We start from the raw sequence: 41,020 nt of genomic DNA, 5'->3' as shown, positions 1-41,020 counted from the left end.
GCGATCGCGGGATGATCGAGCATCTGGCTGCCGAGATCGCGCGCCGGCCCGGCCCCGGTGATCAGGAAATCGGGGCGGTGCGCGACGAACTGCTCGAGCGGCAGATTGGCGAGCGGCGGCAGGCCGAGCCGGGTGGCGAGGTTCACCAGCCCGACGCGTTGCATCATGTCGTCCATCAACGTGCCCGCGCCCGACAAATAGCCGCGTCTTTGATAGTCGGCGGCGACGCGGCCCCGGCCCGTTTTCGGAATCGATGCGAGCGTGGCATCCATGTCGCGGATCAACGCCTCCCCGCGTTCCTTATGGCCGACCGCATCCGCGACGAGACGGATCTGCGCGACGATATCGGCATAGCTATTGGCGGGCGGGACCGTGACGATCCGCGTCTTGAGGCCGGCGCGAACCGCGGCGTCCGCCTGACCCGGCCAGCCGGTGAGAAGCAGATCGGGTTGGGCGACGAGCAAGGCTTCGGCCGACGAACCGATGGTCGGAAAGCGCGCCGCTTGCGATGCGATCGGCGACATGTTGGCCATGTGCGACAGCCGCGTCAGGCCGGCGATCTGGCCGGGATCGGCGAGCGCGACGAGGAACTGGTCGGCGCACAGGTTGAGCGAGGCGACGTGGCGTGGGGGCGCGGCGGGGGCGGGCGCGGCCAAGGTCAGGCCAAGGAGCAGGAAGCGCAGCATCGCAGGCTTCCTAGCGTGCCTCGGCGCCTGTAGGAACGCGGCCGTGACGAAATCCTCGCTGCGCATCGACCTTGCTTTGGCGCTGATCGCCTTGCTGTGCGCGGGACTGTCGCTCGGTATCGGGCCGGCGCAGCTCGGCTGGGGCCGCGCCTTCGCGGCCCTGACCGGCCATGGCGATCCGATCGCGACCGCGATCGTCTGGCAATTGCGCCTGCCGCGCGCCTTGCTGGCGTTGCTGATCGGCGGGATGCTGGGCGGGGCGGGTGCGGCGCTGCAAGGCTATCTGCGCAATCCGCTCGCCGATCCGGGCGTGCTCGGCACGTCGAGCACCGCCGCTTTGGGCGCGGTGCTGGCGCTCTATTACGGTTTCGCCGCGATCAGCCCGCTGACCTTGCCCCTGTTCGCGATCCTCGGCGCGATCGCCGGGCTGGTCCCGCTGCTGCTGCTCGCCGCGCGCAGCGAAGGGCCGCTTGCCTTGATCCTCGCCGGGGTCGCCATCGCCACCGCCGCCGGCGCGGGGATCAGCCTCGCGCTCAATTTCGCGCCCAATCCGTTCGCGGCGGTCGAGATCATGACCTGGCTGATGGGCAGCCTGGCCGATCGCTCGTTCCTCCATGTCTGGCTGGCCTTGCCCTGCATTGCCGTCGGCCTCGGCCTGATCCTGCTCCAGGCGCGCGCGCTCGACGCGCTGACGTTGGGCGAGGAAGGCGCGACCGCGCTCGGCGTGAACCTGCGGCGCACGCGCACATTGCTGCTGCTCGCAACCGCGATCGGGGTTGGCGGTGCGGTCGCCGTGTCGGGTGCGATCGGTTTCGTCGGGCTGGTGGTGCCGCATCTGGTGCGGCGCTTCACCGACCGGCGGCCTTCGTCCTTGCTGGTGCCGTCCATCCTGGGCGGCGCAGCTTTGCTCGCGGCGGCCGATGCGCTGGTGCGGATCGTGCCGACGCTGGAGGAGCCGCGTCTGGGCGTCGTCACCGCTTTGATCGGCGTGCCGATCTTCCTCCACCAACTTGTGCGGGCGCGGCGGCAATGGTGAGGCTGGACCGGGTTTCGGTGTCGCTCGGCGGCCGCCATGTGGTCGAGGACGTGTCGGCCGACCTCAGCGGCGGCGTGATCGGGCTGATCGGCCCCAACGGCGCGGGCAAATCCACGCTCGTGCGCGCGGTCGCCGGATTGATCCCGAGCGACGGCGCGATCCTAATCGAGGGCACGCCGGTGGCGGCGCTGCCGCCACGCGAGCGCGCCCGGCGCATCGCCTATCTGCCGCAAGGCCAGTCGGTGCATTGGCCGCTCACCGTCGAGCGGCTGGTCGCGCTCGGGCGGTTGCCGCACCTCGCCCCGTTCGCGCGGCCTGGTGCCGGCGATGCGGCGGCGATCGAACGGGCGCTGACGCGAACCGAATTGCTCGATCTGCGCGACCGGCCGATCGACGAGCTTTCGGGCGGCGAACGGGCGCGGGCATTGCTGGCGCGCGCGCTGGCGGTTGAAGCGCCGCTGCTGCTCGCCGACGAGCCGCTCGCGGCGCTCGACCCGGCGCATCAGATCGAGGTGATGGCTTTGCTCCGCGCCGAGGCGGCACGCGGTGCGACCGTGATCGCGGTGCTGCACGATCTGACCATCGCCGCGCGCTGGTGCGACCGGCTGCTGCTGATCGACCAGGGCAGGCTCGTCGCCGACGGTGCCCCGCGCGTTGTGCTGACCGCCGACAGGATTGGATCGGTCTACGGCGTATCCGCCTTTGTCGGCGAGGCCGAAGGTCAGCCTTTGATCGTTCCGCTCGCGCATCATTGACCGCAGCGCAGCAATTGCCCTAACCGGGCGCCGCGACAGGTTCTCCCTCGGGAGATGAAAAGGGAAGCGAGTGAAATGCTCGCGCTGCCCCTGCAACTGTAAGCGGCGAGCGCTCAAGCCAACATGCCATTGGGGACACCCGAGAAGGCGGCCTGAGCGCGCTGACCCGTGAGCCAGGAGACCTGCCCGTCGCGGCTGTCCACCGTTCGGCCAGGGTGCGCCGCGCGGTCGAGGATTTTCCTCGTGAGACGGCAATTGTCGTCTTCGCGAAGGAAATTCGAATGCCCAATTTCAAGCTTCTCCTGCTGGCGAGCGCGCTGGCCACACCCGCGTTTGCCGCGCCAACGCCCACGTCGGACTCGTTCGCGCAACAGGCGTCCGATCCCGATACGATCATCGTCACCGCGTTGCGCACGCCGACCCCGCTGACCCAGGTGGCGAGCGCGATCACCGTGCTCGACAAGGCGGCGATCGACGCCTCCCAGCAATTCACGGTGTCCGACCTGATTGTTCGCACGCCTGGCGTGACCGGGTCGCGCACCGGCGGCTTCGGCACCACCACCGGCATCCGCATCCGCGGCGCGGAGAGCGACCAGACCGTGGTCGTGATCGACGGGGTGAAGCTCAACGATCCGTCCGCACCCGGCGGCGGCTATGATTTCGGCGATCTGTTCGTCGGCGACGCCGCCCAGATCGAAGTGCTGCGTGGCCCGCAATCGACGCTCTGGGGCAGCCAGGCGATCGGCGGCGTGGTCAATATCGTCACCGCGCTCCCGACGGCGGGTTTGCAGGGTTCGGCCGAGGCCGAAGGCGGATCGCGCGGCACGGCCAGCGGCAAGGCCGCGATCGGCGGCGCGAGCAACGGCATACGCTGGCAGCTTGCCGGCAATGCGTTCCGCACCGACGGCATCTCCGCGATCGCGCCCGAATTCGGCGGCCATGAGCATGACGGTTATCGCCATATCGGCACCAGCGGCCGCGTGCTCGCCGACATCGCGCCGGACATCAGCCTCGACGTTCGCGGCTATTGGAGCCACGGCAAGGTCGATCTCGATTCCAGCTTTGGCCCGCCCGACACGCCCGAATATCAGAAGTCGACCAACTGGATCGGCTATGCCGGCCTCAACGTGGCCTTGTTCGACGGACGGCTGAAGAACCGCATCGCGGTCACCCGCGACCATATCGATCGCGACAATTACGATCCGAGCGCGGGCGCGCCCGACAAGACGTTCGCCTCCACCGGCAACAACGACCATATCGAATATCAGGGCAGCCTCGCGATCGTGAAGGGCTGGGACGCGACCTTCGGCGCCGAGCACGAGCATTCGCGCTTCACGGCAATCTCGCCGCAATTCCAGACCGATCCCGATCGCGGCAACGTCTCGATCGACAGCGTCTACGGCCAGCTCAACGGGACAATTGTCGATCATCTGACGCTGACCGGGGGCGTCCGTTACGATCACCACCAGACCTATGGCGGCCATGCTTTGGTCTCGGGCGGCGCGGTCTGGTCGTCGGGCGGCACGACCGTTCGCGCAAGCTATGGCGAGGGCTTCAAGGCGCCGACACTTTATCAGCTCTACAGCGCCTACGGGAATCTCAACCTCAACCCCGAGCGCGCGCATGGCTGGGATGCCGGGATCGAGCAGAAACTGGGCGGCCATTTCACCGCCTCGCTCACCTGGTTCGATCGCGACACGCACAATCTGATCGAATTCGCCGGCTTCCCGCCGCGCGCCGACCGGCCGTTCGGTTATTATCAGAATGTCGACAAGACGAACGCGCACGGCATCGAGGCCGCCGCCGCCGCCCGGTTCGGCGGGCTCACGCTCGACGCGAATTATACGTGGACCGACGCCGAGGATCGCTCGCCCGGCGCCACGCACGGCAACGATCTGATTCGCCGGCCGCGCGGCACCGCCAATGCCGACGCGACCTATGCCTGGGCGTTCGGGCTCACCACCATCGTGGCGGTGACCCATGCGAGCCATTCATTCGAGGATAGCGGCAATACGATCCGCCTCGACGGCTACACGCTCGTCGATTTCCGCGCGGAACAGCCGATCGGTCACGGCCTCAGCCTGTTCGGCCGGGTCGAGAATATCGGCAACACGCATTACGAGACGGCGTATGAGTTCGGTTCGCTCGGCCGCAGCTTTTACGGCGGCGTAAGGGCGAAGTTCTAACACGCAAACGTCATTGCGAGCGTAGCGAAGCAATCCAGTCCGCCGTCGGGACTGGATTGCTTCGTCGCTGCGCTCCTCGCAATGACGGGCTAGTCGCGTGGACCCCGGAACAAGTCCGTGTGATCGCTCTTTCCTCGGGCGGCACGCTGGTTCAGGCTGCCGTCCTTGTCTTTGGAAAAGCGCGCCGATGCCCACGATCCTGCTGCTCACCCTCTCCAACCTGTTCATGACGACCGCCTGGTACTGGCATCTGAAAGGCGGGATGCACAAACAGCTGTGGCTGGTGATCCTGATCAGCTGGGCGATCGCCTTCTTCGAATATTGCCTGGCGGTGCCCGCGAACCGGTTCGGCTATGCCAGCGGCTGGAGCGCGGGCCAGCTCAAGATCGCGCAGGAGGCGATCGCCTTGATCATCTTCGGCGGCTTCATGGTGTTCGTGCTGGGCGAGCCTTTGCACTGGCGCCACGCGGCTGCCTTCCTCTGCATCATGGCGGCGGTTGGCTTCCTGTTTGTGGGAAAAGCTTAGTTTGAGAAATCGCGGGGGAGCGGGCCGGAACCGGCTTTCAGAGAACCTCCCGGCCTTGAAAGCATCGCGCATGGCGCGCAGATGGGCGCGATGGCGCTGATCCTCGGCCTTGAATCCTCCTGCGACGAAACCGCGGCTGCTCTGGTCACATCCGACCGGCGTATCCTTGCGCACAAGCTCGCGGGGCAGGAAGCCGCGCATCGCCCCTATGGCGGGGTGGTGCCGGAGATCGCCGCGCGCGCGCATGTCGAGGCGCTGATTCCGTTGACCGAAGCCGCTCTCGCCGAAGCAGGGGTTACGCTCGACCAGATCGACGCCGTCGCGGCGACTGCCGGGCCGGGGCTGATCGGCGGGGTGATGGTCGGGCTGGTGACGGGCAAGGCGCTCGCGCTGGCGACTGGCAAGCCGTTGATCGCGGTCAACCATCTCGAAGGTCATGCCTTGTCGCCGCGGCTGGCCGATCCGGATCTCGATTTCCCTTATCTGCTGCTGCTCGTTTCGGGCGGCCATTGCCAATTGCTCGAAGTGCGCGGGCCGGGCGACTATCGCCGGCTGGCCACCACGATCGACGATGCGGCGGGCGAGGCGTTCGACAAGAGCGCGAAACTGCTCGGCCTGGGCTTTCCCGGCGGCCCGGCGGTGGAAGCCGCCGCGCTCCGGGGCGATCCCACAAAGGTGCCGTTGCCGCGCCCGCTGCTCGGATCGCCCGAACCGCATTTCTCCTTCGCGGGCCTCAAGAGCGCGGTGCTGCGCGCGCGCGACGCCGGCACCTGGTCGGCGGAGGATATCGCCGCGTCCTTCCAGCAGGCGGTGATCGACTGCCTGATCGACCGTACCAAGCGCGCGATCGGCAGCGCCCGCGGCGTCAACGCTTTGGTCGTGGCGGGCGGGGTCGCCGCCAACACCGCGATCCGCACCGCGCTGCAGGCGCTCGCCGCCCAGCATGATCTGCGCTTCGTCGCGCCGCCCTTGTGGTTGTGCACCGACAATGCGGCGATGATCGCCTGGGCAGGCGCGGAACGGCTCGCGGCAGGGATGACCGATCCGCTCGACGTACCGGCGCATGCGCGCTGGCCGCTCGATCCGTCGGCGGAAAAAGCGCGCGGCGCGGGGGTGAAGGCATGAGGATCGGGGTTATCGGCGGCGGCGCGTGGGGCACCGCGCTCGCGCAAGTCGCGTCGGCGGGCGGCGAGGTTCTGCTGTGGGCGTTCGAGCCCGATGTGGTCGAGGCGATCAATGCCGATCATGTGAACCCGATCTTCCTGGCGGGTGTGCCCTTGTCGCCCGCCATCCGCGCGACCAACGATCTGGCCGATCTCGCGTCGTGCGAGGCATTGCTGGTTGTGACGCCGGCCCAGCATATGCGCCGCATCCTCGGCGCGGCGCCGGTGGGCAACCGCCCGCTGATCCTCTGCTCTAAGGGGATCGAGGCGGATACGATGGCTTTGATGTCCGAAGCGGCGGCGGACACCTGCCCCGACGCGCCGATCGCGGTCCTGTCCGGCCCGACCTTCGCGAGCGAGGTGGCCAAGGGCCTGCCGACCGCGGTGACATTGGCCTGCGCCGACGATGCGGTCGCGGCCCGGCTGGCGCCGCGCATCGCCCGGCCGGGGTTCCGCCCCTATCGCTCGACCGACGTGGTCGGCGCGGAGATTGGCGGCGCGGTCAAGAATGTGCTCGCGATCGCGTGCGGCGTGGTCGAGGGCGCGGGGCTCGGCAAGAATGCGCGCGCGGCCCTGATCGCGCGCGGTTTCGCCGAAATGACGCGGTTCGGGCTGGCACGCGGCGCGCGGCCGGAGACATTGGCGGGCATGTCAGGTCTGGGCGATCTGGTGCTGACCTGCTCGTCCGAACAGTCGCGCAATTTTTCGCTCGGCCTCGGCCTCGGCCAAGGCAAGAGCGCCGCCAGCCTGATGGCGGATCGCCGCACGGTGGCGGAAGGCGCCTTTACCGCGCCGGTGCTGGTCGAGGCGGCGCGCGCGGTGGGGGTCGAGATGCCGATCTCGGAAGCGGTTGCCGCCCTGCTCGATGGCAAGGTCGACGTGCAGGCGGCGGTCGAGGCGTTGCTGGCGCGCCCGCTCAAGGACGAGGCGGTTTAGCGCAACGCCTGCGCCGCCAGTCCCGCACAATCCGCATCGGGCGCGGGATCGGCATGATTACCCGCGATCGCATTGCCGATCAGCTTGAAGATGGTGCCAACGGTCCTGGGCACGCTCTGCGGCTCGACCCGCGGCTCGGACAAAGTCCCGACCAGATGGACCGGCACGTCCAGTTTGACCGCATGATCGAGCTTGGGGCGGCCCGGCAGGGTGAGCGCCAACTGCTCGTTGCCGAGGTCGATCGTGCCCGATCCGTCGCTGCGGGACACTTCTGTATCCAGCACCAAAGTGTCGGCGGTGGCGGCGCCGCCCTTCACCGCGAAATGCCCGATCATGCAGCGGAGCATCGTCGTCTCGCTTTTATTCTCGAACAAGGCCCGGCCGGCATCCGATCCCAGGAACAAGGCCGCGCGCCGGTTGATCGCGCCGGTGCCGCCTACGACGCCGATCGTGCCGTTCGCATGCGCCAGTGCTTCGCGGATCGTGCGGCCCGATCCTTCCAGCCGCAGACGCCCTGCGAGCGGGCCGGAGGCGGCATCGCCCATCGGCTCCTCGATGCGGGCTTCACGCAATTTGAGGTCGAGCGTGAGCAAGGGCGTGCCCGTTTGGTGCTTCACGCGCACGAAGCCGGCGATATTGCCGGTCGTCATTCGCACGAAGAAAGGATCGGCGGTCAGCACGCCATGATCGAGCGTGACCTTGGTCAATATCCCCTGGAAGACCGAAGGCTGTTTGAACAAAAGCCGCTGGATATCGAACCGGATCGACCCGTCGGTCCGCTGCATATGTTCGAGATGGATCTCCGTGTCGGGAATGGCGCGCGGGCCAAGCGCGGCGCGTTTGGCCGCCGCCTCGGCGAGGCCCTCGTTCGAGGCGAGATCGTTGAAATCGAGCGCGGTTGAGGTCAGCGAACCGTCGACCTTGCTGCGGCCGTCCTGCCGGCGGATCGTGACATTGCCCGCGAAGTGCGACCGGCCGATGGTCAGGCGCAGATCGCGCACCGTCCAGGTCGGCCGATCGCGGCGAACGTCCGCGGTGAGGCGGGCGGGCTGGGTTCCGGGCATCCCGGCCTCGACCAGCAGATCGAGATGCTTGAGATCGTCGCCCCAGGCGGTGGCGTGGGCATCGAAATGGCCGAGGTCGAGCGGATGGTCGGCGCGGCCGATCAGGGTGCCGTTGGCGATCTCCGACCGGTAGTCGAGCCGGAACGGCCACGACCCTTTGCCGATAAGCGCGGGTCCGGCCAGCGCGATCGTCGAGGGATGGCCCGCGAGCGCGCCGCCCCCAATCATCCGAAAGCCCCTGTCGTCGGCGGCGATGGCAGCGGTGAGTTGGTGAGCGCGCTTGCGGTCGTCGAGCGTGAGCACGCCGTGGCGGATCACGAAATGCGCGATCGAGCCCATCCCGCTGCCGCGCGGCAGGCCCTTCCAATTGGCATGCGTCGCGTCGCGGCGGACGAGCGCGACGGTGAGACCGTCAATCTCGATCGACTGCGGTTCGGCCTTGCCGAACAGGAGGGGCAGCAAGGGCAAGCGGATGGTGGCGTGGCGCACCACAATCATGTCGCCGCCGCCGACCCACATCGGCTGCGCGACATGCATGTTGCCGATCTGGAGGACGGGGTGGAGCAGGCTGTGGTCGATCCGCCGGATCGCACCGATCGTCACGGGGCGGCCGAGCGAACGCGACAGATGGCGTTCGAGCGGGCCGCGCAGATCCGACCAGGCGAAGGTCAGGATCAGGATCGCGGCGACCAGGAGCAGGCCAAAGGCGATCAGCACCGCGATGAAGGCGCGGCGGTGCCGGTGGAACAAGGCTGCCGCATCCATGCCTATGAGACGCGCGGGCCATGGCCGCGTTCCGTGGGATCAGAAATCGACGGCGATGCCGTTCTTCTCCCAATCGCCGTAGCGAACCGGCGATAAGGGCTCGCGCTCACTCTCCGGCACGGGCGCCTTCGGCTCGGGCACTGGCGGGCTCGGCGGCAGGTCCGCGGGCGGCTTGAGATGCGCTGGGCGCCTGGAAGGTTCGGTCATGATCGTTGCGGCTTGCCTGGTTCGGTTCCATGTGGGCCGCAATGACCGATCAGACAAGACGCGAGCCTCAGGCCGCCCCCCAAGCCGCCGGCGTCGCGGCACGTGCTGCCGCGTTGCGCCTGCTCGATGCGGTGCTGCGCAAGGGGCTGCCGCTCGAAAGCGCGCTGGACAATGCCGCGCGTGGCCTGGAGCGGGCCGACGATCGCGCGCTGGCGCATGCGCTCGCCGCCGAGGTGCTGCGCCGGCTGACCGATCTCGACGCGTTGATCGACAGCGCGACCGCCAAGCCGCTGCCGCCCGATGCGAAGGCGCGGTTCGCGCTGCGCATCGCGCTGGTGCAGGCGCTGCAATTGGGCACGCCGGCGCATGCCGCGATCTCGACCGTGCTGCCCTTGGTCGACGGAGGGCCGCGCAAATTGGTCCATGGCGTGTTCGGCACGCTCAACCGCAACGGCGCGCGGCTGCCGGAACTGCCGTCGCTGCCCGAGGGCGTCGCGCAGCGCTGGGAGGCCGCCTGGGGCGAAAAGGTGGTCGAGGCGGCGCAACATGCGATCGCGGTGCCGCCGCCCCTCGATCTGACGCTGCGCGACCCGCAGGCGGACGGCGCGGAGCAGTTCAACGGCATCAGCCTCGCGCCCGGCCATGTGCGACTGCCGGCGGGCGGGCATGTCCCCGAACTGCCCGGCTTTGCCGATGGCGATTGGTGGGTACAGGATATCTCCGCTTCGCTGCCGGCACGGCTGATCGGGCCGGGGCCCGGCCGCGCGCTCGATCTGTGCGCCGCGCCCGGCGGCAAGACGATGCAACTCGCCGCCGCCGGCTGGGACGTGACCGCGGTCGACAATGCGGACCAACGCCTGAAGCGCGTGCGCGAGAATCTGACACGGACCAGGCTCAAGGCGAAACTGGTCAACGGCGATGCGCTGACCTTCAGCGACGATCCCTATGATGCGGTACTGCTGGATGCGCCCTGTTCGGCAACGGGCATCTTCCGCCGCCATCCCGACGTGCTGCATCGTGTCCGCCCGCGCGCCATCGCTTCGATGGCGGAGCGCCAGCAGGCGATGCTGGCGCGTGCGGCGGGACTGGTGAAACCGGGCGGCGTGTTGGTCTATTCGGTCTGCTCGCTTGAGCCCGAAGAAGGCGAGCGCGTCGCCGACGCCTTCCTCGCCAGCCATGCGGGCTTCACCGCCGATCCGGTCTCGGCGGCGGAACTGCCCGCCGGCCTATTGCCCGACAAGGATGGCCGGGTGCGCGTGCTGCCGGGCGCGTTGGCGGAGCAGGGCGGTGCCGACGGCTTCTTCGTGGCGCGCTTCCGGCGGGGCTGATTGGAGAGCGCCTGGCTAAAGGCATGGCGCGCGCGGGGGGCTTGCGCGCGCCATGCCTTCCCGCCTCAACGCGAGGCGAGTTGCTTTTCGCCGGCCCGCCTCTGCGCGATCTCGATCGCACCCAGCATCTTCGGCAAAGCGGCGTCCGCCGCTTCCTTCCGGCAATCCTGATCTTCGCCCTTGATCAGGTTGTCGCCGACGCGTGGAACGCGGCAGACAAGATTGACCGCGCGCGCCAGGCGATGACGGAACGTCCGGACGCCGGTCGCACTGGTCAGATCCAGGTCGCGATAGCTGACGACGCGGCTGATCTGCTGGGCGGTTGCCGGGCAACCGGTGACCAAAGTCAGCAGCGTGGTGAAGGCGATGACGGTAGCTCTACGATACATGGTATTTCCTCCATTCGATGGGGGGTGCGAGTTTCGCGGGATGAATGAGGGCGTGGGGCCAGGGACGCCCCACGCCCTCGCGCCTCAACGGGAGGCGAACTCGGTTGCGGCGGCGCGTTTCTGGGCAAGCGCGATCGCACCCAACAGCTTCGGATGGGTCTCGCGCATGACCTGCTCGCGGCAGTCCTGATTTTCGCTCTTGAGCAAATCATCGCCTGCGCTTGCGAAGCGGCAGACGTAGTTGGCCGCGCGCGTCAGCCGGTGGCGGAAGGTCCTGACCCCTTCGGGCTTGGTCAGATCGAGATCGTGATAGCTGACGACGCGGGTCAGCTGTTGCGCGGTGGCCGGGCCGCCGATCGCAACGGTCAGCAGCAAGGTCGCGGCGGTGGCAAAGGCCTTACGGTACATGGATAGTCTCCTCGGATGATGGGCGCACGCCGCCGATCGGCCGGATCGACCGGCCGGCGGGCATGCCGGGTTTTTGGGACGTGGGTGGTTAGCGGGCGTCAGGCGTCGCGCGTGCGGGCGCGATCGTCAGAGGGCGCACGACGCCATTGCGAAGAATCGCATGTCGTTTCTCCTTTGATGGTCGGCGAGGTTAGTTGGCGAGCGCGCCGAGCGAGATCGTATGGAACTCGGGCGGTGTGTGACCCCGCACGCTGATCGGCGCGAACGAGGCGCGATATTGCTGCGGCGTCATTCCCGTCGCCCGCTTGAACAGGCACCGGAAGAAAGCGACGTCGTTATAGCCGATCGACGCCGCGATCGTCTGCACCGAACGGCCTTCATGCTCCAGCATAACCTTCGACGCCTCGATCCGCAGCGCCTGGATGTAGGCGGCGGGAAGGCGGCCGGTCGCGGCCTTGAAATGGCGCACGAAGGTCCGCTCGCTCATGCAGGCACGGTCGGCCAGCGACTGGATCGAGATGTCCTCGTTGAAATGCTTCTGCAGCCACGCCTCGATCGCACGGATCCGTTCATTGTCGTGCGCCTGCGACACCGGCAGCACGGCATAACCGGACTGATGCTGGTGCAGCCGCGGCATCGGCAGCAGCAACGCCTTGGCGGTGTGCAGCGCGACTTCGTGCCCGCAGAATTTCTCGACCAGATAGAGGCTGATGTCGATCGCGCTGCCGACGCCGCCGCTGCACAGGATGCGTTGATCCTCGGTCACGAACAATTCGGGGTGCCAGCGCACATTGGGGTAGCGCCGCACCATATCGTCGGCGACCGCCCAATGGGTCGTCGCCATCCGTCCGTCGAGCAGACCCGCCGCGGCGAGATAGGTCGAACCCATGCACACGCCGACGATATAGGCGCCCTGCTCGTGGTGGCGCCGCAGCCAGGGCAGCAACGCGCTGTTCTCGACCAGCTTGAGATCGACGTCGAGGCCCGAGGTCGGCACGATGATGATGTCGGCGCGATCGACCGTGTCGATCGACGCACCGGGCGTGATTTCGAAGCCGTAGGGGCTGTGGACCGGCTTGCCGTCGACCGACACGGTGCGCACCCGGAAGCCGGGATGCGTGGGCTCGTCATGGAGCGTGTTCCACAGGCTGCCGGCGGAATGCAGGATTTCGGTCGGCATGACCGCGGTCGACGACAGGCCGTCGTCGAACATCACGATCGCGACGTCCATGGCGGGACGGCGGGCGGGTTTGGCGATGGGCGACATGATCATCAACAACTTCCCGTTTTTGGACTGAGGCCACCGGCAATCTCGGTGATCTTGTTGGCAGGAAAACCACTGATCCGCGCATGTTCGCGGATGATGTCCTCATTCTCCGCCTGATAATGACAGAAGGTCCCATCCTTGACGACCATGGAATCGACCCACTTGATCCCCGATCCCAACTCGGCCAGCACCGCGTTGGACTTGGCGGCAGCTTGCGCAAGCTGTTCGGGAGTAAGCATTTCCGCGCCAGGAATGTGCCGTTCGATCAGATAGTCCTTCATGTCGTGATCCCTTGTTCAAAGCTGGAACCGTAATGAAGCCAAGCCGGTCCGGGCGAAAGACGGCGATCAGGACAAAGAGGGGTGGCGAATGCGTCCGCGCCGGTCCTTTGCGAAAGCGGATTCCCCCGGCCCCAAAGCTGGACTAGAACCAGCCCCATGGTGCGCCCGATACTGATCTCCGCCTCGATCCTCTCGGCCGATTTTGCGAAGTTGGGGGATGAGGTGCGCGCGGTCGACGCGGCGGGCGTCGACTGGATCCATATCGACGTGATGGATGGGCATTTCGTGCCCAACATCACGCTGGGGCCGCAGGTGGTGAAGGCGATCCGTCCGCACACCGCCAAGATGCTCGACGTCCACCTGATGATTTCACCGGTCGACCTTTATCTCGAGGCTTTCGCCGAGGCGGGCGCCGATCTGATCACCGTCCATGCCGAAGCCGGGCCGCATCTGCACCGCACGATCCAGGCGGTGAAGGGGCTGGGCAAGAAAGCGGGCGTTGCGCTTAACCCGGCGACGCCGGTCGAGGCGGTCGATTATATCCTGGGCGACGTCGACGTGATCATGGTGATGAGCGTCAACCCGGGTTTCGGCGGACAGAGCTTCATCGACAGCCAACTGCGCAAGATCGCGGCGCTGCGCGCGCGGATCGACGCGTCGGGACGCGATATCGCGCTGGAAGTGGACGGCGGAATCGGCCCGCAGAATATCGCGAAGGCGATCGCGGCCGGCGCGAACGTGCTGGTCGCCGGCACGTCGACCTTCAAGGGCGGCCCCGATCATTATGCCGCAAACGTGGCCGCGCTGCGCGAGGCGCGCTGATGGCGGACGAGCCCGAGGAGGGCGCGGGCGAAGAGAAAAGCAATCGCCGCCATCGCGCCGGGCGCCGGGCGGGTATTTCGCTGACCGAGACGCTCGGACGAGGCCTCAAGCGGCTGTCCTTCCGCACCCCGGTCCATAGCCTGCGCCTGCGCGGGCGTTACCCGCTGCAATTGCTCGATGTGCCGGCCGATCCGATCCCCGGCAGCGTGCGCGCGGGCCGCGCCCTGCTCGACGGCAAGATGCATGCGGCGGGGGAGACCATCCCGTTCGAAGCGCTCGATCGCGGCGGCTTCTCGCCCGCCTTCTCGGATTATTGGCAGAGCTTCGCCTGGCTGCGCGATCTGGCGGCGTCGGTCGAGCGGCGCGGCGCGGCGCCGGTCGCGGAGCAATTGATGCGGCAGTGGCTCGCCGCCCACGCGCGCAGCGTGAGCGAGCCCGCCTGGCGGCCCGATCTGTGGGGGCGGCGCATCTTGTTCTGGACGGCCTATGCGCCGTTCCTGCTCGACACGCGCGACGCCGAGTATCGCAAGGAAGCATTGAACGCGCTCGCACGCGGTGCGCGCCATCTCGACACCGCGGCCGACACCGCGCCCCAAGGCCTGCCGCGCGTCACCGCCTGGGCGGGTGTGATTACGGCGGGTCTGCTGTTTCCGGGCGGCGATCTGCGCGCGGCGCATGGCGAGGCCGGCATGACGCGCGCGCTGGCGTTGGCGGTGCACGGCGACGGTGGGTTGATCTCGCGCTCGCCGACCGAACAGCTCGCTCTGGTTGAGCTGCTCGCGCAGCTGCGCGGTGTTTATGAAGTGCGCGCGCGGCCGCCGGCGGGCGCGATCGCGCTGGCGCTCAACCAGGCCGCGCCGGTGCTGGCGAGCGCGACGCTCGGCGACGGTGCGCTATCGAGCTGGCAGGGCGGCGGGCCGGCAAGCGCGGCACGGGTCGCGGCGGCTTTGGCGGCGATCAACGTGCGCGGCGGATCGCGCGACGATGCGCGCGACTGGGGCTATCAAAGACTGGTGTGCGGCGACACGCGCCTGATCGTCGATGCCGCGCCGCCGCCGGCAGCGGCGCTGTCGCGCGGGGCCTGCGCCTCGACCCTCGCGTTCGAACTGGCGGACGGGCCGCATCGGCTGGTGGTCAATTGCGGCGGCAGCGCGGGATTGCCCGCAGAGCTGGTGCGCGGGCTGCGCACGACGGCGGCGCATTCGACCCTGGTGCTGGCCGAAACCAATTCGACCGCGCTCCATCAGGACGGAACGATGGGTCGCGGCGTGACCGAGGTCGAGCTGGTCCGGGTCGAGACGCCCGAAGCGCGCAGGATCGAGGCGACGCATGACGGCTATGTGAAGCGCTTCGGTTTCAGCCATCGCCGCCGGTTGAGCCTCGCCGCCGACGGCCGTTCGCTCGAAGGCGAGGATCGCGTCGCCCCGGTCGGGCGCAAGAAGGCGGTGACGACGCCGCTCGCCATCTGGTTCCACCTCGCGCCCGATATCGAGGCGGTGCCGACCACCGACGGGCAGGGCGCGCTGCTGCGGCCGGCCGAAGGCACGGGCTGGCAATTCCGGACGCGCGTCGGCGTGCTGACGGTCGAGGACAGCCTGTGGGTCGACGGCGCGGGCCGCCCGCGCGCGTCCAAGGCGCTGGTCGTCGCGCTCGAAGCGCCCGAGGTGGGCGTGACGATCCCCTGGTCGTTCCGCCGGGTGCGTTAGATTTGAATAGAGCCTGATTCACGCCATCAGCGGAAGCGCACGGCGCTTCCACCGATAACGATCAGGCTCTAGCGGGCTAACAAACCCCGCGCCTGCGCCGCCACCTGCGCCAGCATCGCCGCGCTGGGCGTGGGCGAGAGACGGGCGCGGTCCACCAGGGTCCGGAACTGCTCGACGCGCGCCGCCTGCGCCTTGAGCCAGGCATCGACCGCCTTCTGCGGATCGGCGCCATTGACGCGGGCGAGGAATTCGAGCCGCAATTGCTCGAAATCGCGCGCGAGCCCGGCGGCGAGCAGACGCTCCCATGGGTCGGACGAGACGAAGCGCGACGCCGCCGCCTTGGCCCAGTCGAGCCCGAGCGCCTCGCCCAGGCGGACATAGGCCTGCGTCACCGCCAGTTCGTCGGCGGAGATGCGTGCGGCGAGGCTGGCCGTGCCGATCGCACCGTCCAGTTCGTAGAGGCGGACGATGCGCGCGACGATATCGTCGGTCGCGCCGTCCGCACCGAGGCGGGCGCGCAATGCGGCGGCACCGGCGCGGGCTTCCTGCTTGAGCAGGCTGTCGAGCCGCGATTCCAGTCGCTTCACACCCGGCGCGAGCTTTTCGGCGAGCGCACCCGGCATGATCTCACCGCCCGATGCGCGCATTACGTCGGCGACGTGGAGCCGCGCCGCTGAACCCGCCGCCGCCAGCAAGGCGAGGCGGCCGATTTCGGGCATCGCCGCCTGCTCGATCGCTTCGAACAGGCTTTCGAACCCAAAGATCGCGTCGACCGCGAAATAGGCCGCGGCGACCTGCGCCATCGCGGCGCCTTCCTCTTCGGCCAGCTCGAACGGCGTTACCAGGCCAAGCCGGTTGACGACGCGGTTGGCCATCTTGGTCGCGATGATCTCGGGCCGCAGCCGGTGATCGTCGATCGCCTGGCCGAAGCGCGCCTGCATCGCCGGCGGGAAAGCCGCGTGCAGGATCGGGCGCAGCAGGGGGTCGGACGCGACGTCCGATGCCTCGATCGCGGCCTGGAGGGCGAGCTTGCCATGGCTCAGGATCACCGCGAGTTCGGGCCGGGTCAGGCCGTGGCCCTCCTGCGCGCGGCGCAGCAAAGCGGCGTTGCTCTCGATCCCGTCGACGCTGCGGTCGATCCGGCCGCCGGTTTCGAGGATTTCGACCACGCGCAACTGCGCGGGCAGGGCCGCCGCGCCGCCATGTTCGGCCAGTGACAAGCCGAGCGTCTGAAGGCGGTTATCCTCCAGCACGATATGGGCGACGTCGTCGGTCATCTCGGCGAGGAAGACGTTGCGATCGTCGAAGCTCAGCCGGCCTTCGGTCATCTCGCGATTGAGCGCGATCTTGATGTTGACCTCGTTATCCGAGCAATCGACGCCGGCACTATTGTCGATGAAGTCGGTGTTTATGCGCCCGCCGCCCTCCGCGAACTCGATCCGGCCCGCTTGCGTAACGCCCAGATTGGCGCCTTCGCCGATCACCTTGGCGCGAATATCTGAGCCGTTGACGCGCTGCGCGTCGTTGGCAGGGTCTCCGACATCGGCATTCGACTGGAACGCGGCCTTCACATAGGTACCGATTCCGCCGAACCAGAGCAGGTCCGCAGGGGCTTTCAGGATAGCGGTAATGAGCCCGGAAGGGTCGATTTCGTCGACCTCAAGGCCCAGAACCGCTTTGATTTCGGGCGAAAGCGGGATCGATTTCTGCGTGCGGGGGAAGATTCCGCCGCCTTTCGAGATCAATTCGGGGTTGTAATCGGCCCAGGAAGAGCGCGGCAGCGCGAACATGCGGGCGCGTTCGTCCCAGCTTTTCGCCGGATCCGGGGTCGGATCGAGGAAAATGTGGCGGTGATCGAATACCGCAACCAGCTTGAGCGCTTTCGACAGCAGCATGCCGTTGCCGAACACGTCGCCCGACATGTCGCCGCAGCCGACGACGATCGTCGGATCGGTCTGCACGTCGACGCCCTGTTCGAGGAAATGGCGCTGGACCGAGACCCACGCGCCGCGCGCGGTGATCGCCATCGCCTTGTGGTCGTAGCCGTTGCTGCCGCCCGAGGCGAAGGCGTCGCCCAACCAGAAGCCGTGCTCGACCGCGATCGCGTTGGCGATGTCGGAGAAGGTGGCGGTGCCCTTGTCGGCGGCGACGACGAAATAGGGGTCGTTGCCGTCGTGGATGCGGACCCGGGTGGGATGGACCACCGCGCCCTCGACGAAATTGTCGGTCACCGACAGCAAGGAGCGGATGAAGATGCGGTAGCTCTCCGTGCCCTCGGCCAGCCACGCGTCGCGTTGCGCGATCGGCGGCAATTGCTTGGGATAGAAACCGCCCTTGGCGCCGGTCGGCACGATGACCGCATTCTTGACCACCTGCGCCTTCATCAGGCCGAGGATCTCGGTGCGGAAATCGTCGCGACGGTCGGACCAGCGCAGCCCCCCGCGCGCGATCGGGCCGCCGCGCAGATGGATACCTTCGACGCGCGGCGAATAGACCCAGATCTCACGCCACGGCAGCGGCTTGGGCAGGTTTGGTACGAGCGCCGAATCCATCTTGAAGGCCAAGGCCTCCTGCGCGGCGGGCGCGAACGCGTTGGTGCGCAGGATCGCGCGGACGACGCCGGTCATGCGGCGCAGGATGCGGTCGTCCTCGATCGAGGCGACCTGCGCGAGCGCGGCGTCGAGCTTCTCAAGCGCGGCCGTGTCGTCGCCATTGCCGTCGGGATCGTGGCGCATGTCGAACGCCGCGATCAAAGCGCGTGCGACATCGGGCGAGCGGTGGAGCGCGTCGGCGACCGTCTGCAATCCGTAGGGCAGGCCGGTCTGGCGCAGATAGCGGAACCAGGCGCGGACCAGCACCACCTCGCGCGGGTCGAGGCCGACGCCGGCGATCAGCGCGTTGAACGCGTCATTTTCGGCATGGCTCGCGAGCACGGCGGCGATCGCGGTTTCGGCGACATCGGCACGCGCGAGCAGGGCCTCTGCCGCCTCGGCGCTGTCGGCTTCGAGCAGGAATTCGTGAATGTATCCCGCCGTGCCCCGGTCGAGTGGGGTCGGGATTTCCTCGAGCACGCGGAAGCCGAAATTCTCGAACACCGGCACCGCTTCGGAGAGCGGGATCAATTCGCCCAGCCGATAGGTCTTGAGACGCAGGCGCACGCCTTCGTCCCCGGCGTTGCGGCTCAGGCGCACCGCACGGCTGTCCGTATCTTCCAGGCCGGCGAGGCGCAGCACATCGGCGGCCGCTTCGTCGGGGGTAGTACGGGTGCGGTAATCGGCCGGGAATTTCTCGGCCCAATCGAGCGCGAGGCGGGCGGCGCGGGTCGGCGCGACGCTCTCGTTCAATTTCATCTCGATCGCGGGCGACCAGCCGCGCAGCATCGTCTCGATCTGCCGATCGAGCGCCGCCGCGTCGGGCAGCACCGCGCCATAGGGCAGATCGAGCATGTAGCGGATCAAGGCGATATCGCCTTCGCCCAGATCGAGCGCCCAGTTGGTCACCGGCGCATGCGCGGCCTGTTCCAGCATCGCCCGGATCGCCTCGCGCTGGCGCGTGGTGAGCGCGTCGCGCGGCAGCCACACGAACGCGAAGAGCTGGCGCATGAGCGGCGCGGGCGCGAGCGCGAGCTTGGGGCGCGGCCGATCGGCGAGGCTCATCGCGGTCAGCGCGATCTCCTCCAGCACCGACGGCGCGAAGGTGATCAGCAGATCGTGCGGCAGATCGGACAAAGCGTGATGCAGCGCCTTGCCCGCGTGCGACGAGGGGTCGAAGCCATATTTGCCCTCGATCTGGGCGAGGCGCGTGCGCAGCACGGGCACCTTGTCCGACGAGGCGCGCAAGGCGGCGCTGGTCCACAGGCCGGCGGTGATCGACAGCCCAGTCAGTGCGCCGTTGGCGCGGACCGGTACGATCAGCAGGTCGAGCGGGGCGCGGCGATGGACCGTGGCGAGCCGATCGGCCTTGACCACCAGAGGCGCTTCGCCGCCCTGTTCGAACCAGGCGAAGGCGGCATCGCGCGCGCCCTGCGACCAGAGCTGATCGCCGCCCGCGCGCAAGATGCCGAGCCCGCCTTCGGCCGAGCCGTCCTTATGCTCGACATGATGGCCGAGCAAAGTGAAATGCTTTTCGAGGAACCAGCGCAGCAGGGCCGCGCCCTCGCCGTCGGGCAGGCTCTGCGCCGCGTCGCGCAAGGCGAGCTGCAGGCGTGGCCAATCCTCGACCGCCGCGCGCACGTCGGCCAGCATCTGGGCGAGATCGCTTTCGAGGCTGCGGCGCAGTTTCGCGTCGACCCGATCGACCTCCATATAGATCATCGATTCGCGCCGTTCGCCGCTCGTCCCGCCGGGCAGGACCGCGCTCAGCGCGCCATTGGCGTCGCGGCGGACGGGCAAAACCGGGTGGAGCAGGCGGTGGACGTCGATCCCGCGCGCGGCGAGCGCGGCGCCGACCGAATCCACCAGGAAGGGCATGTCGTCATTGACGATGCCGAGCCGCATGCGCCGATGAACGCTGTCGCCGCCGGTCGATTCGAGCGCGATCGCGGGTTGTCCGGGGGTGCGGCTGGCGGCCAGTTGCGCCATGAAGGCGGCGGCTTCGGCCTGGTCGGCGGTGCTGAAATTATCGGTCTCGCCGGGCAGTGCCCCTTCGACCAAAGCCGCGCCAATAGCGGCCGCGGCCTCCTCCCCAAGGGTGGGAGTGGCCAGATCGGTGTTCGTCATCCTGCTCTCCGGCACGATTAGCGATACGCCCTCGTGCGCTATGATGGTTAATGGCTGGCCTATGCGCTTGTGTGACAGTCGGGACAACCCGCTGCGGGTTTCGCTGTAAGCCGCTCAGCCTGCGCGGCGCGCACGGGCGAGCGCGGCGCCGGTGAAGAGATCGTCGGCGGGTACCGAGGCGATCACGTCGACGCCCTGCGGCGCGCGGCGGCCGATCAGCAGCATCAGATCGTCGTCGATCGAAAGGTGGATATGGCCGATCGGATCCTGCGCGTCGGCCCAGACCTGGCTGGCTTCAGTCTCGCCCGCATGGCGTTCGGCGCGGCGTGCCCTGCGTTCGGCGATCGCGACCGCGACGTGGCCGCCGCCATGATTGTCGAGCCAGGCCGCGACCCGGCCCGGCCCGAGGCCGAGGCGGTTGGCATGATCCAGCGTGGCGGCATAACGGATGCGTTCGATCCGGCGCAGATCGGTGCCGAACACCATCCGCACGATCTTGCGGGCTGTCAGCGCCGTGTCGCGCGCGGCGAGCAGATAATCATAGGCCGCGCCCAAAGCGGCATGGAGGCTGGCGTCGCTGCGCGTGCGATCGGTCGCGGCCAAGGCGGCCCAGGTGCGCGCGGCGGCGAGACGCTGATCGAGCGGCTGCGGTGCGACCGTCTCGCTCGCGATCTGCGCGGCGCCGGGGCCGTCGCCCCATGCGCACACAACCGGCGCACTGGCGCGCGACGCCATCACGCTGTCGATCGCGGCGGCGATATCGGGTGCGGCCTCGACCGCGGCGACCTGTCTCCAGCTCATCACGCCATAGACGGAGGCGAGATCGCCATCTTCATTGGAGAAGGGCAGGAGGATGCCGCGATGGAGCAGGCGCGTATCAGCGCGGCCGGCGCATTCGGCCTCGAACCCGACCGGTGCCTGATAGGCGACGATATCGGAGAAGCGGCGCAGCAGCTCACCCAGCAAGGAACCTTGCGGCACATCGGCCAGCGTGGGGCGGATGGCGTTGACGTCGCCTTCGTCGCGCAATTCGCGGCCGAGATAGGCGATCACCGGGGTACCGCCTTCCGCCTGGAGATCGACCAGCACGCTGCGATGCGCGAAGGCGGCCATATAATCGGGATCGAGATCGGCGATGCAGGGCATGCGGCGGCCGTGGAGCAGCGACACCCAATAATCGTAGGCGCGCGCATGCATGCGCCGTTCGCGCCCGAAGACGAAGACGGGCTCGTCGCCCATCCCTGAATGCGTTGGCGTTGCGATCGCGGTTGCGCCGGTCATGGAACCCACCCTGTTGTATTCCACCAACGGCAATGCGCCCGGGAAGTTTAAGAAGGGGTGAAGGCGGGAAGGGGTGTTGTCAGGCGGCGGAAGCGCTGGTAACGGCCCGCTTCCGGCGCGCCGCCTTAGCTCAGCTGGTAGAGCATCGCATTCGTAATGCGGGGGTCACAGGTTCGAGTCCTGTAGGCGGCACCACATCTTCCCAAAAAAATATACGAGAGTCCGGCCGTTCCGCTGGTGCAAAAATCGCTGCGTGTTTCCGTGGATTCGTCGCGCTTTATATAAATCTCTAGCTAAAAACTGCGACCGACGAACCAGTAGGTGCCGATCGCGACAAGACCCGCCGCGCAAACATCGACCACCATGGGTCGCGGCAGTGTCAGTTTCATCCGGCGCAGCAGCACGACCGAGCCGCTGAGCACGCTCACCACCGTTAGCTGGCCGATTTCGACGCCGAGGTTGAAGCCGACCAGCAGTTCCGCCAGCTGTGCCCGCGGGATCGCCTCGTTGAGCAGGTCGGCGGCGAAGCCGAAGCCATGGATCAGACCGAAAATCAAAGTCACCACCAGCCGAAGCCGGCCGGCATCGCGCACATGGCCAGAGACCATCAGGTAATTCGCGGAAAACAACCCCGCGCCGATCAGCAAAAGCGGTGGAAGCAGCCCGATACCGCCAAGCCGGAGCGCTGCCATCGCGACCAGCACGCCACCCGTCCACAAGGCCAGCAGGCCGGGCCGTCGTGCCTGGACTGCGATATTCTCCACCCCGATCAGCGCGATCGTCAGCGCCACCAGCGCGTCGATAAATTCGGCGTGCGGACGGATGACGCCAGTGACGGCGAGCGCCAGGGTCAGGCTATGACCGAGCGTGAAGCCGGTGATGACGAAGGCGAGATCGCGGAAGCGGCGCGAGATCAGCACCAATCCGAGCAGGAATGACATGTGGTCGACGCCTGTGAAGATATGCATCACGCCCATCTTCACGAAGGTCAGAAAACCTGCGCTTTCCAAGCCAGAACCGTTCGCACCGTCCATCTCGATCGTCTGCTGATCGGAGGTGAGGACCTGCTCAACGAAGTCGCCCGATGGCGTTTGGATCTGGGCCAGATCGACGTGCGTCGGCACCAGCTCGAAAAAGGCCGCAAAGCGCAACACGAGCGCTTTGGCCGAGGGGCAGGCGAACAAAAATTCGACACGACGATAGCCCGATGCCGCCGCGACGGCGCGCGGCTTGATCGCGGAGGTGCAGGGCGCGTCGCCGCTCGCGACGCCGACTTTGGGTGCCAGATAGCTGATCAGCTGCGGATCGTTGGGCGGGCGTCCGTCGTGCGTGATCCGTCGCGCCTCGGCGTCGGGCAGCGATACGGTGAGATGAACGGAACTGCCGTCGACCAGCCAGCTCGTATGCGACTCGCTGCGCGTATGCGCGCCGGCCGGGGCGAGCGCGAGCAACGCCACCAATAGAGCAAGGAACCGTATCACAGCAGCGCCGCTGCGATCTTCACGTCGGCGCGCTTGCGAAGGAAGCGCTCGTTGCCCGCCTGAAGACGGGCAACCTTGGCGAGGAGGAAGTCGCGCAAGACGCGATCCCGTACCTGGTCATAGCCCATCGCCCGCGGGCGATTGTTGGCTACCATCTGCAGGATGTGGAAGCCGTCGGGCTGCTCGATCGGATCGGATATCTCTCCGTCCTTCAGCCCGCGCGCTGCGGCGAACAGGTGGTCGCCAAGGTGGATGCGGGCAGCGAAATAAAATTCTTCGCCGTCATCGACCCGGCCGGCGGTTTTCAGCCCGAGTGCGGTTGCGGCGGTTCTGGCGCGCAGTGCGGCAACCGTGCGGGCCGCGGTCGCGATATCCCCCCGAAGCAGATATTCGTGCAGGATCATCGTCCCTTCGCTCGCATAGCGATCGGGGTTCGCGGCGTAGAAGGTGCGCAATTCCTCTTCGGCGGGCCTGGCGGTCATGGCATCCTGCGCCACCTGCGCCTCCGTAGCGTTGATCAGGGCCTGGCGAACGTCGATGTCGTCGTTGGGCAGCCCCATCTCGATGCCACGCTGCACGAACAACTCCTCGCGGATCATGTCGTCGAGCACCTTGCGCTTCTGCTCGGGCGTCGCCTGGGTGAGGCCGACATCGTAAAGCGCGCGAAGCTGACCGATCATATCGGCCATGAGGATGGGCACGTTGTTGACGATCGCGGCATCCTCGGCGGGAACGGTGGCGGTCCGTGTCCCCTGCGCGGTGAAGAGTCCGACCCCGGCGATAACGAGACCCAGGATCGCACCCGCACCGCACAACCAGAGCGAACGCCGGGCATTCGGTTGCGCCCAGTCCCAGCGATCATTTGCGGTCGGGTGCGTATCGGTCATCGGCGGCTGGCCTTCGTCGGAGCGAGCGATGCGACGTAGACGGCTACATCGCGAAGTTGCGCGGCGGTGAGAATCCGATCGAAGGCGGGGCTCATGCCCGCACGCCCATAAGCGATCGATTGATAGATCGCGTCGTGCCCGCCATCGCCGTAGAGCCAGACAGAGTCCGAAAGCGCAGGCGCGCCAATCGCGGGGTCCCCTCCCGCATCGCCGGCGTGGCAATCCCAGCAGCCCGCCGCACCCTTGAACAGCTTCTGGCCCCGCCGAGCGGCGGCGATGTCGGTAGCGTGGTCCGTGAACCAGAGCAGCCCTTGGGTAACATCCTCGATCTGCGCAGGCGTCAGCGATGGCGTAGACGATTGCGGCGGCGGGGATTTGCCCTTGGGGGGAAGCACGGTGCCAATATGCGCCGGCATCGAGGCAAGGTTTGCGCCGCGGCTGTCGTGCGCGCGGATGCCGTAGCGCGCGATATCCTCGATTTCAGAGACGAGCCCGCTGCCGAAGAGATGATCGTCGTCGGTCAGGTCCGGAACGCCAACCTGACGATCGCCCTTTCCGTCCTGTCCGTGACACGAAGCGCAATGCGCAGCAAATACTGTCCTGCCCTCGCGCAGGGTAGTCTCGCGCATCACAGGGTCAGGAAGAATTGCCTCGGGATCGGCCCGCAGGACCGTGTTCTGCGCGTGATCGGCATGTGCCCGGATGCCCAAAGCGGTCACGAGCGCGAGCAGGAGCGCCGCAACGGCGATGCGACGGCGCTTGATCGAACCGGCTTTTGATGGGTGCAACGGATTGGACATTCGAGGGCAATGTCTTTGTCCGCATCGGCCATGTCCAGCACGCTACCGTAAAGCTCCACGTTACTCGGCCACGGCTCTGGATCCGCGGGCATTCCTTCATGCGTTCCAGCACTTCGCCCCAACGTTACTTCATGTTACAGCGCCGAAATGCTTGCTGGGGACCCTCCAAGAATGCTTGCCGACGACCCCTATCGCCTGAATCTTGCTTCGGAGGCGGGGCGTGTGCGTGAGGCAGGCGCTCTCGGTCGCTCGGACGTGCTGGTGCGATTGTTCGACTTTCTGCTTCAGTGCTCGCTCGAATCCCGCGCGCCGAAAGAAATCGAAATCGCCCAGGAGGTGTTCGGCAAAGGCGGCGGAGTGGATTTGTTCGAGGATGCCTCGGTTCGCGTCTACATTCACCGGCTGCGGCGCAAGCTCCAGGAATTCTACAGTGCAAATCCAGCCGCCCAGCGGCTCGCCATACCCTTGGGCGAATATCGCTTAATACTCACCGACAGTGCCAAGCCGTCACCGGGCGAAGCCGGAGCCGAGGCGGCGGATGCAGAAGCCAGTCCGCCATCCGCGCGTATGCGCTGGTGGAAAACGAGACGCAGTTGGGTCGCGCTCGGACTGTTCGCCGTCGTGATGAACATCGTTGCCTGGTATGTCGTCGCGAACCGCCAGCCTGCGAGCGTGTTCGCCGCGGCCGAGCGGACTGCCTTTTGGCAACCGCTCGTCACGAGCGACCATCCCACCTTCATCGTCATCGGCGATTATTTCATCTTTGGCGAGGCGACCAACACGAAAGTCGAGCGGCTCGTCCGCGACTTCGGAATCAACTCGCGCGAGGACCTCGATCGCTATCTGATGGACAATCCAAAGGATGCGGGCCGCTACGTTGATTTGAACCTGCATTACCTGCCCGTAAGCACAGCCTATGCGCTGCGCGAACTGGTGCCGCTGGCCGTCGACGTATCGGCCCACGGTGCGAGCTCTCTACGTCTGCTGACGATGTCGCGGATCACGGCTGAAAGACTGAAGAGCCGAAACATCATCTATGTCGGGTACTTCAGCGGGCTGGGCTGGCTGCGCGATCCGCTGTTCGCCGTATCGGGCTTTTCGGTCGGCTCCAGCTATGACGAGCTGATCGATCGCGCCACCGGGCACCATTTTCTGTCGGATGCGCTCGAGAGCAACGAAGGCGGCACGCCGCGGCGGGATTATGGTTACCTGGCGAGCATGCCCGGGCCGGCCGGCAACCGTATTCTCATCGTCGCCGGCACCCGGGATGCGGGCGTGATGCAGGCGGCGGAAGTTGCCGCGGATCCAAGTCAGCTTGCGAAGATTGCGGCGCAGACGGGCGGGGCCGATGCATTTGAGGCGCTGTTCGAGGTGCGCACGATCGGAAATCTCAATATCGACAGCACGTTGGTAATCGCCCGCCCGCTTCGTGCCGGCGGGCCCTGGCGCTCCGATACGTCGATCCACCAACGCTTCCCCGATCAATCGAAGGAGGAGCGTGCGCCCACGCCCTGACTATCCTATTTCAATTTGGACCGGCCCCATGGGCCGGGACGCTGACGCCGACCCAGAATGTCGAGGACAAACCCTGCGCCTCAGCGCAAGGTCTCGGAGATCGCCGCAAGGCCGGCGCGCGCGCAGTCCTCGTCCTGAGCGCCCTGCGCCGCGCCGCTCACCCCGATAGCGCCCAGGAATTCGCCGCGGGCGCTGATCGGCAACGCGCCCGTGCCGCCCGAAAGCCGCGGATCGACAGATTGCATCGACGCCGCGAATACCGGATTGGCGTGCACGCGTGCGCCGAACTCGGCCGAACTTGTTTGAAACATAACGCTGGCGCGCGCCTTGCGCTGGGCGATCTCGACGGAGATCGGTATCACCGCCGGACTTGCGGCGAGTAAACGCATGGTCCCGTCGCGATCGAGTATCGCCACTGCGACCTCAAATCCGCCAGCCTTGCATTGCGCGATCGCCGCACTTGCCGCCTTCATCGCGGCCTCGACGGGCAGCAGGTGGCGGACGAGTAATGGGGACGCGCCCTGGGCGTTTGCGGAGGACCATGACGATAGCAGCACGGCGCTCACCAGCGCTCGACTAAACAAGGGCCTAAGCATGAGATTTCTCGCATAATTGGAGCAGGGTCTTCGCTCGCGGCGGCCGTTCAGGCTGATGCTAAAGAATGACGCCCGTCGACTGCGCATCAAATTGTGAACCCAACCCATCGCGCGAAGAAGACGACGCCTATCCAGAGGGCAAGCGACGAGAAGCCAGCTACCTTGGCCGCCGTCGGCGTCTCGGAGAGTTCGTCCCACAAATGCATGTTGCGCTGGGTAACGAGGTGAAAGGCGGCCATGTTGAGACCGGCGAGCAGCATCAGCGCCATCTTGCACTGAAACTGCGTGTTGTAGGCGTAGGTGGTCGCGTTCGAGAGGAACAACAGCGATCCGAACACAACCGCGAGCACGAAAGCGACCCAGGTGAACGGCAGGAGTTCGAGGGTCAGTTGGCGTACGCTGCGCTTATGCGCGGGTAAGCCCAACAGCCGCAGGTCGATGATCGCGATGGTTCCTACCACGGTGACGATGCAGAGCACGTGGAGCGATTCAAGCCAGGGAAAATAGGATTCCCCCTCTCGGATCGCGACGGATATTGGCAGGTCGTTGAGGGTCTGGAAAAAGTCGGCGAGGGCCATTTGCGCGCTCCGTGAAGTGATTGGGCCGGCTCAGACGATGGCGTAGGCTATCCAGCGGCCGCAAAAGATGATGAGGATCCAGATCGCCAACGCCAGCAGGCCCAACGGTTTCACCAGCAGGGACCATATGCGCGACTGGTTCCCCAGATCCTCGCGCAACATCGGCACGCGCATGATCAGGGTGAGGAAGAAGGCGATCACCACCAGACCCATCTTGGTCCAGAAGATCCAATTCTCCAGTTCGCGCGCCGGCTCGCCGATGATCATCACCAGGCCGGTGAGCAAGAGGATCGCGAGCCCCGCCCACAGCCAGGGCATGTAACGCCGGAAAACGATTGCAGCGCTTTCGGTCCTCGCGATGAAGCCGGCCAGCTTCAGATCAAGCACGATCGCCGAACCCATCAGCATCGAGATCGCAATAATGTGGATGCTCTGGACGGTCGGAATGATCCAGGTATTGCTTTGAATACCCTGACTGATGTGCGTATTGTAAAGCCATTCCGAAAAGGCGGCGATAGACATGCGTATTCCTGCTCCACGTTTTATCTGTTCGGCTAATCGCGTGAACGAGCACAGCACAGGCGACAAGAAGATAACCGTTTCATTGCACGTTACCGTACGGTTATGCTGACACTGTTACGGCCGAATAAGTAGGAAGGTTTGTCCGAACGTCGCGCCGGGCCTTGGTCAATTTATTTTTGTCCAGGCTCCCCCGCCGGTATGTGACCGGATAGCGGCTGCGATAAATTCGATGCCGCGCAGCCCGTCTTCGACGGTCGGCAAAAGGCTTTCGCCTGGCGCTCGATCTTCAACATTGTCGTGCTGACGGATGAGCGCGACGAAATCCGAATAAAGCTGCGCGAAAGCCTCGATGTAACCCTCGGGATGGCCCGCCGGGAGTGTGGTGAATCCAGAGCCCACGCCATCCGCGCCACGAACCAACATCTGCGTGGGCTGGCCCCGCGTGCTAAGTACAAGCTCGTTGGGATGCTCGTGCCCCCATTCGATTGAGCCCGTCTCGCCAAATACCCGCAAGCGCAGGGCATTGGCGCAGCCGACGGCAACCTGGCTCGCCCATAACATGCCCGCTGCCCCGCCCTTGAACCGCAGAAGCATGCGTGCGTCGTCATCCAACGTGCGGCCCGGTACAAAGGACGACAGGTCAGCGGCGAGCTCTTCACACCGCAGGCCGGACACGAATTCGGCGAGATGAAAAGCGTGGGTGCCGATATCCCCCAGTGCGCCGCCGGAGCCATTTCGCGCGGGATCGGTCCGCCAAGCAGCTTGCTTGTTTCCATCATGCTCGACGTCGGTGCTGAGCCAGGATTGCGGATACTCGACCTGCACCATGCGGACGGCGCCGATCGACCCGGCCGAGACGGTTTCTCGTGCCCGACGGACCATGGCGTACCCTACATAAGTGTGCGCAACGCCGAAGACCCTGTTCGAGCGGCGGACCCGATCGACCAGATCGGCCGCCTGAGCGCAGTTCAGCGCGAGCGGCTTTTCGCACAATATGTGGAAGCCATGATCCAGGAAGGCCCTCGCGGCATCATAATGCACGTCGTTCGGCGCCACGATTGCAACCGCTCGAGCCCCGTCGGGCCGCGCGCTCTCCGCCGCGGCCATGAGGCTGTAATCGGCATAGCTGCGATCAGGCGCCACCCCGATCGAGGCGGCACTCCTCGCCCCTCGCTCGCCATCTGACGAAAATGCGCCGGCGACGAGATCGAACTCGTCGGTGAGCCGCACCGCCATGCGATGTATTGCGCCGATAAACGCGCCCTCGCCCCCGCCGACCATTGCAAGCGGGATTAGCCTTTTGGATTGGGCCGATTTCACGCACGGAGCCCCATTGCCGCCCGAATCTGAGCCCGGTCGATCGGGGAACCGGCGAAGTCGTCGAAGGCCGTGTCCGTCACCTTGATGATATGTTCGGCGATGAATTTTGCGCCCTCGGCGGCGCCTACCTGCGCGTCCTTGAGCGCACATTCCCACTCCAGCACGGCCCAGCCTGGAAAGTCGTACTGCGCCATGCGCGAAAATATCCCGACGAAATCGATCTGACCGTCACCCAGAGATCGGAAGCGGCCAGGTCGATCGACCCACGCTTGATACCCGCCGTACACACCAACCCGGGGTGACTGCCTGAACTCAGCATCCTTCACGTGGAACGCGCGGATGCGCTCGTGATAAGCATCGATAAAACCTAGATAATCCATATGCTGCAGGAGCAGGTGGCTCGGATCGTACAGGATGTTACATCGCGCATGCGAACCAACGCGCTCCAGGAACATCTCGAAAGTGATCCCGTCGTGCAGATCCTCGCCCGGATGGATTTCGTAACAAACGTCGACGCCGACCTCGTCGAACGCGTTGAGGATCGGACGCCACCGTCGTGCGAGTTCGTCGAACGCCTCCTCCACCAAGCCCGCGGGCCGTGCAGGCCAAGGATAGAAATAGGGCCAGGCGAGAGCGCCGGAGAAGGTCACATGGGCCGCGAGGCCCAGGTTCTGAGACGCCTTGGCGGCGAGCACCAGCTGATTGCTTGCCCAAGCGGTTCTCGCCTGCGTGTTTGAGCGAACAGAGGCGGGGGCGAATCCATCGAACATGAGGTCATAGGCCGGGTGTACCGCAACCAGCTGGCCCTGGAGATGCGTGGAGAGCTCGGTGATCGCGATCCCGACCTCGGCAAGACGGCCTGAAAGATCCTGACAATAAGTCAGGCTTTGGGCTGCCGTTTCCAGGTCGAACAGGCGCGGTTCCCATGTGGGTATCTGGATGCCGATAAACCCGAGGTCCGCTGCCCAGTGCGCAATGCCGTCAAGCGAATTGAAGGGAGGCTGATCCCTGACGTACTGGGCCAGAAACAGCGCCGGCCCTTTGATATCCTTCACCTACAATCCACTTCCACGTCATGATACGAGCAAATGTAATAGATTACATATGGGGTTGAGCGAGTCGACCCAAATCCAGCTTCATCCAGATTCAAAGCCGATCATCCGGACGTGAACGCGTAAAGCTGGGTGGGGTGGCGCAGGCTTAATCGGCACGGGGCTGATGAAGGGTGGTGCGCGTTGGCGCTCTTGGGCGAGGGGCAGGCGGCTCCGTCGCCGACGAAGCCTTATGATACAGCGCGCGTTACGAGCGCTGTGGAGCTCTTGCGGTGCTCTGCCGCTCGATAAGCTGGTGCGGCAAGGTGACGGTCGAGCGGATCTCCTCCCCGTCGATGATGCGCAGCAGGATGCCGACGGCCTCCTCGCCGATCTGCCTGGTCGGCTGGGCCACGGTTGTCAGGGTCGGCGTGAGGAAGCGCGCCAGCTGGATATTGTCGAACCCGATCACCGACACATCCTGGGGGCAGGAAAGGCCTGCCTGGGTAATCGCGTGCAGTACGCCCATCGCCATTTCGTCGCTGAAGCTGAAGATGGCGGTAACACCCTCAGCGATGAGCGCGCGGCCATGCTCCACGCCACACTCGACCGAGAAATCGCCGTGTTGAATCCTGAGCCCCCGGCTGATCAAGTGGCGGGCCGCCGCACGTTCGACCCCATAAAGCCGATCGCGGCTGAGCGGACTAACCAGCGGCCCGGTGATGATTCCTATGTCCCGATGACCAAGGCCTGCGAGGTGGTCGATCGCGTCGGCCGCGGCCAAGGCATTGTCGATATGAACCGAAGGCACATCAAGCCCAGGACTATATTCACAGCCGTTCACGATAGGGGCTTGTCGGCCGGGTTGCTCCAGCAAAGCCTTTAGTTTTTCGGGGAGGCGGTGGCCGAGAAAGACGAATCCATCCACGTCGCGATGGAGCAGCATGGCCGCATACTGGTTCTCCAGCACTGCGTCATGTTGCGTGTCGCCCAGGATCACCGCGTATCCGGCAAGACGCGCCCGTTCCTCGGCGCCCTGAATGAGCGCGGCGAAAAATGGGTTCGCGATGTCCGGGACAGTCACGAGGATCTTCGATGCCCGAAAGGTTCGAAGCATGCGCGCGGCATGATTGGGTTCGTATTTAAGCTCGGCGATCGCCTTCTGGACGCGCTCCCGCGTTTGCTCGGAAACCTTCTCCGGCCGGCTGATAACCCGCGACACGGTGGCAGTGGAAACAGCGGCGCGCTTCGCGACGTCAATGATATTTGTCATCGCCTCATTCTTCGTTCGCCGGAGCCTCATTCATCCAGTCGTCTGCAGCACCACCATTACCTAGTGTTGCAGTGCAACGTTGCTTCACGGAGCTGGATTGCCGGATGCATCAACGGCACCTTAGCGAGTGTAACGGTGAAAGCGAACGGTTACATCGCTCGGTCGGCGGGCCGGGCTATTACCCGCTGCGTCACACGCGGCTCGCGGTACTTGCATTGACCCGACAGCCTCACCCTCGCCTCCAACAGAAACCAAATCGTCGGACAGATTTACGTCGATTCCGGTGCGTGTAACGGCCAAATCGAACAGTTACACCTCTTCCGCCAGCAGGCAATATTGGAGCCTGCCGCAGTTGACATTCAAGAGCAATGTAATCGATTGTTTGCGGGAACACTGTTGCTCCAGAACTCGTCAGCCATGCCGGCGAACTCTTCATCAGAAGGTCTGCATGACCAACGCCGCACAGCCGATCGATCGGTCCATCTTCATCACCAGTTTCGCCGCGATCACGGCAACCTCGTTCTGCTTTGTACTCCGCGCGTTGGTGATTGACGCCTGGGGCGTCGAATTCGCGCTGACGGAGACCCAGAAGGGTGAATTGCTGGGGGTTGGCCTGTGGCCGTTCGCCATCAGCATCGTGCTGCTCAGCCTGGTGATAGATCGTATCGGCTTCAAGCGAACACTGTGGTTCGCCGTTGCCTGCCACAGCTGCGGATTGGCGATCCTCCTCATGGCCGGGGGCTATTGGTCGCTCTATTGCGGCACTTTCATCATGGCGCTCGGCAACGGCGCGGTGGAGGCATCGGTCAACCCGCTGATCGCCACGGTGTATGCCCATGACAAGCCGCGCTGGCTCAACCGGCTTCACGCCGCATGGCCCGGCGGGATGGTCCTCGGCGGTCTGCTCGCGATCTGGCTCGGCGATGGCGTGAGCTGGCGCGCGAAGGTGGCGCTCATGGCCGCGCCGATACTCATCTATGCCCTGCTGCTGGTTCGCCGGCGCCTGCCGGCCAGCGAGCGCGCGGCCGCCGGTGTGCCCTATCGCACGATGCTGAGTGAGGCCGGCTATCTGAGCGCGCTGATCATAGTCGCGATGATGATGCTGGAAATTGGCCGCGTATTCAGTCTGTCCGGTACGCTGACGCTGGTGCTGATAGCGGCGCTGACGATTGTGTGCGCTTACTATGCGCGTTCGGCCGGCCGGCCGCTCTACGTCATCCTCTTGCTGCTGATGATCCCGCTCGCCATCACGGAGTTGTCGACCGACAGCTGGATTTCCTCGCTCATGCAGCCGGAAATGGGCAGGATCGGCCTGCAGGCAGGGTGGGTGCTGGTCTACACCTCGGCCATCGTATTCGTCGTACGACTGTTCGCGGGTTCGATTATCAGTCGACTGACGCCGTTCGGCACCCTGGCTATCGCCTCGGGCCTTGCCGCGGTCGGCCTGCTTTGGCTGGCGGGCGCCAGCGGGTCGGCTCTGCTTGCCGCCGCCACTCTCTATGGCATCGGGAAGAGCTTCTTCTGGGGGACCAGCCTCGCCGTCGCATCGGAGCAATTCCCGCGGGGCGGTGCGGTCACGCTGAATGTCATGGCCGGTTCGGGGATGCTCGCCGCCGGTATCATGGGATCGGTTCTGCTGGGAACCCTGCAGGATGGCGCGGTCGCTCGTAAGGTTGCAACGGGCAATTCGCATCTTGCTGCGACCTATCTGACCGAACAGCGCACGAGTGTGTTCGGAAGCTATGTCGCGCTCGACGCGAAGAAAGTGGCGACAGCCCCGCCCGCCGACAAGGCTGCGCTCGCTACGGTAGAATTGGCGGGCAAGAAGAGCGCACTCACCGCCGTCGCCAGGCTGCCTATCCTGATGCTGTGCGTCTATTGCGCGCTCATACTGATTTTCCGTCGCCGCGGTGGCTATCGCCGCGTCACGCTTCCCCAAAACGCAGGATGACGTGCAAATTTACCCCCTTGATCGCGCGCAATGTATTCGATTACATGGCGACGAGAAGCTGGTCAGCGTCCCAATGCGAAGGGCGCAGACGCCAAGCTTCTGGGAGGCATTGGGGGAGAACTCCTGTCAGCCTCTATATTAATGGGACAAATTTGCGGCTCTTCGTCGATCACTAGTGAAGCATCACAGAGAATACGGCGAAATGTTGCAACTATAATAAGAATTTAAGAGAGGGGATATTTATGCGTTTCACTAAGGTTTGCTGGGAATCATCCGCTTTTGCCTTGGCGATGGCGTCCATGACCATATTTGGCGGCGCCGCGAGCGCGCAGACTGCGCCGGCCGCGGAGCCTCAGGCCGCCTCGGCTGCGCAGCCTTCCGTTCAGCCGGCCGCCAGCAGCGCGGCCACTGATGCTGGCGCCAATGGCGAGGTTATAGTCACCGGCAACCGCCGTGAATCTCGCCTGCGGGATGTCCCGATCTCGATCGCGGTCGTGTCGGGCGAAAAGCTTGCCTCGTCCGGCTACACCACGGCGTCCGATCTTCAATATCTCGTGCCGGCCGTGAACTACAATCCGCAGATCGGGGCGGGTTTCCTCGTCCGCGGCTTCGGCAGCCAGGGCTTCGATTACAATATCGAAAAGGCGGTCGCTGTCGTTGTTGACGACGTGGTTCAGGGGCTGCCCCGGAGCATCGGCTTCAATACGCTGGCCGACATCGAACGGATCGAAGTCCTTGAGGGGCCTCAGGGTACGCTGTTCGGCAAGAACGCCTCTGCGGGCGTCATCTTCGTGGTCACGCGCAAGCCTCAACTCGGCGTCTTCAGTGCTTCCGGTAGCGCGCGGTATGGGACCGACAATGAATCCCAGATCGAGAGCACCGTTAACCTGCCGGTTACGGCGAACGTAGCCGCGCGCATCACGGGCACCTACCAACGTCGGGATGGATATCTCACCAACGAATTCAATGGGTTCAAGGGCGGTGGATACCGGGATTATTCGCTGCGCGCAAAACTGCTCTGGGAGCCCTCTTCCGACTTCAACATCTACCTGCTTGCGGAGGTGCAAGACCATAGGGACGACGGCACCAATACGATCGAGACGATCCGCAGTTTCCCGACGCCGGTACCCCCCGTTTTGCCCACGTCCCAGACGGCGCTCGATTTTGCAGCCTTGTCTGCGCCCTACGGCATCGTCTTTGGCCCGCATAATCGCGAATATGTCAATAATGACCCGGTGCAGGCGTTCGTTCGACAGAAAGGTGTCCAGGGGACATTAACCTATCGTCTCGGCGGCTATACCCTGACCGCCATCTCTGCCTACAAGACCCAGTCGAGCGGAAATCAAACCGATGGCGATTACTCGGCAACGGACTTCAATAAATACAATGTTGGCACGCTGAGCGCGCACCAGCTTTCGCAAGAGGTGCGAATTAACTCACCGGTGGGCGGATTTGTGGACTTCGTCGTCGGCGGATACTTCTTCGATCAAAACGTTTCTGCCGCCGAAAATCAAGGCGGCACGCGCAATCGGGTTCTTCCTGCTAACACATATGTGGGTACGAATGGAGACACCGCGAACTATACCGCAAGATCCAACAGCCTTGCGGCATTCGGCGAGGCCAACTTCCATCTGACCCAGAAGATTACGGCTGTTTTTGGCGGGCGCTTCACGCACGATAGGGTTGGCGCTTCTTATTTTTCGTCGGTCGATCCGCACTTCAATTTCATAGGCACGCCGCCGCCCAACGTTTCGGATACCGCCGGCAAGGATGACCTCTCGGTCAAGGGTACGCTGCAATATAAGCCGACCTCCAATCTCATGCTCTACGCGACCTATGCGCAGGGCTATAAGGCGCCGGCCATCGGAACGACGCGCGGTACGCTCGCCAAAGTACGGCCGGAAACGGTCAATAACTACGAGGTTGGCTTCAAGACCCAGCTTTTCGATCGCCTGCTTTCGCTGAACGGCTCGTTCTTCATCGAAGACTTCAAGGATTTGCAGACCAGCACGATCGTTTTCCGACCCGATGGCACTTTCACTGTTGTTTTGGCGAATGCGCCTGGTGTCCGTTCCAAGGGCGTCGAACTCGACGCTGCTGTGCATCCGGCCCGGGATTTCAGTCTGACCGGCAGCCTTTCCTACAATCCCACCAAATACACGACGTTCCTAACGTCCTGCTATCCGGGGCAGGCCGTCAATCCTGCGCCGGGTCCTGGTTGTTATGCAACCGGCGGATCCAAGCTTTTCGATGCTTCGGGTTTGCCTTCGATCAATGCGCCGAAGACGACTTTCAATGTGGGCTTCGACTATAGTCCGCAGATCAGCGCGAAGCTGCGCCTGATCGCGAACGCCAATTATAGCCACCGGTCGAGCGCCTACACTACTGCAGGCGATCCGAACACGATCATCCCCGGTTATGGGCTGTTGAACGCCAACCTCGGTGTCGGCGCGCTCGACGGATCGATCAAGGTTTCGCTCTACGCCCGCAATCTTCTGAACAAGTTCTTCCTGGTGCGCGTCCGCGCACTGCAGTTCGCGGGCCCCGGCAGTTACCAGAATACCGTTGCGCTGGAGGCCCAGAGAACCGTGGGGATCAAGTTGGATTACTCTTTCTGAGCATCCGACCGCTTGAACGCGGCGGGGTTGGGTTTCGCCCAACCCCGCATCGCCGGCCAATCCGGACGAGGTTATCTCTTGGGAAGCAAAGACATGCGTAGGGACGAGAGTTGCTTTATCGACCGCCGGGCGTTTTGTGGCGCGGGCCTTGCGATAGTGGCCTGTACGGCGGCGGGCGCACAGGCGCCCGCGCCGCTGCCCCCCGAGCAGTTTCCCCTGGATACCGAAGAACAGCGGATCGCCGATCTCGTTACCGCCAACCACATCCTGGCGGATCAGGGCGTGCTGGACAGCTATGGGCACGTCACGGCCCGGTCCCTGAAAAACCCGAAGCATTTCCTCATGTCGCGGAACCGGGCGCCAGGCCTGGTGACCGCCGAAGACATCATGGAGTTCGACGAGAACAGTCTCCCGGTCGATCAGAAGGGGCGGCAGATCTACAACGAACGCTTCATTCACGGCGAAATCTTCCGGGCGCGGCCGGATGTGATGGCGGTCGTGCACAGCCATGCGCCGGATGTGCTGCCGTTCAGTGTCACGGATGCGCCTTTGAAGGCGATGATCCACATGGCCCACTTCATAGGATCAGACCCCGTCCCCGTGTTCGATCTCGAGACGGTCGAGGGCCCCAGAAACGGGATGCTGGTGCTGAACTCCCGAGCTGGTGCGGCTCTGGCCCAGAAGCTTGGCAACCGTAATCTCGTGCTGATGCGCGGGCACGGCATGACCGTGGTCGGTCCCAACGTTCGGCGCGCAACTTACAATGCCGTGTACACGCAGATCAACGCCCGTGCGGAAATGGAAGCCCTTAAGTTGGGCAAGCCAAAATTCATGAACGAGTTTGAAGTTCAGCGTGTCGGTCAAATCAACAGAGCGTGGGAGGCCTGGGCCGATCATGCGAAAGGTGCAAGATCATCATAACTCGCGCGATATATAAGTCATAAGAGAAATTTGTACGCAGGGTATCTAATAAAGTTCGCGATAAACTTTCCATTATTTGAACGGATATCGCGACATACTTGAAAAACCTGCTTCCTAAAGCGTCATATAGGATCAAGCCGTGAAACTGGTGAGCTACAACGGAAAGCGCCTTGGCGTCATTCGGGACGACAAGGTCGTGGACGTTTCGGACCTGGTGGCAACCTCTGTGGGGGAGTGGCCGCCGGTTGGGATGAACCGGCTGATCGCCCACTATCACGGCAAGCTTCCAGCGCTTGAGGCCGCCGTCGCCGGGCGGCCAGGGCAACCGCTGGATTCGGTAAGGCTGGACACCCCGGTGCCGTGGCCGAGCAAGATAATCGCCTACCCCGCGAACTATCACGCGCACGCGGAGGAAATGGGGCGCGACTATCGTGCCAACACCCAGGGCTTTTTCCTGAAGCCGCCATCGTCGCTCAGCGGCCCCAATGATCCGATTGTTCTCCCGGTCAATGCCGGCCGGCGCATCGACCACGAGTGCGAGCTCGGAATCATCATCGGCAGGGCTTGCCGCGACGTGCATCGCGACGACTGGCGTGACTGCGTTTTTGGCTACACCCTGCTCATCGACGCGGTGATCCGCGGCAAAGAGGAGCGGGTCGCGCGCAAGGCGTTCGACACCTTCTGCCCCGTCGGCCCCTGGATCGTGACGGCCGACGAGGTTGGCGAGCCAAACGATCTGCGCGGCCGTCTCTGGGTGAATGACGAGTTGCGTCAGGACGCGAATACGCGGGATCTGGTGCTCGACGTGCCGGGGATGGTCGAAATGGCTTCCTCGATCATGACGCTCTACCCGGGCGACATCATCGCCGCAGGCACGCCCGAGGGCGTCGGTCCGATCCGGGACGGCGAAACGGTGACCATCGAGTTCGATCGCATCGGCGCGATGAAGCTGAACGTGATCCAGGGCGATACCGGCAAATATTCATTGTTCGCGCAGCCAGCCCAAGCCTGACGCCCTGGGCGCGGCGAGTCCCGAAATGGAGTGATGGGATGTCCGGAGTAGAGGATTCGAACGCGGCGCTCGCGCAGTTTTCGAGCGAGATCAGCAGCATGGATATGTCTCCGCTGTGGGAGCGGGAGCCCGGCGCGATGGCGCCGGGAACGCGGTGCGTGCCGCATATCTGGCATTACGCCGACGTGCGTCCGGCGCTGATGCAGTCCATCGGTCTCATCAGCAAGCGTCAGGCGGAGCGGCGCGTGCTGGTGCTCGAGAATCCCAGCCTTCGCGGCAGCACCTTTATCGCCAACTCGCTCTACGCCGGCCTGCAGGCGATTGCGCCGGGCGAGGTCGCGCCGTCCCATCGTCACACGCCGAACGCGCTCCGCTTTCTGGTGGAGGGGGAGGGGGGCTATACCGCCGTCGGCGGCGAGCGATCGACGATGCGTCCCGGAGACTTCGTCGTCACGCCGAACTGGGCCTGGCACGATCATGGAAACTTAGGGACCGGGCCGGTGGTGTGGCTGGACGGTCTGGACACGGCAATCCCGAAGTTTTTCGGCGCGACCTTCCGTGAGGATCACGGCGAAGAAGCACATCCAATCGTGCGGTCGGAAGGTGAGTCCCTGGCCGCCTATGGCGCCAACATGCAGCCGCTTACCGCGCCTGCCGACAACCTCCATTCGCCGATCCTCCTCTACCCCTACGTCCGCTCCCGCGAAGCGCTGGAACGACTCAAGCAAGCCGGCTCCATTCACTCGGCGCATGGCGCCAAGCTCCGTTACAGCAATCCGGTAACGGGGGGACATCCGTTCCCGACGATGGCGGCATTCATGCAGCTGCTTCCCGACGGCTTCCAAGGGCGTCGTTATCGGAGCACCGAGAACGCCGTCTTCGTGGTGGTCGAAGGCCACGGGGTGGCCGAAGTCGAGGGCCGCCAATTGGCGTTCGGACCGCGCGACGTATTCGTCGTGCCTGCCTGGTCTTATTTGCGTTTCGCCGTCGAAGAACAGGCGGTGCTTTTCAGCTATTCCGATCGCGCGGCACAGGAGAAACTGGGCTTCTGGCGGGAAGAGCTGCAAGGCGAGAACGGACCGCCAGATGCTTAAGGTCGCGGTGCTGGACGACTATCAGCGTGTCGCCAAACGCTTTGCGGACTGGAGCAAGCTGGAATCGCGCTGTTCGGTCGAGATATTCGACCGGCACCTGGGGGATATCGACGAGGCCATCGCTGCCCTGATCGACTTCGACATCATCTGCCTGCTGCGCGAACGCATGGCCATGCCCGCAGCACTGATCGAGCGCCTGCCCAAGTTGAAGCTCATCTGTGCAACGGGTGCGCACAATCGCACGCTCGATCTGCAGGCGGCGCAAGCGCAGGGCATTGTGGTTTCCCACACGCGCAACGCTTCAACCGAGAACCCGACCGCCGAGCTGACCTGGGGGCTAATCCTCAGCGCCGCGCGCCGCATCGACCTGGAGAATCGCAACGTTCGGACCGGCGGCTGGCAGACGACCGTCGGCCTGACACTGCACGGCCGGACGCTCGGCGTGCTTGGACTTGGCCGTCTGGGCAAAGTCGTGGCCCGCATCGGCGCCGCCTTTGGCATGGAGATTATCGCCTGGAGCCCCAACCTGACGGAGGAACGGGCCGCTGAGGCGGGCGTGCGCCTGGTCTCCAAGTCCGAATTGTTCGCCGAAAGCGACGTCGTCACGATTCACATGGTGTTGAGCGAAGCCACGCGCGGCCTCGTCGGTGCTGAAGAGCTGGCGCTCCTCGGCGAGGATGGCATCCTGGTCAACACCTCGCGCGGGCCGATCGTCCACGAGGACGCACTGATTGCGGCCCTGCGTGAGCGGCGCCTGGGCCTCGCGGCGCTCGATACGTTTGATGTCGAGCCTCTGCCGGAGGGGCATCCCTTCCGCGCAATGGAGAACGTGCTGGCTACGCCGCACCTCGGTTACGTCACGGCAGAGACCTACCAGGTCTTCTATCCGGATGTTGTTGAAAACATTGAAGCATTCTTGTCCGGACGGCCAATCCGGCTGCTTCAGCACTGACAGTCACAACCCTAGTCGCGTTGCCCATCGGAGAGATCATGGACGAAACCGTTGCCGTTACCCGCACCCTTGCCCGCTATGTCGTGGATGCGCAGTATTCCGACATACCGAGCGCCGTCCGCAAGGAGGCGGTGCGTTCGCTGCTGAACTGGGCCGGCTGCGCCATCGGCGGCAGCGGTCACGAGGCAGTCGATCGGGCCCTGCTGGCGGTGAAGCCATTTGCGGGCGCGCCCGAGGCCGGCATCCTCGGTCGTCGCGAGCGGACAGACGTGCTCAACGCGGCCTTGCTCAACGGTATCTCCAGTCACGTGTTCGATTTTGACGACACGCATTTGAAGACGATCATTCATCCCGCAGGCCCGGTCGCCTCGGCGCTCCTGGCGCTTTCGGAGCGACGGCCGATGACGGGCGAAGAGCTTCTGCACAGCTTCATTCTCGGGGTCGAAGTAGAATGCCGTATCGGCAATGCGGTCTATCCCGCGCACTACGACATCGGCTGGCACATCACCGGAACCGCAGGCGTGTTCGGCGCGGCGGCGGCCGTAGGCAAGGTGCTTGGTCTTGATGTGCAGCAAATGACCTGGGCACTGGGGATCGCGGGAACCCAATCGTCCGGATTCCGCGAAATGTTCGGCACCATGTGCAAGAGTTTGCATCCCGGCCGGGCCGCGCAAAACGGCCTGCTTTCAGCCCATCTCGCACAGCAGAACTTCACCAGTTCCGACAGGGTGCTCGAAGCGCCGCGCGGCTTTGGGTTCGTGATGTCGGCGGACCGTGATTTCAACGAGGTGACGAAAGAGTTTGGGGAGCATTTCGAGATCTCCCTCAATACCTACAAACCTTTCGCCTGTGGCATCGTCATCCATCCGTCCATCGACGGTGCGGTGCAGTTGCGCGACGAGCACGGCCTGACCGCCGACATGATTGACCGGATCGATCTGCGGG

35 protein-coding genes, 1 tRNA gene and 1 riboswitch are annotated in these 41,020 nt (G+C 65.1%); of the genes, 18 read left to right on the top strand and 18 right to left on the bottom strand.

Annotation, left to right across the window (positions count from 1 at the left end; genetic code table 11):
- Positions 1-686 (bottom strand): ABC transporter substrate-binding protein (locus tag VK533_RS06510; RefSeq protein WP_324376051.1); only part of this gene is annotated, 686 nt, incomplete at its 3' end.
- A 43-nt stretch (positions 687-729) separates the two neighbouring features.
- Between VK533_RS06510 and VK533_RS06505 the strand changes: the two genes are divergently transcribed.
- From VK533_RS06505 to VK533_RS06480, 6 genes are all read left to right on the top strand, one after another.
- Positions 730-1,722 (top strand): iron ABC transporter permease, encoded by a 993-nt coding sequence (locus tag VK533_RS06505; RefSeq protein ID WP_324376050.1) that lies wholly within the window; start codon positions 730-732, stop codon positions 1,720-1,722.
- Positions 1,716-2,477, top strand: a complete 762-nt coding sequence (locus VK533_RS06500) for an ABC transporter ATP-binding protein (protein ID WP_324376049.1) — start codon at positions 1,716-1,718, stop codon at positions 2,475-2,477. The genes VK533_RS06505 and VK533_RS06500 overlap by 7 nt, the downstream gene beginning before the upstream one ends.
- A 20-nt stretch (positions 2,478-2,497) precedes the next feature.
- A riboswitch (cobalamin riboswitch) is annotated at positions 2,498-2,681 on the top strand.
- A gap of 77 nt (positions 2,682-2,758) precedes the next feature.
- Positions 2,759-4,663 carry a TonB-dependent receptor plug domain-containing protein gene (locus tag VK533_RS06495; protein WP_324376048.1) on the top strand — a complete coding sequence of 635 codons (1,905 nt, stop codon included), beginning with the start codon at positions 2,759-2,761 and terminating at the stop codon, positions 4,661-4,663.
- Between the two features lie 187 nt (positions 4,664-4,850).
- Positions 4,851-5,189: a DMT family protein gene (locus VK533_RS06490; protein WP_324376047.1), complete on the top strand. Its 339-nt coding sequence runs from the start codon at positions 4,851-4,853 to the stop codon at positions 5,187-5,189.
- 90 nt (positions 5,190-5,279) lie between these two features.
- Entirely contained in the window at positions 5,280-6,314 is a 1,035-nt protein-coding gene (gene tsaD / locus VK533_RS06485) for a tRNA (adenosine(37)-N6)-threonylcarbamoyltransferase complex transferase subunit TsaD (protein WP_324376053.1), read from the top strand.
- Positions 6,311-7,288, top strand: a complete 978-nt coding sequence (locus VK533_RS06480; protein WP_324376046.1) for an NAD(P)H-dependent glycerol-3-phosphate dehydrogenase — start codon at positions 6,311-6,313, stop codon at positions 7,286-7,288. The genes tsaD and VK533_RS06480 overlap by 4 nt, the downstream gene beginning before the upstream one ends.
- Here VK533_RS06480 and VK533_RS06475 read toward each other — a convergent pair.
- Together VK533_RS06475 and VK533_RS06470 are read right to left on the bottom strand one after the other, a co-directional pair.
- A complete protein-coding gene (locus VK533_RS06475) occupies positions 7,285-9,102 on the bottom strand; it encodes an AsmA family protein (protein WP_324376045.1) in 1,818 nt (605 codons plus the stop codon). The two genes, VK533_RS06480 and VK533_RS06475, sit on opposite strands and share 4 nt — an antisense overlap.
- A gap of 54 nt (positions 9,103-9,156) precedes the next feature.
- Positions 9,157-9,324, bottom strand: a complete 168-nt coding sequence (locus VK533_RS06470; protein WP_324376044.1) for a DUF1674 domain-containing protein — start codon at positions 9,322-9,324, stop codon at positions 9,157-9,159.
- Positions 9,325-9,365: 41 nt separating this feature from the next.
- Between VK533_RS06470 and VK533_RS06465 the strand changes: the two genes are divergently transcribed.
- Complete coding sequence (locus VK533_RS06465) at positions 9,366-10,652, top strand: RsmB/NOP family class I SAM-dependent RNA methyltransferase (RefSeq protein ID WP_324376043.1); 1,287 nt, start codon at positions 9,366-9,368, stop codon at positions 10,650-10,652.
- 65 nt (positions 10,653-10,717) lie between these two features.
- Here VK533_RS06465 and VK533_RS06460 read toward each other — a convergent pair whose 3' ends face one another.
- The 4 genes from VK533_RS06460 to VK533_RS06445 all read right to left on the bottom strand — a co-directional run bounded on the left by VK533_RS06460 (position 10,718) and on the right by VK533_RS06445 (position 12,997).
- A complete protein-coding gene (locus VK533_RS06460) occupies positions 10,718-11,041 on the bottom strand; it encodes a UrcA family protein (RefSeq protein ID WP_324376042.1) in 324 nt (107 codons plus the stop codon).
- 84 nt (positions 11,042-11,125) lie between these two features.
- Positions 11,126-11,449 carry a UrcA family protein gene (locus VK533_RS06455; RefSeq protein WP_324376041.1) on the bottom strand — a complete coding sequence of 108 codons (324 nt, stop codon included), beginning with the start codon at positions 11,447-11,449 and terminating at the stop codon, positions 11,126-11,128.
- A 190-nt stretch (positions 11,450-11,639) separates the two neighbouring features.
- Positions 11,640-12,722, bottom strand: coding sequence for a GlxA family transcriptional regulator (locus VK533_RS06450; RefSeq protein WP_324376040.1), 1,083 nt, complete (start codon positions 12,720-12,722; stop codon positions 11,640-11,642).
- Positions 12,722-12,997 carry a DUF4242 domain-containing protein gene (locus VK533_RS06445; protein ID WP_324376039.1) on the bottom strand — a complete coding sequence of 92 codons (276 nt, stop codon included), beginning with the start codon at positions 12,995-12,997 and terminating at the stop codon, positions 12,722-12,724. Before VK533_RS06445 ends, VK533_RS06450 begins: the two co-directional genes overlap by 1 nt.
- 156 nt (positions 12,998-13,153) lie before the next feature.
- Between VK533_RS06445 and rpe the strand changes: the two genes are divergently transcribed.
- Together rpe and VK533_RS06435 are read left to right on the top strand one after the other, a co-directional pair.
- Positions 13,154-13,819, top strand: coding sequence for a ribulose-phosphate 3-epimerase (rpe, locus tag VK533_RS06440; protein ID WP_324376038.1), 666 nt, complete (start codon positions 13,154-13,156; stop codon positions 13,817-13,819).
- Positions 13,819-15,525 (top strand): heparinase II/III family protein, encoded by a 1,707-nt coding sequence (locus VK533_RS06435; RefSeq protein WP_324376037.1) that lies wholly within the window; start codon positions 13,819-13,821, stop codon positions 15,523-15,525. The genes rpe and VK533_RS06435 overlap by 1 nt, the downstream gene beginning before the upstream one ends.
- A 68-nt stretch (positions 15,526-15,593) precedes the next feature.
- Here the strand turns inward: VK533_RS06435 and VK533_RS06430 are convergent, their stop codons facing one another.
- Positions 15,594-20,243: an NAD-glutamate dehydrogenase gene (locus VK533_RS06430; protein ID WP_324376036.1), complete on the bottom strand. Its 4,650-nt coding sequence runs from the start codon at positions 20,241-20,243 to the stop codon at positions 15,594-15,596.
- Positions 20,244-20,357: 114 nt separating this feature from the next.
- On the bottom strand, positions 20,358-21,482 hold the full coding sequence (locus tag VK533_RS06425; RefSeq protein ID WP_324376035.1) for a hypothetical protein: 1,125 nt from the start codon (positions 21,480-21,482) through the stop codon (positions 20,358-20,360).
- 161 nt (positions 21,483-21,643) lie between these two features.
- Between VK533_RS06425 and VK533_RS06420 the strand changes: the two genes are divergently transcribed.
- Positions 21,644-21,719, top strand: a tRNA-Thr gene (locus VK533_RS06420).
- Positions 21,720-21,817: 98 nt separating this feature from the next.
- Here the strand turns inward: VK533_RS06420 and VK533_RS06415 are convergent.
- From VK533_RS06415 to VK533_RS06405, 3 genes are read right to left on the bottom strand one after another with little or no spacing between them, the layout of a single operon-like run.
- Positions 21,818-23,005 carry a HupE/UreJ family protein gene (locus VK533_RS06415; protein WP_324376034.1) on the bottom strand — a complete coding sequence of 396 codons (1,188 nt, stop codon included), beginning with the start codon at positions 23,003-23,005 and terminating at the stop codon, positions 21,818-21,820.
- On the bottom strand, positions 23,002-23,892 hold the full coding sequence (locus VK533_RS06410) for a peptidylprolyl isomerase (protein WP_324376033.1): 891 nt from the start codon (positions 23,890-23,892) through the stop codon (positions 23,002-23,004). Before VK533_RS06410 ends, VK533_RS06415 begins: the two co-directional genes overlap by 4 nt.
- Complete coding sequence (locus VK533_RS06405) at positions 23,889-24,692, bottom strand: c-type cytochrome (protein WP_324376032.1); 804 nt, start codon at positions 24,690-24,692, stop codon at positions 23,889-23,891. Before VK533_RS06405 ends, VK533_RS06410 begins: the two co-directional genes overlap by 4 nt.
- A 171-nt stretch (positions 24,693-24,863) precedes the next feature.
- Between VK533_RS06405 and VK533_RS06400 the strand changes: the two genes are divergently transcribed.
- Complete coding sequence (locus VK533_RS06400) at positions 24,864-26,207, top strand: helix-turn-helix domain-containing protein (RefSeq protein ID WP_324376031.1); 1,344 nt, start codon at positions 24,864-24,866, stop codon at positions 26,205-26,207.
- An 80-nt stretch (positions 26,208-26,287) separates the two neighbouring features.
- Here the strand turns inward: VK533_RS06400 and VK533_RS06395 are convergent, their stop codons facing one another.
- From VK533_RS06395 to VK533_RS06370, 6 genes are all read right to left on the bottom strand, one after another.
- Positions 26,288-26,773, bottom strand: a complete 486-nt coding sequence (locus tag VK533_RS06395; protein ID WP_324376030.1) for a GlcG/HbpS family heme-binding protein — start codon at positions 26,771-26,773, stop codon at positions 26,288-26,290.
- A 116-nt stretch (positions 26,774-26,889) separates the two neighbouring features.
- A complete protein-coding gene (locus VK533_RS06390; RefSeq protein WP_324376029.1) occupies positions 26,890-27,381 on the bottom strand; it encodes a DUF6644 family protein in 492 nt (163 codons plus the stop codon).
- Positions 27,382-27,411: 30 nt separating this feature from the next.
- A complete protein-coding gene (locus VK533_RS06385; protein WP_324376052.1) occupies positions 27,412-27,960 on the bottom strand; it encodes a DUF6644 family protein in 549 nt (182 codons plus the stop codon).
- Between the two features lie 108 nt (positions 27,961-28,068).
- The gene (locus tag VK533_RS06380) at positions 28,069-29,223 is read right to left on the bottom strand and encodes a Gfo/Idh/MocA family oxidoreductase (protein WP_324376028.1); all 1,155 of its coding nucleotides are present in this window, start codon (positions 29,221-29,223) and stop codon (positions 28,069-28,071) included.
- Positions 29,220-30,278, bottom strand: a complete 1,059-nt coding sequence (locus VK533_RS06375; RefSeq protein ID WP_324376027.1) for a sugar phosphate isomerase/epimerase — start codon at positions 30,276-30,278, stop codon at positions 29,220-29,222. Before VK533_RS06375 ends, VK533_RS06380 begins: the two co-directional genes overlap by 4 nt.
- 244 nt (positions 30,279-30,522) lie before the next feature.
- Positions 30,523-31,527, bottom strand: a complete 1,005-nt coding sequence (locus tag VK533_RS06370; RefSeq protein ID WP_324376026.1) for a LacI family DNA-binding transcriptional regulator — start codon at positions 31,525-31,527, stop codon at positions 30,523-30,525.
- Between the two features lie 448 nt (positions 31,528-31,975).
- Here VK533_RS06370 and VK533_RS06365 point away from each other — a divergent pair, with 448 nt between their 5' ends.
- The 7 genes from VK533_RS06365 to VK533_RS06335 form a co-directional block, all read left to right on the top strand.
- The gene (locus tag VK533_RS06365; protein WP_324376025.1) at positions 31,976-33,478 is read left to right on the top strand and encodes an MFS transporter; all 1,503 of its coding nucleotides are present in this window, start codon (positions 31,976-31,978) and stop codon (positions 33,476-33,478) included.
- Between the two features lie 242 nt (positions 33,479-33,720).
- A complete protein-coding gene (locus VK533_RS06360; RefSeq protein ID WP_324376024.1) occupies positions 33,721-36,096 on the top strand; it encodes a TonB-dependent receptor in 2,376 nt (791 codons plus the stop codon).
- Positions 36,097-36,123: 27 nt separating this feature from the next.
- A complete protein-coding gene (locus VK533_RS06355; protein ID WP_324376023.1) occupies positions 36,124-37,017 on the top strand; it encodes a class II aldolase/adducin family protein in 894 nt (297 codons plus the stop codon).
- Positions 37,018-37,156: 139 nt separating this feature from the next.
- Positions 37,157-38,029 (top strand): fumarylacetoacetate hydrolase family protein, encoded by an 873-nt coding sequence (locus tag VK533_RS06350; protein ID WP_324376022.1) that lies wholly within the window; start codon positions 37,157-37,159, stop codon positions 38,027-38,029.
- Positions 38,030-38,067: 38 nt separating this feature from the next.
- A complete protein-coding gene (gene gtdA / locus VK533_RS06345; protein ID WP_324376021.1) occupies positions 38,068-39,123 on the top strand; it encodes a gentisate 1,2-dioxygenase in 1,056 nt (351 codons plus the stop codon).
- Complete coding sequence (locus VK533_RS06340; protein WP_324376020.1) at positions 39,116-40,075, top strand: D-2-hydroxyacid dehydrogenase family protein; 960 nt, start codon at positions 39,116-39,118, stop codon at positions 40,073-40,075. The genes gtdA and VK533_RS06340 overlap by 8 nt, the downstream gene beginning before the upstream one ends.
- 38 nt (positions 40,076-40,113) lie before the next feature.
- Positions 40,114-41,020 (top strand): MmgE/PrpD family protein (locus VK533_RS06335; RefSeq protein WP_324376019.1); only part of this gene is annotated, 907 nt, incomplete at its 3' end.

It is taken from the genome of Sphingomonas sp., assembly GCF_035317925.1.
Lineage (GTDB): Bacteria > Pseudomonadota > Alphaproteobacteria > Sphingomonadales > Sphingomonadaceae > Sphingomonas_I.
This window is presented reverse-complemented; position numbering and strand designations above follow the sequence as displayed.

What these genes read in the sequence shown, in the direction of transcription:
- VK533_RS06445 (WP_324376039.1), bottom strand. Translation starts at nt 12,997, where the DNA reads ATGAAGGACTATCTGATCGAACGGCACATTCCTGGCGCGGAAATGCTT.
- VK533_RS06405 (WP_324376032.1), bottom strand. Translation starts at nt 24,692, where the DNA reads ATGTCCAATCCGTTGCACCCATCAAAAGCCGGTTCGATCAAGCGCCGT.
- VK533_RS06360 (WP_324376024.1), top strand. Translation starts at nt 33,721, where the DNA reads ATGCGTTTCACTAAGGTTTGCTGGGAATCATCCGCTTTTGCCTTGGCG.
- VK533_RS06430 (WP_324376036.1), bottom strand. Translation starts at nt 20,243, where the DNA reads ATGACGAACACCGATCTGGCCACTCCCACCCTTGGGGAGGAGGCCGCG.
- VK533_RS06365 (WP_324376025.1), top strand. Translation starts at nt 31,976, where the DNA reads ATGACCAACGCCGCACAGCCGATCGATCGGTCCATCTTCATCACCAGT.
- VK533_RS06480 (WP_324376046.1), top strand. Translation starts at nt 6,311, where the DNA reads ATGAGGATCGGGGTTATCGGCGGCGGCGCGTGGGGCACCGCGCTCGCG.
- VK533_RS06465 (WP_324376043.1), top strand. Translation starts at nt 9,366, where the DNA reads ATGACCGATCAGACAAGACGCGAGCCTCAGGCCGCCCCCCAAGCCGCC.
- VK533_RS06500 (WP_324376049.1), top strand. Translation starts at nt 1,716, where the DNA reads ATGGTGAGGCTGGACCGGGTTTCGGTGTCGCTCGGCGGCCGCCATGTG.
- VK533_RS06490 (WP_324376047.1), top strand. Translation starts at nt 4,851, where the DNA reads ATGCCCACGATCCTGCTGCTCACCCTCTCCAACCTGTTCATGACGACC.
- VK533_RS06410 (WP_324376033.1), bottom strand. Translation starts at nt 23,892, where the DNA reads ATGACCGATACGCACCCGACCGCAAATGATCGCTGGGACTGGGCGCAA.
- VK533_RS06400 (WP_324376031.1), top strand. Translation starts at nt 24,864, where the DNA reads ATGCTTGCCGACGACCCCTATCGCCTGAATCTTGCTTCGGAGGCGGGG.
- gtdA (WP_324376021.1), top strand. Translation starts at nt 38,068, where the DNA reads ATGTCCGGAGTAGAGGATTCGAACGCGGCGCTCGCGCAGTTTTCGAGC.
- VK533_RS06425 (WP_324376035.1), bottom strand. Translation starts at nt 21,482, where the DNA reads ATGGGCGACGAGCCCGTCTTCGTCTTCGGGCGCGAACGGCGCATGCAT.
- VK533_RS06370 (WP_324376026.1), bottom strand. Translation starts at nt 31,527, where the DNA reads ATGACAAATATCATTGACGTCGCGAAGCGCGCCGCTGTTTCCACTGCC.
- VK533_RS06460 (WP_324376042.1), bottom strand. Translation starts at nt 11,041, where the DNA reads ATGTATCGTAGAGCTACCGTCATCGCCTTCACCACGCTGCTGACTTTG.
- tsaD (WP_324376053.1), top strand. Translation starts at nt 5,280, where the DNA reads ATGGCGCTGATCCTCGGCCTTGAATCCTCCTGCGACGAAACCGCGGCT.
- VK533_RS06390 (WP_324376029.1), bottom strand. Translation starts at nt 27,381, where the DNA reads ATGGCCCTCGCCGACTTTTTCCAGACCCTCAACGACCTGCCAATATCC.
- rpe (WP_324376038.1), top strand. Translation starts at nt 13,154, where the DNA reads ATGGTGCGCCCGATACTGATCTCCGCCTCGATCCTCTCGGCCGATTTT.
- VK533_RS06470 (WP_324376044.1), bottom strand. Translation starts at nt 9,324, where the DNA reads ATGACCGAACCTTCCAGGCGCCCAGCGCATCTCAAGCCGCCCGCGGAC.
- VK533_RS06495 (WP_324376048.1), top strand. Translation starts at nt 2,759, where the DNA reads ATGCCCAATTTCAAGCTTCTCCTGCTGGCGAGCGCGCTGGCCACACCC.
- VK533_RS06450 (WP_324376040.1), bottom strand. Translation starts at nt 12,722, where the DNA reads ATGATCATGTCGCCCATCGCCAAACCCGCCCGCCGTCCCGCCATGGAC.
- VK533_RS06435 (WP_324376037.1), top strand. Translation starts at nt 13,819, where the DNA reads ATGGCGGACGAGCCCGAGGAGGGCGCGGGCGAAGAGAAAAGCAATCGC.
- VK533_RS06455 (WP_324376041.1), bottom strand. Translation starts at nt 11,449, where the DNA reads ATGTACCGTAAGGCCTTTGCCACCGCCGCGACCTTGCTGCTGACCGTT.
- VK533_RS06340 (WP_324376020.1), top strand. Translation starts at nt 39,116, where the DNA reads ATGCTTAAGGTCGCGGTGCTGGACGACTATCAGCGTGTCGCCAAACGC.